52 protein-coding genes and 1 pseudogene (2 of these 53 only partly in view) are annotated in these 57,671 nt (G+C 50.3%); 21 read left to right on the top strand and 32 right to left on the bottom strand.

From position 1 onward, the window contains the following. Positions 1–1,019, top strand: the 3' portion of a protein-coding gene (locus AC3WQT_RS07675; protein ID WP_492703276.1) for a sensor histidine kinase. The gene continues 994 nt to the left of window position 1, outside the view; only the last 1,019 of its 2,013 coding nucleotides appear in the window; its start codon lies off the left edge, out of view; it ends in the stop codon at positions 1,017–1,019. A 78-nt stretch (positions 1,020–1,097) separates the two neighbouring features. Here AC3WQT_RS07675 and AC3WQT_RS07670 read toward each other — a convergent pair whose 3' ends face one another. The 4 genes from AC3WQT_RS07670 to AC3WQT_RS07655 all read right to left on the bottom strand — a co-directional run bounded on the left by AC3WQT_RS07670 (position 1,098) and on the right by AC3WQT_RS07655 (position 5,096). Next, positions 1,098–1,976: a GIY-YIG nuclease family protein gene (locus AC3WQT_RS07670; protein ID WP_492703275.1), complete on the bottom strand. Its 879-nt coding sequence runs from the start codon at positions 1,974–1,976 to the stop codon at positions 1,098–1,100. A 144-nt stretch (positions 1,977–2,120) separates the two neighbouring features. Next, positions 2,121–3,923 carry a DUF2326 domain-containing protein gene (locus tag AC3WQT_RS07665; protein WP_492703273.1) on the bottom strand — a complete coding sequence of 601 codons (1,803 nt, stop codon included), beginning with the start codon at positions 3,921–3,923 and terminating at the stop codon, positions 2,121–2,123. After that, positions 3,913–4,209 (bottom strand): hypothetical protein, encoded by a 297-nt coding sequence (locus tag AC3WQT_RS07660; RefSeq protein WP_492703272.1) that lies wholly within the window; start codon positions 4,207–4,209, stop codon positions 3,913–3,915. Before AC3WQT_RS07660 ends, AC3WQT_RS07665 begins: the two co-directional genes overlap by 11 nt. Next, a complete protein-coding gene (locus AC3WQT_RS07655) occupies positions 4,209–5,096 on the bottom strand; it encodes a hypothetical protein (RefSeq protein ID WP_492703271.1) in 888 nt (295 codons plus the stop codon). The genes AC3WQT_RS07660 and AC3WQT_RS07655 overlap by 1 nt, the downstream gene beginning before the upstream one ends. A gap of 102 nt (positions 5,097–5,198) precedes the next feature. On the opposite strand from AC3WQT_RS07655, the gene AC3WQT_RS07650 reads away from it, so the two are divergent. Then, entirely contained in the window at positions 5,199–5,579 is a 381-nt protein-coding gene (locus tag AC3WQT_RS07650) for a helix-turn-helix domain-containing protein (RefSeq protein ID WP_492703269.1), read from the top strand. A gap of 420 nt (positions 5,580–5,999) precedes the next feature. Here AC3WQT_RS07650 and AC3WQT_RS07645 read toward each other — a convergent pair whose 3' ends face one another. From AC3WQT_RS07645 to AC3WQT_RS07615, 7 genes are all read right to left on the bottom strand, one after another. Beyond that, on the bottom strand, positions 6,000–6,776 hold the full coding sequence (locus AC3WQT_RS07645; RefSeq protein ID WP_492703267.1) for an enoyl-CoA hydratase: 777 nt from the start codon (positions 6,774–6,776) through the stop codon (positions 6,000–6,002). A 30-nt stretch (positions 6,777–6,806) separates the two neighbouring features. Continuing rightward, entirely contained in the window at positions 6,807–7,682 is an 876-nt protein-coding gene (locus AC3WQT_RS07640) for an alpha/beta hydrolase family protein (RefSeq protein WP_492703266.1), read from the bottom strand. A gap of 80 nt (positions 7,683–7,762) precedes the next feature. Then, entirely contained in the window at positions 7,763–8,959 is a 1,197-nt protein-coding gene (locus AC3WQT_RS07635; protein ID WP_492703264.1) for an acetyl-CoA C-acyltransferase, read from the bottom strand. A 15-nt stretch (positions 8,960–8,974) separates the two neighbouring features. After that, a complete protein-coding gene (locus AC3WQT_RS07630) occupies positions 8,975–11,362 on the bottom strand; it encodes a 3-hydroxyacyl-CoA dehydrogenase/enoyl-CoA hydratase family protein (RefSeq protein WP_492703263.1) in 2,388 nt (795 codons plus the stop codon). 57 nt (positions 11,363–11,419) lie between these two features. Continuing rightward, the gene (locus AC3WQT_RS07625) at positions 11,420–13,210 is read right to left on the bottom strand and encodes an acyl-CoA dehydrogenase C-terminal domain-containing protein (protein WP_492703262.1); all 1,791 of its coding nucleotides are present in this window, start codon (positions 13,208–13,210) and stop codon (positions 11,420–11,422) included. Positions 13,211–13,276: 66 nt separating this feature from the next. After that, positions 13,277–13,879, bottom strand: coding sequence for a TetR/AcrR family transcriptional regulator (locus AC3WQT_RS07620; RefSeq protein ID WP_492703641.1), 603 nt, complete (start codon positions 13,877–13,879; stop codon positions 13,277–13,279). A 228-nt stretch (positions 13,880–14,107) separates the two neighbouring features. After that, the gene (locus AC3WQT_RS07615; RefSeq protein WP_492703260.1) at positions 14,108–14,491 is read right to left on the bottom strand and encodes an RNA-binding S4 domain-containing protein; all 384 of its coding nucleotides are present in this window, start codon (positions 14,489–14,491) and stop codon (positions 14,108–14,110) included. A 273-nt stretch (positions 14,492–14,764) separates the two neighbouring features. Between AC3WQT_RS07615 and AC3WQT_RS07610 the strand changes: the two genes are divergently transcribed. The 4 genes from AC3WQT_RS07610 to AC3WQT_RS07595 are packed head-to-tail and all read left to right on the top strand — an operon-like array spanning position 14,765 to position 17,523. Then, positions 14,765–15,403, top strand: coding sequence for a TetR/AcrR family transcriptional regulator (locus tag AC3WQT_RS07610; RefSeq protein WP_492703259.1), 639 nt, complete (start codon positions 14,765–14,767; stop codon positions 15,401–15,403). Between the two features lie 50 nt (positions 15,404–15,453). After that, complete coding sequence (locus tag AC3WQT_RS07605) at positions 15,454–15,894, top strand: ATP-binding protein (protein ID WP_492703258.1); 441 nt, start codon at positions 15,454–15,456, stop codon at positions 15,892–15,894. Then, the gene (locus tag AC3WQT_RS07600) at positions 15,891–16,658 is read left to right on the top strand and encodes a tRNA(His) guanylyltransferase Thg1 family protein (RefSeq protein WP_492703256.1); all 768 of its coding nucleotides are present in this window, start codon (positions 15,891–15,893) and stop codon (positions 16,656–16,658) included. The genes AC3WQT_RS07605 and AC3WQT_RS07600 overlap by 4 nt, the downstream gene beginning before the upstream one ends. After that, positions 16,648–17,523: a hypothetical protein gene (locus tag AC3WQT_RS07595; protein WP_492703255.1), complete on the top strand. Its 876-nt coding sequence runs from the start codon at positions 16,648–16,650 to the stop codon at positions 17,521–17,523. Before AC3WQT_RS07600 ends, AC3WQT_RS07595 begins: the two co-directional genes overlap by 11 nt. 69 nt (positions 17,524–17,592) lie before the next feature. On the opposite strand, the gene AC3WQT_RS07590 is transcribed toward AC3WQT_RS07595, so the two are convergent. From AC3WQT_RS07590 to AC3WQT_RS07545, 10 genes are all read right to left on the bottom strand, one after another. Further along, positions 17,593–18,846 (bottom strand): hypothetical protein, encoded by a 1,254-nt coding sequence (locus tag AC3WQT_RS07590; RefSeq protein ID WP_492703254.1) that lies wholly within the window; start codon positions 18,844–18,846, stop codon positions 17,593–17,595. A gap of 90 nt (positions 18,847–18,936) precedes the next feature. After that, positions 18,937–19,737, bottom strand: a complete 801-nt coding sequence (locus AC3WQT_RS07585) for a DUF429 domain-containing protein (RefSeq protein ID WP_492703253.1) — start codon at positions 19,735–19,737, stop codon at positions 18,937–18,939. Then, complete coding sequence (locus AC3WQT_RS07580) at positions 19,734–20,897, bottom strand: phospholipase D-like domain-containing protein (protein WP_492703252.1); 1,164 nt, start codon at positions 20,895–20,897, stop codon at positions 19,734–19,736. Before AC3WQT_RS07580 ends, AC3WQT_RS07585 begins: the two co-directional genes overlap by 4 nt. Continuing rightward, positions 20,894–21,709, bottom strand: coding sequence for an endonuclease/exonuclease/phosphatase family protein (locus tag AC3WQT_RS07575; RefSeq protein ID WP_492703250.1), 816 nt, complete (start codon positions 21,707–21,709; stop codon positions 20,894–20,896). The genes AC3WQT_RS07580 and AC3WQT_RS07575 overlap by 4 nt, the downstream gene beginning before the upstream one ends. Before the next feature lie 19 nt (positions 21,710–21,728). After that, the gene (gene nudB, locus AC3WQT_RS07570; RefSeq protein ID WP_492703248.1) at positions 21,729–22,178 is read right to left on the bottom strand and encodes a dihydroneopterin triphosphate diphosphatase; all 450 of its coding nucleotides are present in this window, start codon (positions 22,176–22,178) and stop codon (positions 21,729–21,731) included. 167 nt (positions 22,179–22,345) lie between these two features. Beyond that, positions 22,346–23,140, bottom strand: a complete 795-nt coding sequence (locus AC3WQT_RS07565) for a CsgG/HfaB family protein (protein WP_492703247.1) — start codon at positions 23,138–23,140, stop codon at positions 22,346–22,348. Positions 23,141–23,210: 70 nt separating this feature from the next. Continuing rightward, on the bottom strand, positions 23,211–25,013 hold the full coding sequence (aspS, locus tag AC3WQT_RS07560; protein WP_492703246.1) for an aspartate--tRNA ligase: 1,803 nt from the start codon (positions 25,011–25,013) through the stop codon (positions 23,211–23,213). A 61-nt stretch (positions 25,014–25,074) separates the two neighbouring features. Beyond that, positions 25,075–25,677, bottom strand: coding sequence for a DUF502 domain-containing protein (locus AC3WQT_RS07555; protein ID WP_423009111.1), 603 nt, complete (start codon positions 25,675–25,677; stop codon positions 25,075–25,077). A 63-nt stretch (positions 25,678–25,740) separates the two neighbouring features. After that, a complete protein-coding gene (locus AC3WQT_RS07550) occupies positions 25,741–26,064 on the bottom strand; it encodes an FmdB family zinc ribbon protein (RefSeq protein ID WP_492703245.1) in 324 nt (107 codons plus the stop codon). A 92-nt stretch (positions 26,065–26,156) separates the two neighbouring features. Beyond that, on the bottom strand, positions 26,157–27,581 hold the full coding sequence (locus AC3WQT_RS07545; protein ID WP_492703244.1) for a high affinity choline transporter 1: 1,425 nt from the start codon (positions 27,579–27,581) through the stop codon (positions 26,157–26,159). 411 nt (positions 27,582–27,992) lie between these two features. On the opposite strand from AC3WQT_RS07545, the gene AC3WQT_RS07540 reads away from it, so the two are divergent. Further along, the gene (locus tag AC3WQT_RS07540) at positions 27,993–28,673 is read left to right on the top strand and encodes a Bax inhibitor-1/YccA family protein (RefSeq protein ID WP_492703242.1); all 681 of its coding nucleotides are present in this window, start codon (positions 27,993–27,995) and stop codon (positions 28,671–28,673) included. Positions 28,674–28,754: 81 nt separating this feature from the next. On the opposite strand, the gene AC3WQT_RS07535 is transcribed toward AC3WQT_RS07540, so the two are convergent. Further along, positions 28,755–29,768 carry a M20/M25/M40 family metallo-hydrolase gene (locus AC3WQT_RS07535; protein ID WP_492703241.1) on the bottom strand — a complete coding sequence of 338 codons (1,014 nt, stop codon included), beginning with the start codon at positions 29,766–29,768 and terminating at the stop codon, positions 28,755–28,757. Between the two features lie 268 nt (positions 29,769–30,036). On the opposite strand from AC3WQT_RS07535, the gene AC3WQT_RS07530 reads away from it, so the two are divergent. From AC3WQT_RS07530 to AC3WQT_RS07515, 4 genes are all read left to right on the top strand, one after another. Beyond that, entirely contained in the window at positions 30,037–31,167 is a 1,131-nt protein-coding gene (locus tag AC3WQT_RS07530; protein WP_492703239.1) for a GNAT family N-acetyltransferase, read from the top strand. 100 nt (positions 31,168–31,267) lie between these two features. Beyond that, a complete protein-coding gene (locus AC3WQT_RS07525; RefSeq protein ID WP_492703237.1) occupies positions 31,268–32,515 on the top strand; it encodes an exonuclease SbcCD subunit D C-terminal domain-containing protein in 1,248 nt (415 codons plus the stop codon). Beyond that, a complete protein-coding gene (locus tag AC3WQT_RS07520; RefSeq protein ID WP_492703236.1) occupies positions 32,512–36,321 on the top strand; it encodes an AAA family ATPase in 3,810 nt (1,269 codons plus the stop codon). The genes AC3WQT_RS07525 and AC3WQT_RS07520 overlap by 4 nt, the downstream gene beginning before the upstream one ends. A gap of 48 nt (positions 36,322–36,369) precedes the next feature. After that, positions 36,370–36,678, top strand: a complete 309-nt coding sequence (locus AC3WQT_RS07515) for a single-stranded DNA-binding protein (RefSeq protein WP_492703234.1) — start codon at positions 36,370–36,372, stop codon at positions 36,676–36,678. Positions 36,679–36,797: 119 nt separating this feature from the next. On the opposite strand, the gene AC3WQT_RS07510 is transcribed toward AC3WQT_RS07515, so the two are convergent. Continuing rightward, positions 36,798–37,418, bottom strand: coding sequence for a DUF938 domain-containing protein (locus AC3WQT_RS07510; RefSeq protein ID WP_492703233.1), 621 nt, complete (start codon positions 37,416–37,418; stop codon positions 36,798–36,800). 140 nt (positions 37,419–37,558) lie between these two features. Beyond that, entirely contained in the window at positions 37,559–38,182 is a 624-nt protein-coding gene (locus AC3WQT_RS07505; protein ID WP_492703232.1) for a LysE family translocator, read from the bottom strand. Positions 38,183–38,314: 132 nt separating this feature from the next. Between AC3WQT_RS07505 and AC3WQT_RS07500 the strand changes: the two genes are divergently transcribed. The 3 genes from AC3WQT_RS07500 (at position 38,315) to AC3WQT_RS07490 (ending at position 41,045) form a co-directional block, all read left to right on the top strand. Beyond that, a complete protein-coding gene (locus AC3WQT_RS07500) occupies positions 38,315–38,770 on the top strand; it encodes an Lrp/AsnC family transcriptional regulator (RefSeq protein ID WP_492703231.1) in 456 nt (151 codons plus the stop codon). 136 nt (positions 38,771–38,906) lie between these two features. Continuing rightward, positions 38,907–39,704, top strand: coding sequence for a type IV pili methyl-accepting chemotaxis transducer N-terminal domain-containing protein (locus tag AC3WQT_RS07495; RefSeq protein ID WP_492703230.1), 798 nt, complete (start codon positions 38,907–38,909; stop codon positions 39,702–39,704). A 648-nt stretch (positions 39,705–40,352) separates the two neighbouring features. Further along, the gene (locus tag AC3WQT_RS07490) at positions 40,353–41,045 is read left to right on the top strand and encodes a flavin reductase family protein (protein ID WP_492703229.1); all 693 of its coding nucleotides are present in this window, start codon (positions 40,353–40,355) and stop codon (positions 41,043–41,045) included. Between the two features lie 107 nt (positions 41,046–41,152). Here the strand turns inward: AC3WQT_RS07490 and AC3WQT_RS07485 are convergent, their stop codons facing one another. Next, the gene (locus AC3WQT_RS07485) at positions 41,153–42,364 is read right to left on the bottom strand and encodes a hypothetical protein (protein WP_492703228.1); all 1,212 of its coding nucleotides are present in this window, start codon (positions 42,362–42,364) and stop codon (positions 41,153–41,155) included. Positions 42,365–42,683: 319 nt separating this feature from the next. Between AC3WQT_RS07485 and AC3WQT_RS07480 the strand changes: the two genes are divergently transcribed. Continuing rightward, positions 42,684–44,672, top strand: coding sequence for an OPT family oligopeptide transporter (locus AC3WQT_RS07480; RefSeq protein WP_492703226.1), 1,989 nt, complete (start codon positions 42,684–42,686; stop codon positions 44,670–44,672). 112 nt (positions 44,673–44,784) lie between these two features. On the opposite strand, the gene AC3WQT_RS07475 is transcribed toward AC3WQT_RS07480, so the two are convergent. Further along, the gene (locus tag AC3WQT_RS07475; protein ID WP_492703225.1) at positions 44,785–45,408 is read right to left on the bottom strand and encodes a TetR/AcrR family transcriptional regulator; all 624 of its coding nucleotides are present in this window, start codon (positions 45,406–45,408) and stop codon (positions 44,785–44,787) included. Between the two features lie 97 nt (positions 45,409–45,505). On the opposite strand from AC3WQT_RS07475, the gene AC3WQT_RS07470 reads away from it, so the two are divergent. Continuing rightward, positions 45,506–46,507, top strand: coding sequence for an alpha/beta fold hydrolase (locus AC3WQT_RS07470; RefSeq protein WP_492703224.1), 1,002 nt, complete (start codon positions 45,506–45,508; stop codon positions 46,505–46,507). A 54-nt stretch (positions 46,508–46,561) separates the two neighbouring features. Here AC3WQT_RS07470 and AC3WQT_RS07465 read toward each other — a convergent pair whose 3' ends face one another. Continuing rightward, positions 46,562–46,942 carry a VOC family protein gene (locus AC3WQT_RS07465; protein WP_492703223.1) on the bottom strand — a complete coding sequence of 127 codons (381 nt, stop codon included), beginning with the start codon at positions 46,940–46,942 and terminating at the stop codon, positions 46,562–46,564. Then, entirely contained in the window at positions 46,939–47,523 is a 585-nt protein-coding gene (locus AC3WQT_RS07460) for a hypothetical protein (protein WP_492703222.1), read from the bottom strand. The genes AC3WQT_RS07465 and AC3WQT_RS07460 overlap by 4 nt, the downstream gene beginning before the upstream one ends. Positions 47,524–47,633: 110 nt before the next feature. Between AC3WQT_RS07460 and AC3WQT_RS07455 the strand changes: the two genes are divergently transcribed. The 4 genes and pseudogenes from AC3WQT_RS07455 to AC3WQT_RS07440 all read left to right on the top strand — a co-directional run bounded on the left by AC3WQT_RS07455 (position 47,634) and on the right by AC3WQT_RS07440 (position 53,877). Beyond that, positions 47,634–48,620: a LysR substrate-binding domain-containing protein gene (locus tag AC3WQT_RS07455; protein WP_492703221.1), complete on the top strand. Its 987-nt coding sequence runs from the start codon at positions 47,634–47,636 to the stop codon at positions 48,618–48,620. Between the two features lie 114 nt (positions 48,621–48,734). Next, positions 48,735–49,793: pseudogene (locus AC3WQT_RS07450) on the top strand (DUF6600 domain-containing protein); the annotation flags it as partial. A gap of 1,615 nt (positions 49,794–51,408) precedes the next feature. After that, positions 51,409–52,827 (top strand): MBL fold metallo-hydrolase, encoded by a 1,419-nt coding sequence (locus AC3WQT_RS07445; protein WP_492703220.1) that lies wholly within the window; start codon positions 51,409–51,411, stop codon positions 52,825–52,827. Positions 52,828–53,055: 228 nt separating this feature from the next. Beyond that, a complete protein-coding gene (locus tag AC3WQT_RS07440; protein ID WP_492703218.1) occupies positions 53,056–53,877 on the top strand; it encodes a substrate-binding periplasmic protein in 822 nt (273 codons plus the stop codon). Between the two features lie 8 nt (positions 53,878–53,885). Here AC3WQT_RS07440 and AC3WQT_RS07435 read toward each other — a convergent pair whose 3' ends face one another. The 4 genes from AC3WQT_RS07435 to AC3WQT_RS07420 all read right to left on the bottom strand — a co-directional run bounded on the left by AC3WQT_RS07435 (position 53,886) and on the right by AC3WQT_RS07420 (position 56,646). Continuing rightward, positions 53,886–54,503, bottom strand: a complete 618-nt coding sequence (locus AC3WQT_RS07435; protein ID WP_492703217.1) for a hypothetical protein — start codon at positions 54,501–54,503, stop codon at positions 53,886–53,888. Positions 54,504–54,668: 165 nt separating this feature from the next. Beyond that, a complete protein-coding gene (locus AC3WQT_RS07430; RefSeq protein ID WP_492703215.1) occupies positions 54,669–55,283 on the bottom strand; it encodes a DUF4337 domain-containing protein in 615 nt (204 codons plus the stop codon). Positions 55,284–55,339: 56 nt separating this feature from the next. After that, a complete protein-coding gene (locus tag AC3WQT_RS07425; protein WP_492703214.1) occupies positions 55,340–56,314 on the bottom strand; it encodes a hypothetical protein in 975 nt (324 codons plus the stop codon). Next, positions 56,311–56,646 (bottom strand): PadR family transcriptional regulator, encoded by a 336-nt coding sequence (locus tag AC3WQT_RS07420; RefSeq protein ID WP_492703212.1) that lies wholly within the window; start codon positions 56,644–56,646, stop codon positions 56,311–56,313. Before AC3WQT_RS07420 ends, AC3WQT_RS07425 begins: the two co-directional genes overlap by 4 nt. Positions 56,647–56,878: 232 nt before the next feature. Here AC3WQT_RS07420 and AC3WQT_RS07415 point away from each other — a divergent pair, with 232 nt between their 5' ends. Beyond that, on the top strand, positions 56,879–57,671 hold the 5' portion of the coding sequence (locus AC3WQT_RS07415; protein WP_492703211.1) for a sensor histidine kinase. It continues 467 nt past the right edge of the window; only the first 793 of its 1,260 coding nucleotides appear in the window; its start codon is at positions 56,879–56,881; its stop codon lies beyond the right edge, outside the window.

Genomic DNA, 57,671 nt, shown 5'->3' with positions numbered 1-57,671 from the left:
GCTACAAAAGCACACCTGTGACTATCACCCAGAATGTACGCGCCTCAAAGCCATTGGTCGCGATTCTAAAGCAAGATGAAATATTAGTGCCTGATGTTGCGGCTAGATCTCTTTTATACCTTACGCTTGCACTCGCACTGATAACAGCCGTAAGCGCATTTTGGTGGAGAGCGATTTCTCATTTGCACCGAATTGCTCGTAAAGCATACTTGCTTACTTCTGTTCCTACTATGGCAGAAAATCTTGGCGAATATAGCAAACGCCGTGACGAAATTGGTCGCCTTGGCCGAGCATTTAATTTATTGATATCGAGGAGCCGATCACGAAATACCAGACTAACTCATCGCATGCACCGCGAAGAAATGGAGCGAGTTGAGCGTAATAGAATTGAGAATGAGCAGGTGCGTGCTAGGCAGGCCATTCTGGACGCAATTGGTCATGAAATAAAATCACCACTACAGGCCCTATCAACAAAAATATTGGACGATTCACCGGGAAGTGTAGATGTAAAACGAATGCTCCGGGCAGTTGAAATGCTTGACTTGGCAGCAAGCGTCGAAGCAGGTCTACGAAATTCGGTTGTAGTTACATCAAAACAAGATATTGCAAAGTATGTATCAACATATGTGAGAAATACCACGCGTATTGAATCGCCAGTCATATATGAAGGAGAGGAGTCAGGAATAGTAGCGTTGTATGACCCTCTCGCATTAGAAACTGTATTTGATCATCTAATGGATAACGCCAATCGACATAAAGTGCTTAATTCGACAATTAAAATTTCATTACGGATAGCTATCTCAACAGTACAAATAGAAATTTACAACGAAGGAGAGAATATTCCAGAGACACAAATCGAACGGATTTTTGACTTGGGTGCTACGCTACGGCATTCAACTGAAAATTTGGGCCAAGGACTTTTTGTAGCTAGAGCCAATATGGTTGCTATGAATGGATCAATTGTCGCCGCCAATAAAGATGCAGGCGTATTATTTTTATTAGAGTTACCTAAAGAGTGATCTTTTCAAAGTGACCTTTATTGAAATTTCATTAGAGAAATTGTTTGCAAATTGAAACTTTCCTTTGGAAGTGTCAAGTCAAACGCTTTGCGCAGACTCGCTACGAATCAACCACCTTGTTTCGGGAAAGGCAATTGAAACGAACGGATCGTAACTCCTGTCCTGGTCAGTTAGGGAGTCAACTTTTGAGAACCATTCATTCACTTTATCTTGCTGTGTTGATTTGGCTTGAGGTAAATAGGTCTGCCATGTAATAAGAAAGAGGCGGTTCCAAGGCTTTGTATCGTTGGTGCCTTTTTGCATCGCAGCACACAACACAGCAAAAGTATCTTGTAGTTTTGAGCCGAGTGGAATTCCATCACGAATCGATAACAAAACGGGAAGAATACCTTTCTTATCCCAAAATAGACTATTGAACACTGGCAGAAAATCATCACACCAATATGGAAAATTGCGTAAAGCATGAAATTTAGAAAGTATTGACTCCCTCCGATCTGAAGGGCAACCATCCAAATGGTATTGCTTCAATATTGCCAATATATGCTGAATTTCTTCAATCCATGTGCCATGTACTGGGGCGCGCCTAGGAATACTAGCTTGAAAAACAGCGTCCCAATAGCCATATGCTCTCAACTCCTGCTCCACACCTTTTTCGTCAGTTTGACAAAAATTACCGCCGCGCACATTTCTCCAACCATGCTTCAACATCATTTCAATCGTGACTGCATTCTCCATTAGCTCGGCCTCACGATAATTGCTTACTTCGCGATAAACGATACTGAGTGTTCCAATCGGAGGATGGCGTTTTGTCCAAGCTGAACCTTGACCTGCATTATGCTGGCGATCCCTGCGGCGAATATTTTTTGTTATCCCTACGTAATAGCAATCGTCTTCAAGAGAATGGACATATATTGCTATTCTAATTTTAGATATCAATGATAAAACCTCGAATGACAAAATGAACACCCCTCCTACCTCGTACTGTATTCTTGATTGGAATATCAATGTTTTGGCACAGGGTTGCACTTCGAACTTGAATCCGCCAATCAGATCAACCTGAGAAATTTGTTTTAGAGCATTTCTATAAAAATGCGATGCTAATCAACTAAACTGGCGCCTGAATAACATATCGTCTGGATCGTCGCTGAGACGCAAGATGGTTGCATGACCTATATCAAAACTATAGCTGCCATCTCTAGTCTGATCGCCGTCTTGAAGGCTGAGTTCATCCTCGTTGAATGTGGCAATATATTGAAATGGCTCTCCACGGCTCTGCGCTTCAATTCCTTTTCTATATATATAGTTGAGTGCTTTCACTACAGTCCGTCGAGCAATGCCATGAAAAACCCCATCATGAACAAGAAAGCGTGGTCGGGGCAATTGCTTCTCAATCTGGTGGAAGAAGACAGTCAGGTCATAGGCAACGAGCATTAATCTTGACTGTCCTAATGCATCAACCTTTGGCAGGGAAACAGAAATTTTTACGGGTAATTGTGTTGCAGCACCACCTGATTGAGAAGAAATATCGAAGAATGCGTCCTCGCGTTCCTCTGGTCGAATGGTAATTGCTTCCTGCACTATTTGCATAAATCTCTGTCTGATACTCTCTATAACATCTTGAATTTCTACAATTGTGCGAGCAGCTTCATGTCGACGAATCTGCATATTCAATTCCAACTCCGAAATGCCTGCCTCAAATCTGGCAAGTTCAGCTAGCATAGCTTTGTCGCGCTCGAATGCACCTCGCTCTTTTACCAAGCGCTCTAATGCACCTTTGAATGATTCTGTGAAGTCGGTTGCAGTCACAGCTTGCATCAATAGTGAACGTGCCTTCTCAAGTTCGCTTAAGCGTGTCAATGCGGTGTCACGCATAGCCTCCAAATCTTGTAACCTTTGCCCGTGAAAACGCAAGCGTTGATTGACGAGTGATTCACGAAAAGCGAATACCTCATCCAAAGTCCGCTTGATCGCACTTCCTATAGCCTCGGAGACAATCCGGTATTGCTGGATCACATCCTCTCGATCAATTTCTGGGGAAATATCAATGAAGCGCCGGAGTTTTTCTAATTGCCTTTCTGACTGCTGCACGGTGCGACGCTGAGTGGCAGCTTCGGACTCAAGCTTTGTCAAAGCGTCAGATAAATCGCGAAAATCCTCCATGAAATTGAATTGTTTAAATGCGTCTCCCAAATCAGTCACACGCTTATCTTGTATCGCAATATCCGTTCTCAGTGCCTCAACAGAACGACCAGACTCCTGTTCTAGCCGCCGTTTTAAAGTTAAATGCAGGTCTTTTTTACTCCCGTAGTCGCTACGTAACTCTTCCAAACTAACAAGTGCTTTGTTTGGCAATCCAAGAAGATACATTGCAAACATAGTCATCGTGCGCTCTGTTGCACCTTGATGACTTTGGTATTTCACGGGATCAGTGCGAACCTGCGAAGTAACATCGTCCTTCAAATAGAAAGGAATCAAGGAACGAAGATTACTGCCGGTGACAAAACTCAACTCATCGCCAGGAAAAAAATATTTACTAAGGACCGAACGTGCGTCATCCTCCTGGTAGTCAGCCTCTGGAAACTGGCCTATTTTTAATATCACTGTGCTAGCAAAGGAGCCAAACGAGCGTTTGATTACTATCTCCGTACCGCCAATAGTCATTTCTAGGATGAGAATGTGTCCTTCATCCGCCATGAATTTATATGTCCGCGACGAAAATTTCTTACGCTGCCCAGTTGACAACAACATATAGTCAAGCAACCGGACAACTGATGATTTTCCTATTCCATTAATTCCGATATCGCTATTCTTTTTTGAATAGCGCCCTACGATGAGATTTAACCCGTTACGAAATACAATGTCTTGTTTTAATAGTCCTGACGGAGACCATAGTCTACGAAGCATTGTTGTCCTCAAATAAATCGTAGTTATCCTGGCGCCGGATTTCACGCGCACGGCTCTTGATTAACTGGAGATGATAACCAGCCGTTTCAATAGAGCCAATCGTATACAAGAAATCCAGGGCGGAAAAAAAACTCTGCGGAGTACGGCGTCCATCGAGTCGCAAATATTGTTCGAGCATATGGTCTAACACGACAGGTTTTTTTGCAGCATGCAAACCACGAATGATATCGGCAGCTTGTACAACAACACTGAGAGTCAAATCTGAATCAGGATGTAGAAGTGCCATCAGCTAACCTTTCCAGGTTTGCTACCAATGTGACACTGTGAAAACATGTGGATTAGAAAAGCATCAATAAAAGCTTCAAGGATGTCATCGCTTGCAGAATTGTATTTGGCCGCATAAAACAGCCGTAGCGATCTAAATTTTTCCAAAAAGCCAGAACCATGCATAAATGCATAATCACGTACTACCTTAGACTTCAGCAGCTCCACATCATTAGCACCCAAGACTCGTATAGCGGCATCCACATCTGCTTGCCGATCCAGTGACACGTCAATTAGCGCAAGCATGGAGTCAACATCGGCCTCACTAACGTTGGCACGTACTTTCATTTCAATGTCTGGTGCACTGGCTGCGTATTGAATGGCTGTGGATTCATTCCTTTCTTGGATCAAGTCATCCAAGAGTCCACGAATTATATCGTTTGCAAATAAATCTTCAGAAATATGTAAATGCCTATAAAGGACAATTCGCTTGCCATATACAAGTTCTGCTACGAGCCTGCACAGTCGATCCAATCCCCACAATACGGCACTATCCCCATACAAGGAGGATGCTATCGATATATGATCTTCACCCAGTTCGAAATTTACGAAAAATCTCCAATGTGGGAATTGGTCTTGCCAAATCGCACAATACATCTGGTAATCGTCCGATATCTTCGCTTCAAAAGCCGGCAGTTTAACACTTTGCGGGCCATAGCATGCAATTGCACACTTTTCTGCATGGATCAGCCCATCACACCCACCATCCCTTACAGGACGCAGATTGGCAAAGCCTTCTGGTCCATATTTTTGGTACAAAACTCCAATCACAAAATCTTGAAATTCGAATCCAAGCAGACGATTAATCTGTTGTCGTACAGAACTTTCAAGTACTGACCGAACCAACATCTGCCTTGCTCCTTTTTGATTTGAGACTTCCTTGAAGCTCTTCCAATTGAGGGACGAAGTGAACCCTTGATTTAAGGCTTACCTTAGCAGATAATGAAATACATGACTAAAAAAGTCAAGAGGAGCAAAATGTCTGAAAGAGTATTAATTGGGCCTGGAGAGTATGATCCACATCAATTATCAGCTGCAGAAATCGTAAGATATGCCAGAAACATAAGTGAAAATAATCAAACTGATTTTGCTATTCATATTAACAAAAGCCAATCTATAGTTTCTAAATATGAACGCGGAGAAGTAGAACCGCCTGGGGACGTAATTATTCATTGTATGACTATTTTAATGAAACATAAAAGACGCAGCGAAATATCACTTGAAGAAGTTATTAACCGAATACAACAATCAGCAGCGCTACCAAACGCTCCATTTTTGTTTCGTGCAATTGTGGGCATACTTGATGCTGCATCAATCGAAGCGCCTAAATAGCAGATCGATAACGTTTGCAATACACTTCCTTTTAATAAAATAACTATTTGGGCGGATAGGAAGTAGCATTGAAGATATACAAAAAATCTCCGTTGCCTTGCAATTTCTACGAATATGTAAACGCCCGAGTACTCAGCAGTGGAATAAAAAAAGCCTGCAGTGTATGCAGGCTTTTAATAAGTGGAGGCGAAAATACAATACTCCGGGACTCACTCAAATAAATCGAAACCTTGTCGCGCCATCATCGCGAAGTCGTCAACGCTGACTCCCTCTGAAAAAACAACATACATTACGCGATTCACGTAGTAGGTGCTCATCGAAATACAATCTCACTTTTCAAGGCAGAAATCTCACCTTCTGTGGCAAAAATCTCACCTTCCGTGGCACTTTACGCGAGCGAATTTAAGAAGCGCATGTCGCTTAATTGAACTGGCTGAAGTCCGGCTTGCGCTTTTGGAAAAAGGCCATGAATGCCTCTTTCGCCTCTGGTGCATTCAGCATCGCTGAGAAGTACTTGTTTTCTTCTGCCATCTTGGTGCTGATGGTGGCTGGCTGGTTGCCTTTCATCAGACGCTTGGTGGCACGTATTGATGCGGCTGGCAATGCCGCGAGTTTGGCGGCTTGTTGCTGGGCGTAAGGCAGCAGTTCTTCGAGCGGCAAGACTTTATTGACGAAACCCATTTCAAAAGCTTCAGCGGCGGTGAAGGCTTCACCGAGCATGAGTTTTTCTGCTGCGCGTTGATAGCCGACGATTTGCTGGAAGACCATGCTGGAGGCAAACTCAGGACACAAGCCAAGTTGCGTGAAGGGCATGGAGAGCTTGGCATTGTCAGCCAGGTAAATTATGTCGCAGTGCATCAGCAGCGTGGTGCCTATGCCAACTGCTGCGCCGGAGACGGCGGCAATCACAGGTTTGCCAGACTCGTTCAGAGCCTGCATGAATTGATAGACAGGTGGCACGGCGTCTGGCTCTGCCAGGCTGCGTGCGTTTTTCATGAAGTCTTCAAGATCATTACCGGCAGTGAAAATTTCTGGCTTGCCAGTGATGAGAATGGCGCGTACTGCCACGTCGGTTTCTGCATCGCGCAGCGCATCTGCTATGGCCTGGTACATGGCCTGGGTGATGGCGTTTTTCTTTTCTGGACGATTGAAGTTGATCGTCAAAATTCCGTTTTCTTTGTGGGTCAGGATATCCATTATTGTCGTCTCTTAATTATCAGGTATAGATCAGGTAGATTGTGGTGCAGTAGTCAGCCATTGTAAGGCTTGCTGCCAAAGTGTGTTGCGGAACTGTGGGCGGAAAAAGCCAAAATGCCCTATGCGTCTGGCATCGACGTCTTTGGGATTGATGTAACGGCGCTCGACCCTGGCATTGCTGTAATAGTCATGCATGCTGTCTATGCTGCGGCGGCTCATCATTTCATCATCGGTGAAGCTCATGCAGAGTATGGGCTTGTGGATTTTATGGTGGCCGGTTTGCATGGGGCTGCCATCTTTCTCGACAAAATATTCAGGGCTGCGACACCAGCGTGACCATTGATAAATCACCCCCTTGGGCAAGTCACCGACCTTGCGCATTTTTTTACCGGGAAAGTAACCCCAGATGCGGGTATATACAGGCACGAGGAAATACCACATGAGCCAGACAAAACGCTTCAATTGCGGTGAATTATCGCGCCAGTAGCCGCTGCCGCAACCTACGGTCAGCATGCCATCGATGAGATGGTTGTCAGGCACCAGACCAGGAAGTTGCCCGCCGAGGGAGTGGCCGACGATGAGCAGGGGTACATCGGGTTGCCATTCCTTGGCAGTTTTCAGGGCAGCATTGTAGTCACGCTCGGCCCAGACCAGGATGTCTGCATCAAAACCACGCAATGAATTGCGGTATTGCGCGGGTATGGACTCGCCCATGCCGCGGTAATCAAAACTCAGTACGGCAATGCCATTCTCTGCCAGGAAATCGGCAAAGGGCTCATAAAAATTTTGCTTCACGCCCATGGCCGCCGGCATGACGACGACGGATTTTATTGCGCTTGCGGGTGTAAATTTTTTTGCTGTCAGCGCCGTGCCGTCAGCAGTGATGATTTGTACCGTCTCCATCATGGCTCCTTCAAACTCAGTCGCTTAAAAAAAACCGCGCAGAAAATACAGTCTGCGCGGTTTTTTTTGTTCAGGCAAGCAGCTTACATGCGTTCAAAAATACCGGCAGCGCCCATACCTGTACCTACGCACATGGTGACCATGCCGTATTTAAGGTTGTTGCGATGCAGGGCGTGGATAGTCGTTGCAGAACGAATCGCGCCAGTTGCACCCAGTGGATGGCCCAGGGCAATCGCGCCGCCCATAGGATTAACCTTGGATGGATCCAGACCCAGGTCTTGTACTACGGCCAGGGATTGTGCAGCAAAGGCTTCATTCAATTCAAACCAGTCGATCTGGTCTTGTGTGATGCCAGCGGCACGGCATGCTGCCGGGATGGCTTCTTTAGGACCGATACCCATGATTTCTGGTGGTACGCCACGTACTGCGAAGGAAGCGAAACGTGCCAGTGGTGTCAGGTTGAATTCTTTCAGGATTTTTTCGCTGACCAGGATCAGGGCACCAGCGCCGTCGGAAGTTTGCGAGCTGTTACCTGCAGTAACGCTGCCTTTGGCGGCGAATACAGGTTTCAGTTTTGCCAGGCCTTCGATGGAAGTATCTGGACGTGCGCCTTCGTCACGGCTGACAGTGCGGGTTTTCAGTTCGATTTCGCCAGTTGCCAGGTTAGGCACGCGGTCGATGATATCGACAGAAGTTGTCTCAGCATCAAAGTAACCAGCGTTTTGCGCAGCGATGGCACGTTGGTGCGATTGCAGAGCAAATGCATCCTGTGCTTCACGGGATACTTTCCATTGCTGGGCCACTTTTTCTGCTGTCAGACCCATGCCATAGGCCATGCCTACGTTTTCATCTTTCAGGATAGCCATGTTCATCGATGGGTTGCTACCCATCATAGGCACCATGGACATGGATTCGACACCACCAGCGATCATCACGTCAGCCTGGCCAACGCGGATGCGGTCTGCCGCCATCGCAACGGCAGTGATGCCGGATGCGCAATAGCGGTTGATGGTGACGCCACCGATGCTGTTAGGCAAACCCGCCAGCAAGATACCCATACGTGCCAGGTTCAAACCTTGTGCGCCTTCAGGGAAAGAGCAACCAATGATCGCATCTTCAGCCAGCTTGGGATCAAGATTAGGTACTTGTGCAAAAGCAGATTGCAGTACGCGCACCAGCAAATCATCAGGGCGGGTGTTACGGAACATGCCACGACCAGATTTGCCGATCGGGGTACGGGTAGCAGAGACGATGTAGGCGTCTTGGAGTTGTTTAGTCATGTTAATGTACCTCGATTAGTTACGGACTGGCTTGCCAGTTTGCATCATGCCCATAATGCGCTCTTGTGTTTTTGGATGATTCAGCAATTCCATAAACGCCTTGCGCTCCATGTCCAGCAGCCATTGCTCGCTGACAAGGCTGCCATTATCGATGTCACCACCGCAAACCACTTCAGCAATCATTTTGCCGAGTTTGAAATCATGTGCAGAGATAAAGCCGCCATCACGCATATTGATCAGTTGCGCAGCTATCGTGGCGATGCCATGACGGCCTGTGACTGGCACCAGTTTGCGCATAGGAGCGCGGTAACCGGCGTCAAACATGGCGCGTGCTTCTACCTTGGCAACGTGCAGCAATTCGTAAGGATTGAAGACGATGACATCATCCGCAGACAGATAGCCCATCTTCTGTGCTTCCAGCGCAGATTTGGAGACTGCGGCTGTGGCTGCATTGGTGAAGTAGTTTTTCAGGAACTGCAGCAAATCTGTGCCTTTGGCATCTGCCGCTGCACGTACTGCTGCTTCTTTCAAACCACCACCGCCAGGAACCAGGCCTACGCCCACTTCTACCAGACCGATGTAAGACTCGATGGATGCCACGCGTTTTGCCGCGTGCATCATCAATTCGCAACCACCACCGAGTGCCAGGCCAGAAACGGCAGCAACCACAGGGATGTTGGCGTATTTCAAGGCCTGATGTGCATCTTGCAGGCGGGAGATTGCTGGCTCGATTGCTTTCACACCACCGGACATGAACAGAGGCAGCATGGCTTGCAAATCAGCACCGGCAGAGAAGGCACCGCCGTCAGCCGCATCTGCACTCCAGATCACCAGACCCTTGAAGTTTTTCTCGGCTTCAGCGATGGCTTTTTCCATGCCTTCGATAACGCCTGGGCCAATCACATGCATCTTGGTTTTCAGTGACAGGACCAAAACGTCGTCATTCTGGTGCCAGATACGGACAGAATCATCTTCAAAGAAAGTCGTGCCGGCATTTGCGCCAGTTGCCACGCCTGTACCCAGTACCGGTGCACGGAAGGCTTGACGGTCGTACACGGCCAGATTGGAGCGTGGCACGTAAGTGCTACTTGCTGGCGACCATGAGCCTTCAGCGGTGTGCACGCCTGTGCGGCCATCCAGCACCCAGGCTGGCAGCGGTGCATTGCATAGTGCCTTGCCTGCGTCGATATCTTCCTTGACCCAGCCTGCAACTTCTTGCCAGCCAGACGCCTGCCATGTTTCGAACGGGCCTACATTCCAGCCAAAGCCCCAGCGCATCGCAAAGTCGATGTCGCGTGCATTGTCAGCAATCGTTGCGCCATGCACAGCGATGTAGTGGAAGGCATCACGGAAAATCGCCCACAGGAACTGTGCCTGTACATTGGTCGATTCACGCAGGGTCTTCATTTTCTTGACCGGGTCTTTTTCTTTCAGCATGCGGGCGACAACGTCGTCAGCCTTGGCACCGCCAGTCACATATTGTGCTGTAGCGAAGTCCAGACGCTGAATATCCTTGCCGACTTTTTTGTAAAAACCGGCACCGGATTTTTGACCCAGCGCGCCTGCAGCGACCAGTTTGGCAAGCACTTCAGGTGTTTTGTAGACAGCGAAGAAAGGATCATCAGACAGATTGTCTTGCATGGTCTTGATGACATGGCCCATGGTATCAAGACCAACCACGTCAGCAGTACGGAAAGTACCGGAAGAAGCGCGGCCCAGTTTTTTGCCTGTCAGGTCATCGACGACATCGACAGTCAGACCAAATTTTTCTGCTTCATAAATCGTTGCCAGCATGCCGAAGATACCGACGCGGTTGGCGATGAAGTTAGGTGTATCTTTGGCGCGTACTACGCCTTTACCCAGGGATGTCGTCAGGAAGCCTTCGAGCTGGTCGATGATTTCTGGACGGGTAGCAACGGTAGGGATCAATTCCACCAGGTGCATATAGCGTGGTGGATTGAAGAAATGCACGCCGCAGAAACGGGCTTTCAGTTCTGCATCAAAGCCGTCAGACAGGGCCGTGATGGACAGGCCGGAAGTGTTGGATGCAAAAATCGCATTTGGTGCAATGTGCGGGGATACTTTTTTGTACAGATCATGTTTCCAGTCCATGCGTTCTGCAATGGCTTCAATGATCAGATCGCAACCGGCCAGCACGTCGAGGTTGTCTTCGTAATTGGCGACTTCGATCAAAGCTGCGTCATCCTTGTTGCCCAGTGGCGCAGGATTGAGTTTTTTCAGGTTCTCGATAGCGCGCAGGACGATGCCGTTTTTTGGGCCTTCCTTGGCTGGCAAATCAAACAGGACTACAGGTATCTTTGCATTGATACAGTGAGCAGCAATTTGCGCACCCATCACGCCAGCGCCCAGAACGGCGACTTTTTTAACGATGAAATTGGTCATTTTTAACCTCAGGTAGGACGCCCCAGCCCATCGGAATGGGAAGGGGCGCATGTTTGATTAGAACAAATCAGCTTCGAGTGCCAGCAAATTGGCAGAACCAGAACGTGCCTGGCGGATCAGCATCGCTGTTTCCGGATACAGGCGGGCAAAGTAGAAACGCACTGTTGCCAGTTTGGAGACATAGAACTTGTCGCCAGAATCTTGTTTTTCAAGAGCGATCTTTGCCATTTGTGCAAAGAAATAACTATAGACCAAGTGACCGACTACACGCAGATAAGGCACGGCAGCAGCGCCGACTTCATCCGGATTCTGGAAGGCTTTCATGCCGATTTCCATGGTCAGCTTGGTGACCTTGTCACCCAGTTCAGCCAGCGGCGTAACAAATTCTGCCAGTGCTTCGTTAGTGCCATTGGCTTCAACGAAAGCTTGTACCTTGGCACCAAATTTGCGCAGTTTTGCACCATTGTCCATCAGGATTTTACGACCCAGCAAGTCCAGGGACTGTACTGTATTCGTGCCTTCATAAATCATGTTGATACGGGCATCGCGTACATATTGCTCCATGCCCCATTCAGCGATGAAACCGTGGCCACCGTAGACTTGCAAACATTCAGAAGTCGCCGTCCATGCATTGTCGGTGATGAAGGCTTTGATGACTGGTGTCAGCAAGGCGACTTCGTCAGCGCAATCTTTACGGACTTGTTCATCAGGGTGATTCAGTTCTTTATCCAGTTGCAGGGCAACGTAGGAACAGAATGCGCGTGCGCCTTCTGCATAGGCTTTTGCTGTGAACAGCATGCGGCGTACGTCAGCGTGGACGATGATAGGGTCAGCTGGCTTGTCCGGTGCTTTAGGGCCAGACAGGCTGCGCATCTGGATACGGTCTTTAGCGTAGACCAGGGCATTTTGGTAAGCCACTTCTGTCAGACCCAGACCTTGCATACCCACGCCCAGACGTGCGGCATTCATGAACACGAACATCGCATTCAAACCCTTGTTAGGACCACCGATGAGCCAGCCAATTGCGCCGTCCAGGTTCATCTGGCAAGTGGAATTGCCATGAATACCCATTTTTTCTTCAATCGCGCCGCAGAAAATAGGATTGCGTTCGCCATTGCTGCCATCTGCATTTGGCAGATATTTAGGAACGATGAACAGGGAAATACCTTTCGAACCTTCTGGTGCGCCTGGCAAACGTGCCAGTACCAAATGGACGATGTTTTCTGACATATCGTGTTCACCGGCCGAGATGAAGATCTTTGCGCCTGTGATTTTGTAGCTGCCGTCAGCCTGTGGTTCTGCCTTGGAACGCAGCATGCCCAAGTCAGTACCGCAATGTGGCTCGGTCAGACACATGGTGCCAGTCCAGTCGCCAGAGATCAGCTTGGGCAGGTACAGGGATTTTTGTTCTGGTGTGCCATGCTCATGGATACATTCATAGGCACCATGCGACAAACCTGGGTACATGGACCAGGCCTGGTTGGATGAATTCAACATTTCATAGAAAGAATTGTTGACTACCAGTGGCAAGCCCTGGCCGCCGAATTCCGGGTCGCAAGACAATGCAGGCCAGCCAGCTTCCACGTACTGTTTGTAAGCTTCTTTAAAGCCTTTTGGTGTAGTGACAGTGTGATTGGTCTTGTCGTGGTGGCAGCCTTCGCGGTCACCGGAGTGGTTCAGTGGGAACAATACATTGGCAGTGAATTTGCCGCCTTCTTCCAAAATCTGGTTGATGATGTCGCCATCAACATCAGCGTGCTTGGGCAGCTGTTTCAATTCTTCTTCTACATTCAACAGCTCATGCAACACGAACTGCATATCACGCAATGGAGCGATATATTGACCCATGATTTTCTCCTGACGGCAAAGTTAAAACGGTAAATGTGGATACTAAATTTTTGCGGCGATGATCAATCAAGCAGTGATCTGCACCGGCGCGTAATACTCGATCATACGTTCAAATCCAATCTCGGCACGGCCTACACTGCCCGGCTTGCGCAAGAAGCGCGCATCATGGTGCAGGGCTAATATCAGGCCATACATTTCATACACAATCTGTTCAGGTTCGACATCATCACGCAAATGGCCCAGTTGTATCGCCTGTGCCGCAGCGCGGTGCAAGGCCCCCTGCCACGCGTGGACCATACCAACCAGCTCATCCCTGATAGGTCCTGCCCTGTCATCATATTCGGCTGCACCGCTGATATAGATACAGCCAGATGCAATCTCTACCGTGACGCGCTTGACCCATAATGCAAACATGGACTGCAAACGCGGCAAGCCACGTTCTTCTTTCATGCTTGGATAAAACACTTCTTGCTCGAAATGATGGTGGTACAGCTTCAGCACTTCAATCTGCAAATCTTCACGCGAACCGAAATGGGCAAACACGCCAGACTTGCTCATGTTCATCTTGTCGGCCAGCAAACCTATGGTCAGCCCCTCTATACCATCCCGGCTGGCAGCATCCAGGGCTACGTCCAGAATGGCGGCGCGGGTCAATTCTCCCTTGCGCATGAATTTTGATGTCATATTCATATTACATTGATTGTGTTGAAAAGATTCATGTCTACAGTAGTGATGCCAGAAGTGATGCAAACAAATGAATTTATCGAACGCTCGTACTATTATGCACAGCGCCTGAAAAGTCAAACCAGATTGCGTCTTTAGAGGAGAGTATCTATTATGTTTTTCCTCCTGCCATCCCGTTTTTTGCTCTTTGCTTAGTCCCGGTTCAGTCCTGACTTAGTCATGGTTATGGGTCTGGTCAAGTTGCCGCCTATCACGCTTGGTTGGTCTGGTCGTCAGCTTCGCTGTCGGTTCACGGAAATACTTTCTGTCTTCTGCTACTTTGGCTCGTTTTGCTGCGCTCTCTTCGGTTTCTTCATACATGGTCTGAGCGATGGTTGCCGATCCTCGCGTCTCCAGTATGCGCAAGACCCTGACCTGCCACACCTGTTCAGCCTGCTGCACCTCGATCAGGTCGCCGATCTTGACATTGTGGGCAGGCTTGACGCGCTGCTCGTTTTGCAGGACGCGGCCCAGTTCTATGGCATTGGTCGCCAGGCTGCGGGTTTTAAAGAATCTGGCTGCCCACAGCCATTTATCGATACGGGTGGTGTCACTCATGAAGGATGTCGCTTTTCTTTACAAATGTACGGGTCAATTACTATCCAGTATGGCCCTAAAAAATACGTCCATACTATTTTGATGCAATTTATGGCAGCTGTCAGTCAAATACAATGCATTTTCGCCCAATGATTGTGCATACAACACAGCGCACCACGAAATTGAACTATGTTGCAGTGCGCATAGACAATAAACTGAACGACCGTACAATTCGGCAAAGTTTTGTATTAATTCATATACTTCGCATGTTTGCCAATTTGGTCGGATCAGCTCATGAGCTCTGTTGAAGAACTAAGTGGAAAAAAGCGCGCGATTCTCATTGCCGCAGAGAAATGCTTTGCCGCCCAAAGCTATGAAGGCGTGTCCATACGCGACATCGCCCATGAGGCCGGTGTACCCATCGCCCTGATCGGTTATTACTTTGGCGCAAAGAATGAGTTGTATCACGCCATCTATGAACATCACAGCGGTTATATCGCCGAACGCCTGAACGGTTTGCGTCACGCACGCACGCATAGTGCACCGGGTGTAGCATTGGATGCCATCATCGCCGCCTTTGTCATGCCTGTACTGAAACTCAATGAAAAAGCAGAAGGCGCAAACTTTTCACGCATGGTCATGCGTGGCGTGATTGACCAGCACGAAGCCAGCGATCGCATCACGCGAGAATTCTACGACCCCATGGCACGCGAATTCATCGCTGCCCTGCACGACGCACTACCTCATGCCCCTGCTGACAGTGTCTACTGGAGCTATCAGTTCGCCCTCGGCGCCTTGCTGCATCATGTCGTCGATACCCGAATAGAACGCCTGTCTGATGGTTTGTGCCCGGCACGGCAGGCTGATCTGGCGGCACCCTATCTGCTGCGTTTCATCACCGATGGCATCAAGGCGGCTACGCGGGTGGGCTGAAGCGCTGGCCTGTGTCACAATGCAGGCCAAACGGACTCGCATGCACACAAATGGAAGCCATCATCTTCATAGGACTACAGGCCAGCGGTAAATCTTCTTTTTACAAAGAACACTTTTTCAATAGCCATCTGCGTATCAGCAATGATTTGCTGAAAACCAAAAACCGCCAGACTCGCCTGCTGGATTTTTGTTTTGACACCAGCATGCCCTTTGTCATTGACAATACCAATCCAACAAGAGAAATCCGGGCAAGCTATCTGGAACAGATCAAGGCCAGACAATGGCTGGTGACTGCGTATTATTTCAAAACTGATCTGGAAAGAGCGCTGACATGGAATAGCCAGCGGCAAGGCAAGGACCTGGTTCCCAAGGTTGGCATACTCGATACGCATAGAAAGCTGGAAATCCCCGATTATGATGAAGGCTTTGATCGCTTGTATTACGTCGATTTTATAGATGGTAAATTAACTGCCACTGATTGGAAAAAATGAAGTTTGATGAACTGGAAAAAGTGATGCGCGGCTATGAAACTGCGTATGATGATTGTGTCCCTGCCGGGATTTATATGGTTGCCCGCATTGATGGCCGCGGCTTTACCCGTCTGACCAAAGAAACCTGCGCATTCGAAGCACCGTTTGACATCAGGTTTCGCGACCTGATGGTAGAAACCTGCAAGCATCTGATGAATTGTGGCTTCAAGATCATCTACGCCTATAACCAGAGCGATGAGATTTCCTTGTTGTTTGACCTGCATATCAATGCCTTTGGCCGCAAGCTAAGAAAATACAATTCCCTGCTGGCAGGTGAAGCATCCGCCAAATTCAGCCTGATGCTCGGCCAGGTAGCGGCTTTCGATTGCCGCATCTGCCAGTTACCCACCCAGAACCTGGTCGTGGATTATTTTCGCTGGCGTAATGAAGATGCCAACAGAAATGCCTTGAATGCACATTGCTACTGGCAGCTCAGGAAAGAGGGCAAATCACAAAACGAAACTACCAGCTTCATCGAAGGCAAGTCGCTGGCTGAAAAAGAAGCGCTACTGCAAAGCAGGGATATCAATTTCAAGACCCTGCCACTGTGGCAAAAGCGCGGCACTGGGTTGTACACGGTCGAAGAAGTAAAAATCGGCTTTAACCCAAAAGAAAATAAAGAAGTAATCGGTACAAGAAAAGTCTTGAAGACAGACTATGAATTGCCGCAGGGGGATGCATATAGTGAATTCTTGTGGCAATTATTAAAAAGCGATGCCGACTGATCACTACAACAGCAATGCACTGTGCGCTCCCTTTCAGGCCTATGTGCTGGCACCCATGTTTGCGCCGCTGACCTGGTTGCTTGCGGCTGTGGCGACAAGTCTTTATGGCCGGGGGCTGAGCCTGGCTGCATTTGGGATGAAGTTCTTGTTTATGCTGCTATTGCTGCTGGGTTCTTATGCATTGTGTACACCCTTGCTGCATATCTGGGCGGGCCTGGTACGCAAGCCGCAAAAAACCAGCTATGCTGGCTTTGCATTTGCCGCGATCGCTGCGCTGGCACTGGGTATAGTGTATGCACAGCCCGGGTTTCAGGATGCCCGGCATTCAACGCAGAACCTCGTGTATCTGGTATTCATGCTGCTCACCTGCCTGGGCATGTTTATGAGCCTGAAAAACATGTTCTCGCCCGCAGATCGAAACAGCCACCCCACCAGTCTGGCATGGTTGAACAGGCAGCCAATGATCTGGAGCATATTTTCCCTCATCAAAGCTGTGCTGGCCCTGATCATCGTTTGTTCAGTCACTTATGTAAACTCACTGCCTCAGAACTTTGATTTTTCCCGATTGTTTGACATGTCGATCAAGCAGGGAGATTTCACCGAAGAAGTATTTATAGCATCGATCTTTGACATTCATCCAGGGCACTTCCTGGCCTGGTGCTTTTACAGCGCCATCATACTGGCGGTAGCGGCAATGGCATCTGCGTTACAGGCGAAAATCAGAGGTGAAGATTCTCTGTACCGGGCAATAGGCTGCACTGTCGGTGCACTTACCCTGGCTATTTTTGATCCCAAACTGGCTGTTTACGTGGGGCTTGCTTATGGTGTTGCTTCGTATGCTTTGGAGTTGAACACTAAGAAGTAAGGCCAACTAAAATGGCACCATTTTTTACATATTCTTTTTTATTAATAAATAAAATCGGCATCAGGTAAATTATGCGTTCTGGAATTGCCAGGAAGCAGTCATATCAACACCGACATGCTTAGGATGTTCTTTGACACGCGTTCTCAGTGCACCAGCTTTTTGCAACAAGAGTTTGGCTTTTTCATCAAATTGCGAACTGCGCAGCAGTAAATCGTAGGCGTGCTGTTCGTAGGCATCTGCATTAAAAGAAGCCATAGAATGAAGTTTTTCATAAAGGTAATCAACAAAATCTGCGGGTAAACGATGACCTAAATCGCACTCCAGGGTACAGACGATATCAATGAAATTATTGGCAGCACGCCCTGCTATCCAGAGCCAGCGCAGATCACCGTTCTCAGCATTTAAATATTTTTTAGTATAGCGACGTAGTAAATCATCCCTTGCCAGTTTGGGTTCATCCTGACAAAATAATTGCTCATTTCTTGCATTCAGATCCGCTATCTTCTGAATCGGCACTGTCATTCCAAGCCTTGCATAAATTTGATTCTCAGTTTGAAAAGTATCTCGTAGTTCATTCCATTTTCTTAGGGCATCTAATTCGCCGCTGAACCGACGAATGGCTATCAATCGCATTACCCCTGCTGCATGATGTTTTTGAGAGACTGTAATACTGAGAAATTCGGATAATTTAGCTTTTAAATCACTAGGGCCCGCAATACTAAATCCCGCCCATATTACTTGCGAAATCTCTAATACCCGTGTCAATTTTCTCAGAACGCGCGATCGAAGGCGGTCATCCAATTCACACGAAATGGATTTACTGTATTGAGTCCCGTGTATTTTATCAATATGCTCCAGACATATTATGGCGCATGCTTTTTTCTCTTTTGCGTTTTCAGTGTTATTGAATCCTGCATTAGAGTCACAATCGTATGCGCTCCGATACAAAGTGTGCAAATCTGGATCTTCAAACAGGAGCCCTGCCGCGCAAGCAATATCAAACTGCCCGCCCAAAAGCTTCTCACCATTAATTATTTCGTCAATACGTGAGAGAAAATTTCTATTTTTTTGTAAACCAGCAATCCATATCCCGACTCGCAGAGAACAATATGAATCCGGGCCGTTCAGGAAGTCCAATTCTTCCAATCTGAAAAGATCCTCCAGATGACTATCTAAAATAACCGACAACAAATAGCGAGCGCGAGTAACGAATACATCGAAATCAACATAGTGAGCGACATACGATTTAGGACCAAATATCTCGCGCCGGTCAAATACCATTGTGTACTCGCGAATCAGGTCAAAAGGATTATGTTTGAGCATAAGTATATTATCTGTCTACGCAATCGTTTCATCATCACGCATCAGAAAAGCTGTAACAACAAAAAATTTCCTGTGTACTGCATCTGGAATTCAAGCCCCAACGATCCAGCCTTCCAGCCCATCAAATTCAGGCAAGCCATAATTCTGTTCCTTTCTTTGCCAAGCCCATGCGGCAAGCAACATGCACAACACGGCATCAAGTAAATCGGCGCTACCGTCTTCTATCAGTTCTGTCTTGTATTTCCCCAGATCCAGCTTGATTTTCCATGGTGTGGTTCCCGCTTCCAAAGCGGCGATGATCAGCTCGCGTACTTGCTGGCGTTCTGGTGTTTGCTTGCTCTTGTCATCGCTTTTATACGAGGCTTTGGTGATGCTACGCGCCACCATGCCGGGGTAGGCTTCGAGTGCGATGCGTTGTGGGTCACCTTCTACCATGCCGGGAATACTGACTCCCGCATCCAGCAAGCGTGGGGCACCAGCGTGCAGCATGTAGGCGACAGGTGGGTTCACCCATTTCATGGAAGGTGAAGACCCCGCAGGTATGTCAGTTGCCCTGTGGGCGAATTTATTGCCGATTGCACGAGCATCACAGAAAGCCTTGAATTGCAGGCGTAATTCCGCACGCGTTTGTGTTTGCAGATGGCGCATCAGGTCTGGCCAATTAGCTGGCCAGCGCAGATGTTTTATTAGTTCACGTGGCAGGGAAAATGGTAAATCAAAACCGCCCAGCCAGGGACCAGGCAGCATGAGCCAGTTATCAAAAGCAGTGAAGTCGCTGAGTGTTTGCAAGGATTCAAGGCGCAGTACATCGCCTTGCATCTGGCCGCTGGCAATCGTGATGCCTTTGCGGCGTGATGGTGCCGACGTGAAATCCACACCGTGCAATTTCATCCGTAATGCCCGAAAGTGACGATGCGCATGAGGCCACGGTAAATCAGATAGGCCGTGCCATACCATGCGCGTTTATACCAGGCTTTCTTGTGCACATCTTCAGCAAAGATTTCTGTGCCGTCAGCAATGCCCAATTCCAGTTCATGCGCCAGGCTTGCTGTAAATATCTTGTCGCGGATAACAACATTGGCCTCGTGGTTGACGAACAGGCTGAGGCCGTCAAAATTACTGGAGCCGACAGTGGCCCAGTCTTCATCAATAACAGCGACTTTGGCATGCAGTTGCGTCTTGCCATATTCGACTATGCGCACACCGGCTGTCAGTAATTTGGGGTAAAAAGACTGTGACACTGCATCCTGCAAAGCGAACTGACCGACACCGAGTAAAAGCACCACATCGACACCGCGAGTGGCGGCTGACACCAGGGCGCGGCGAAATTTCCTTCCAGGGGCAAAATAGGGCGTGACCAGAATGGCGCGTGATCTCGCCATGCCAAGCGCCTGCAAGTAGGCTCTTTGTATGGTTGCACGATTGCGCAAATTGTCGCGCACAACCAGCGCTGCCGAGGTGATTTGCTTGCCCGCGACCTTGGCATCGGCATGCAAATGCTTCATCAGCGCGAAGCGGGTACGCAAACCCAGTTTGCCCAGCTTGCGCCATTGCGATTCGACTTCCAGATGGATATTAGCGACCAGCGGGCCGGTGACTGTAACGGCAAAGTCCCAGCGCGGGTATGGCAGGACGATACCAGAGCCATCATCTGCAATACAGTCATCAATGATATTCAAACCACCGACGATGGCGACTTGCCTGTCTACCACGCAAATTTTTCTATGGGTTCGTGCCAGGCCACGCTTGAACCAGGGATTGAAGCAACGGCAATATACTCCCTGCTTATTGAAACGATCAGTCAGGTCAATCGCCAGGCTACGGTCACTGCCTATCCAGTCTATGACCACCCTGACCTGCACACCACGCGCTGCTGCCTGCACCAGTGCCTCCTGCACAGACTGCGCAGTCTGGTCAGTCGTAAAGATATAAGACTCCAGATACACTTCATGCTGTGCCTGGTTGATGGATGCAATCAGAGCAGGGAAAAACTGAGCACCGCTATGCAAAAGCTCTACATCATTGCCTTCAATGAAATGCAGTTTACTCATGGGCTTTTAGTTTGATCCAGCAATTCCAGGCTAACGGTGATCGGTACATGGTCGGACAAGGTAGTCCAGGGGGCACCTTTCATGACATGCGCCTCTTCCACCTTGAAGCCACGCAGATATACACGGTCCAGACATAACCAGGGCAGGCCAGCGGGGAAGGTGCGGGCATGGCCACCGTTGTTTTTGCTCAATATCCTGCGCATGCCCTTCAGTGAAAACCGTGATGCCGCAGGCTGCGCCTCGACATCAAAGGCTTCGATGACACCCAACTCCTGGTAAAGCGTCTGGCTCAGGCGCTGGCTCCAGTCATTGAAGTCACCTGCTATCACCAGCGGCGCGTCAACTGGCAAGTCTTGCTTGATGGTTTTTATCAGTGCCAGTATTTGTCGGCGGCGGCTGCCGGCGAACAAGCCCAGATGAATCACAAAACAATGCACCTGAACCTTGTCGACCTGCACAATGGCATGCAGGATGCCACGCTGCTCATAGGCATGGTCTGATACATCATGATTGGTGAAAGAGGCGATTGGAAAGCGGCTCAACAAGGCATTGCCATGGTGGCCATGCTCATACACCGCATTCATGCCATACACCGCCTGATGGGATTGTCCTGCCAGGAAATCATGCTGGCTCTCTTGCGGCCACAGTGTGTGGTTTTCTGCATGCAAGTCATGTTGCCCCTGCACTTCCTGTAAAAAAACCAGGTCTGCATCGAGCAAATCTATCGCTTCCTTGATGCCATGGATGCGGGCCTTGCGGCCAAATGCACTGACGCCCTTGTGGATATTGTAGGTGGCAATGCGAAGCTTCATGGTGATTCCCTTTAGCTTATTAAACCTGGATCAACTTTGGCAGTTGCAGTATGGCTTCGGCATTCGATGCGGAGAAACACTTGTCTGCTGCATCCCGCCATGGCAACCACTGGTATTGCAGATGTTCACGCGGTGCCAGCCTGATTGTTACATCAGGGCTGACACACAGGCCAAACACATGCTCGGTATTTTGCGTCACCCCCGGTGCATAGCGATGACGCCACACCGGGTAGATTTCATATATATTGGTCAGTCCCCAATCTTGCAAGTCGAATTGCAGGGCATCAATACCAGTTTCTTCAGCTACTTCACGGATGGCGGTGTCAGACAAAGCCTCGTTCTCGCTGTCTTTGGAACCAGTTACAGACTGCCAGAAACCGGCCTTGTCGGCCCTTTCCAATAATAGTACATCAAGCGCGGGTGTATAAATGACTACAAGTACGGATACGGGGATTTTATGCAAGGACATGGTGAGCAGTGCTGAACTTTAACTGGTTTTCAGCTTACTATTCTAACTCCTTTAGCTACCGGTGCTTTTTTGTATCTGATCTATCCGGGCTAACAGTATCAGAAAACAAAAAAAGAGCCTGTCAGAAACAGGCTCTTTTCGTGATGCTTTTGTCGCAGGATTGAGGCTTACTTCTTCACTGGCACAGCAGGTGGCATTTCTTTTTCCTGTAAATGCCTGACTTGCGGCACCAGCTTATTGTGCGCATCCAGGAAGGCAGCAACGATGACCTTGGCTTCATTGGTATTGCTCCAGCCTGCGCCAAAGCCACCACCGGCAGCACCAAAACTGAGGCCGCCCATGCCCAGGTCCGTGGTCTTGGCAGAACCGGTTGCAGCTGCCAGTTGCTCGGTGGTTTCATTATCAGTCAATAATAAAACCACTTGTGCTTCCTTGAAGCTGACCTTCTCTGCATAACCAGTGAAATTCCTGAGGAAAGGGATCATGCCCATGATGGCACCAATACCGCCACCGGCCTTGCTTTCAGAAAAAGTCAGGCTGGGGGTAATCGTGTATTGCGCTTCATAGCCTTTGCCCTTGGACACCGTAGAATTTTTACGGATAATGCCCTGATCCTTGAGTTCCTGCTCCTGTATCACAGCCTTCAGGCCAGATGCACGATCAACCACGCGGAAGCAACCACTTTGCTGTGCCAGCAAGCGTATCAAAGGCACAGGAGAAGACGGCAAGTTGTACTGGCTGCTCATGGTGTAGCCATTCGGGTTCTCGACCAGTGACAGGGTCGCGACTGGTGCATCACACTTGACCAGGGTCTTGCTGGCACCCTTGGCACCAGCAGGACCGGCAGCGCCTGTCACTTCAGACGAACCTTCACCAAGTTCGGTTTTCTTTTCTCCGCAAGCGGCGAGAAACAAACTGCTGCTCAACAATAAAAATAAGGCTGTCTTGTTATTCACTTGCATACTCTTTTCATTGATCACAGTTTATTGGCCCGGCTTACAGATTAAAGATGCTTAACTTACTTAGGCTTACTTAGGCGATTTTTGGTTCTGCTGCACGCAAACGGATATGCAGTTCACGCAATTGCTTTTCGTCGACTTCAGATGGTGCTTGTGTCAACAGACATTGCGCACGCTGAGTTTTCGGGAAAGCGATGACGTCGCGAATGGATTCTGCACCAGTCATCATGGTGACGATACGGTCCAGGCCAAAAGCCAGGCCACCATGTGGAGGCGCGCCATATTGCAGGGCATCCAGCAGGAAACCAAATTTCAGCTGTGCTTCTGCATCATCGATCTTCAATGCACGGAACACTTTGCTTTGTACATCAGCACGATGGATACGGACAGAACCACCGCCCAGTTCCCAGCCGTTCAGGACCATGTCATAGGCCTTGGCGATACACTTGCCCGGATCAGTTTCCATCAAATCTTCATGGCCATCTTTTGGTGCCGTGAATGGGTGATGCGTCGCAGTCCAGCGGTCGTTTTCTTCATCATGTTCAAACATGGGGAAGTCAACTACCCACAATGGTTTCCATACGTCTTCAAACAAGCCATTGGCTTTGCCGAATTCGCTATGACCGATTTTCACGCGCAACGCGCCGATAGCGTCATTGACGACTTTGGCTTTGTCTGCGCCGAAGAAAATCAGGTCGCCATCTTGTGCACCTGTACGTTCCAGCACTTGTGCCAGGGCAGCGTCATGGATGTTCTTGACGATAGGAGACTGCAAGCCATCACGGCCTTGTGCCTTGTCATTCACCTTGATGTAAGCCAGGCCTTTGGCACCGTAGATACCGACGAATTGAGTGTACGCATCGATTTCAGAACGTGGCATGTTGGCACCACCTGGTACGCGCAAACCGACTACACGGCCATTGACCATATTGGCAGCACCGGCGAATACTTTGAAGTCGACATCCTTCATCACGTCTGTCAATTCTGTGAATTGCAGTTTGACGCGCATGTCTGGTTTGTCGGAACCATACAGACCCATGGCTTCAGCAAATTCCATGACAGGGAAAGGATTTGGCAGGTCGATGTCCAGCGTGTTTTTGAAAACCAGACGTATCATGCCTTCAAACATGTCACGAATCTCTTGCTCGTTCATGAAGGAAGTTTCGCAATCGATCTGGGTAAATTCTGGCTGGCGGTCAGCGCGCAAGTCTTCATCGCGGAAGCACTTGGTGATCTGATAGTAACGGTCAAAGTTGGCCACCATCAGCAATTGTTTGAACAATTGCGGGGATTGTGGCAAGGCAAAGAAGTTACCAGCATTAACGCGGGATGGCACCAGGTAGTCACGTGCGCCTTCTGGCGTGGACTTGGTCAGCATCGGTGTTTCGATATCGATGAAACCATTTGCATCGAGGAACTTGCGCACTTCCATCGCTACCTTGTAACGCAGGCGCAGGTTATTTTGCATCTGTGGGCGGCGCAGGTCCAGCACGCGGTGAGTCAGGCGTGTGGTTTCAGACAGATTGTCATCATCCAGCTGGAACGGTGGCGTAACGGAAGGATTCAACACTTCCACTTCATGCGCCAGCACTTCGATCTTGCCGGATTTCAGATTATTGTTGCCAGTACCTTCTGGACGGCTACGTACCAGGCCAGTAATGCGCAGGCAAAATTCATTGCGTACGGACTCTGCAGCTTTGAACACGTCGGCACGGTCAGGATCGCAAACAACCTGCACCAGACCTTCGCGGTCACGCAAGTCGATAAAGATCACGCCGCCGTGATCGCGACGACGGTGCACCCAGCCGCACAGGCTGACGGTTTGGCCGAGTAATTCCTCAGTAGTGAGGCCGCAGTATTGGGTACGCATGGACATATTTCTTACCTGTCTGTATTCAAAATTAAAAATGATTTGATGCAGTGGATAACCACATCATTTATTTGGTGGGGAGATGCTCGGGAGCCACCACGCCCATGGAAACAATATACTTGAGTGCGGCATCGACACTCATGTCCAGTTCTATGGCCTGATCCCTGGGTAACATCAGGAAAAAGCCGGAAGTCGGATTCGGCGTTGTCGGCACATATACGCTGACAAAATCACCTTTGAGGTGATTGACTACATCACCACCCGGTACACCGGTCAGAAAGCCTATGGTCCAGCAATCACGGCGCGGGTATTCGATCAGCACAGCTTTGCGGAAAGCATTGCCGGATGATGAAAACAAGGTATCGGATACCTGTTTCACGCTGGAATAGATGGAACTGACGATAGGAATACGCTGCAACAGGCTTTCCCAGGCTTTGATAACGTAATTGCCAATAAAGTTCTGTGCCAGCAAACCAGTCACAAAGACGATGAGCAAGGTCAGGATCGTACCTATGCCCAGCACTTTGAAGCCAACCAGTTTTTCTGGACGCCATTCAACTGGCAACAGCAACAGGGACTGGTCCATGGTACTGATAATGGCATGCAGCACCCACAGCGTGATTGCCAGGGGTACTAAAATCAGCAAGCCAGTAATAAAGTATTTACGCATGGTAATCACAAGTTTTCTGAGTGAAACGACAATAATAATGGATTAAGTGTAATCAAGTACAACTCAGGCAGCTTTGCCTGAATCGCTAGCCGGAGCCGCCACTGGAGCAGATGCGGCCGTTGTTGTACTGGCTTCAGCTGCCGGCGCTGTTGTTGATCCAGCAGACCCGCCTTCAGCAGATGGTGCGGCAGCAGCACCGCCAGAGCCACCACGGAAGTCAGTCACATACCAGCCCGAGCCCTTGAGCTGAAAGCCGGCAGCAGTCACTTGCTTGCGGAAAGAAGATTTGCTGCAGGCAGGACAAACACTGAGCGGCTCTTCGGACATCTTTTGCAATACATCCTTGGCAAACCCGCATTCTTCACAACGGTAAGCATAAATCGGCATGGTGTAGCCTTAAAAAAACTGATAAAACCCTGAATTATAAAGGTTTTTGACCAGAATTTGCGCATTGCATCATGCCAGTCCCCAAGCCGATATCAAACAGTTAATGGCTTGCGGATAAATTGCGGCAGCAAAGACCCGGCTATCATGCCTGTCACACTCATGAGCACACCTACCAGTTGCGGCGGCCACAAACCATCCGGCGCAAAGACTTCCATACTGACCCAGCAGACTATGCCAAGGATGATGGATGCCAGGCCACCCTGGGTAGTGGCACGCTTCCAGTACAGACCAAATGACAGCGGTACAAAAGCGGCAACCAGAGTCACTTTATAGGCATTCTCCACCATTTTATAAATACTGGATTCGGTGTTCATGGCAAATATGGTAATGATGGCAGTGAATACCAGCACCACGATACGCATCATGAACAGGAATTGCTTGTCACTTTGCTTGGGGAAGAATGGTTTCAGGATGTTTTCAGAAAAGGTCACAGACGGCGCCAGCAAAGTTGCGCTGGCACAACTCTTGATCGCCGACAGCAAGGCACCAAAGAACATGACCTGGGCCAGCATGGGTACCTTGGTCATGATCAGGGTAGGCAAAATCAGTTGCGGGTCTTTGTCTATCAGGCTTTCGACCATCTTGGGGTCGATCAGCGTCGCGGAATAAGCCAGGAACATGGGGATGAAGGCGAAGCAGAAATACAATACGCCACCCAATACCGATGCATTACCAGCAATTTTTTCGTTTTTGGACGAAGCCACGCGCTGGAATACGTCCTGCTGGGGTATCGAACCCAGCATCATGGTGATCCAGGCGGCAAAGAACCAGAGTGACTCCTTGGCAGTGGGAGAAGGCCAGAATTCCAGCTTGCCCGCATTAGCCGCATGAGAAATCACCACCCCTGCCCCGCCAACCATGCCAGAAACTTCCCAGCCTATATACAACATGCCGACGACAATGATGATCATTTGCAAGAAGTCAGTGATTGCCACTGACCACATGCCACCCATCAGTGTATAGATCAGTACGCTGCCAGCACCTATCATCATGCCGGTGTTCATGGAGATGTAACCACCAGACACCACTGTGAACACCAGGCCCAGTGCCTTGATCTGAGCAGCCACCCAGCCCAGGTAAGAGACAACGATACACAGGGTCACCAGCACCTCGGCAGTACGGCCAAATTTATTGCGGTAATAATCACCGATAGTCAGCAAGTTCATGCGGTACAGCGGACGTGCAAAGAACAGGCCAACAAAGATCAGGCACAAGGAAGAGCCGAAGGGATCAGCAACCACACCCTTCAAACCCTCCTTGACGAAGGTGGAGGAAATACCCAGCACTGTTTCAGAACCAAACCAGGTCGCAAACACCGTGGCGGTGACCACATACATGGGCAACGAGCGACCCGCGACTGCATAGTCCTTGGAGTTATTGACATAACGGGCGGCATACAAACCTATGCCAACAGAGATGACCCAATACAGGATGACGAACCAGATAAGTGTATTCATGGAAAGGCGTGCAATGATGTCAATAAAAAAACCCGCTTTTTTGCTGCGGGCATTATAGACGTAAGTTACACGAAGTTTGACTAGGGAACAGGCAATTTTCTGCGATGTATTATGCTTATTTGTGTAAAAAACACGCTATCTTGCCCGATGTATCAAAATGTACCTGAAAATGGAGCTTGAATAGCAAAAACATAACATCACTTCATTTCCACGAGGAAACCTGAAGGGAAATTAAATAGTTATCATATATGCAATTATTTGAAACACTTTGAAACATGATTGACTTTACACAGACACATTCATATAAAATCGGCCACGCCTTGCACATTTTGCAGGCTTATTATTCTACATATTAATCTAAGCTGCAGAGCTGTTTCAGGCTGATGCAGCACATCTACGATAGGAACATCCATGGAACTGGCAAGCACCCAACAAGGTTACGGACCAGCGCGTGAGCGTTTTATCAGCAAGACCTTTAATCACCTCGGCGGCGCAATCCTGGCGTTCACTGCGATTGAAGTCATTTTATTCAAATCCGGTATCGCCGATGTCATGGCACAAGCCATGCGCCATCTGCCATGGTTCCTCATCCTTGGCGCATTCATGCTGATAGGCTGGCTGGCATCGCGTGCGGCACATACGGTAGAAAGCCTGCCCCTGCAATATGCAGCGCTGGGCGCATACATCGTGGCAGAAGCGATAATCTTTATTCCCATCCTGTCGATCGCCAATAAGGTAGCACCGGGTGCCATCGCCAATGCTGGCCTGGTGACCATACTGGCAACCGTAGGCCTGGTCGGTATTGCCTATGTGTCGCGCAAAGACTTTTCTTTCCTCGGCAGTGTATTGAAATGGGGTGGCCTGGTTGCCCTGATACTGATCGCCTGTGGCATGATCTTTGGCTTCCAGCTCGGCCTGTTCTTTTGTGTAGGCATGGTGGCTTTTGCCGGTGCAGCGATCCTGTACGATGCATCCAACGTCATCCATCATTACCCTGAAGACCGTTATGTCGGTGCCGCACTGGAATTGTTCGCCTCAGTTGCCCTGATGTTCTGGTATGTCTTGCGTATCGTCATGAGCCTGCGTGACTAAGCAGCTTTATCTTCTCCAGCCTGCTTCAACGCAGGCTGGAGACCAGTTTAGCCCCCAGCCCGCCTCTGCTTCACTTCCACCTTATTTACTTCCCTTGCTACCCTTGTCTGCTCCAGTCAGCACAGCGGCCTGCCCATCTTTGCCTCTACTCCTGAAATCAGTCGTCAGCATGGCCTGATCCAGCAAATAACTGGCCTTGGTCAATAAATCCACTGCCCCCAGATAAAACTGTGGATTGATCTTGTCTGCAGTGTCTGTCGGCTGATGATAGTCAGCGTGGTCTTCCACGCCAAAATAGATATGCGGCACACCCGCCAGAAAGAAAGGCAGGTGATCTGACTGTTTGGTCCAGTCATCTTGTCCTTGTTCTGGCCTGTCGTGGCCGAATTTGAGTTTCACGCCCTGTGTGCCATCGAGGCTGTGCAGCAAATCCCTGAGTGCAGGCGTATGGTAAGCACCGCTGGCATACAACTCGCCCTTGTCGCCACGGGCAATCATGTCGAAATTCATATTCATGCCTATGCGTGTCATCTCCACTACTGGCTTGGCAGCAAAAGCGCGCGAACCACTCAGCCCCATTTCTTCTGCATCAAACAGGATGTACATGACATCATGTTGCGGTGGATTATTTTGCATGGCAGCAGCTATTGCCAGCACGGCGGCCACGCCGGAGGCATTATCATCCGCACCGTAATAAATCTTGCCCGCCTTCTCACCCAGATGATCATAATGCGCGCTGATCACCAGCACAGGTGCTGTCGCGTGGTCGCTCATGCTGCCGGGACGGCAGGCAAGGATATTTTTACCTTTGCGGCTAGCACCCTGGCGGGTCTGGAATTCAAACTCGTGCACGAAATCATCCTTGCACGGTGTCAAACCCAGTTGCTGTACGCGACTGATAATGTAATCACGTGCCAGGGCGCTGCCCTTGCTTTCGGTCGCTCGCCCAGCCATTTCTTCGCTGGCCAGCTTGTTGACATCGACCATAGCCTGCACCGCCGCATTTGCCGATTCCGCTGCCTGTACAGGCAAATGACTGAGGCCAAGCGCTAATACTGGCAATAAGCTGGAAATCGTTTTACTAAGTTTTGACATGGATCATTACCGGGGCTGAAGTTAAAAGTGACATTGGATGTTAGCTAAGACAAACGGACATCAATATAAGTTCTCCTTGCAAAAAATGCCATGACTTGCCTGTATTAATGCTCTAATACCAGCAAATAGGTTTGTGGAAGCTTGCAATTGCCGCCTTAACATGGCATAAACGCCAGCTTGGCTTTCGCTGCATTCGATATAGCATGCATGGCATGTCTATCATTTAATTTTAAACATTGCGAATGTGCACCAATAAATTTATCCACAGATGTCGAATTTAAAAAAACTTGTTGTTACCACAGAAGCGGAGTTTGAAGCCCTGGCGGCTTCCTGGCGTCTGCTGGAAACGCAAGTGCCGCAACTTTTGCCCTTCCAGACTTATGACTGGAACCACGCCTGGTGGCAGATTTTTTCCGATTCATCCTGGTATCACAAAGACGAACTTGCCATCTGCACCCTGCATGAGCAAGAACAGCTCGTTGCCGTCATGCCACTGACAAATACCCATGTCGGCCTGCATCAACTGTTCATGTACCGCTATGTCCGGCCTTTCGGTGCGGACCCCAATCTGACAGAAATCAGAGTGCCACTGGCCTTGCCTGACTACACTGAAACCATATTGCAACAATGGGAAGATTTGTCGCGACAGGAAACTTTTGGCCTGACCGAGTTCCAGATCATCCATACCAAACAACATGCCCTACATTTCCTGACGAAGAACATAGCAGTTCATCCGCTGGAAGCGAGGGACATACCCAACTACATCCTGCATCTGGGTGAAAGCTGGTCATGCTTTAAATCCGCACTGAAACGCAATATCAAGGAATCCTTGCGTCGCTGCTATAACTCACTGGCGCGCGACAATTTGCAATTGCGCTTGCAAGTCTGGCAAGGTGCCGACGGGATCAAACCCAGGCTGGAGGAATTTTATGTCCTGCATGCAGCCCGCGCCGGTGCCACCAATACGGTAGAACACCCAGACTACTTTGCCGACACCAAGCACCGCGCCTTCATGGCCGCACTACTTGACAATGATTTTGGTCAGCGCATGCGCCTGTTCAGTCTCGAACTTGATGGCCGCGTTGTCGCTATGCGCCTTGGCTTTGCCATGGGTGAAGAACTGTATCTCTACTATTCAGGCTATGACTTGAAATTTGCTCGTTACAGCGTCATGACCACCCTGTTGGCCGAAATCATACAATGGTCTTACACACAAAATTTCAAGCGCATTAATTTATCAGTCGGCGAAGATGTCTCCAAAACCCGCTGGGGGCCATCTGTCACAGACTATGTTGAATACCAGTGCGTGAAGAACAATACCTGGCGCAGGAACCTGGGCAGCGGTATTTTGAAGATGCGTAAATTACGCCGGAACTGGTCTGGACAAAAGTCCGATTAAGCTGGTAACAGCTCAGCCCTTCTTGAAGTTTCATCGCGATATAAAAACGGTTACACTTGCCTGGCTCTACACCTGTATTTGCAAAGGCTAAGGAAAACTCTTGCGCTTCATCCACACTTCCGACTGGCACCTTGGCCAAACCCTGCACAGCGCCGAGCGCGGTCTTGAGCATCAACATTTTCTTGACTGGCTCATCGCTACGCTGGAACAGCAGCAGGCAGATGCTCTGTTGATCGCGGGCGATGTGTTCGATAATGCCAATCCCTCAGCCACTTCACAAAAGCAGTTTTACCGCTTCTTGCAGCAAGCCAAGGCGCGTTTGCCCAAACTGGATATCGTCATCATTGCAGGCAACCACGATTCCCCTGGCAGGCTGGAAGCACCCGGTCCGCTATTGGATGGCATGGACATCAGCGTCATAGGCATGGTGCCGCGCCGGGCCGATGGCAGCATTGATATAGCAGCCATGGTCTTGCCATTACGGCAGAATGATGAAATTGCCGCCTGGTGCCTGACCATACCTTTTCTGCGCCCTGGCGACGTACCAAGGGTAGAAAATGCCAGCGATCCCTACATGGCAGGCATCGCCCAGCTGTACAAGGATGTGACTGAGCATGCACTCAGTGTGCGCCAGCCTGGCCAGGCCCTCATCGCCATGGGGCATTGCCACATGGTGGGCGGTGAAATATCAGAAGACTCTGAACGCCGTATTGTCATCGGTGGCACTGAGGCTTTATCGGCCAGTATGTTTGATAGCCAAATTACCTATGCGGCCCTGGGACATTTGCATCTGGCGCAAAGAGTTGGCAAACAAGAGTACCTCCGCTATTGTGGCAGCCCCCTGCCCCTGTCTTTTTCTGAAGTCGATTACCAGCATCAGGTCTTGTGTGTGGATATCAAAGGTGATCAACTTGAAAAAGTGACGCCTGTCCATGTGCCACGTTCAGTACAGCTCTTGCGCATTCCCAAACAGGCAGCGCCCCTGCCTGCTGTGCTGGATGCACTTGACAGCCTTGACCTGGCCAGTATCGTCGATGCCAGCAAGGGTACACAATATGATCCCTACCTTGAAGTCAGGATCAAGCTAGAGGCACCAGAGCCCGGCCTGCGTACGCGCATAGAAGGCTATATAGCAGGCAAGCCCTTGCGACTGCTAAAGATAGATACGCACTACCCGGGCAAAGCGCAGGACGACAATAGCGATGAACAGGCAACACAAGACACTCTCGACCGCCTGCAGCCAGAAGACATCTTCCGTCGCCTGTATCAAGGAAAATACCAGCAAGATGCTCCAGACGACATGCTGCGGGCTTTTGGCGAACTATTGCATGACGAGGACGTGCAATGAAGATACTCGCCATACGCGGTAAAAACCTGGCTTCTCTCGCAGGTGAATTTGCTGTCGATTTTACGCAAGAGCCTTTGCAGTCTGCTGGCCTGTTTGCCATCAGCGGCCCTACTGGTGCAGGTAAAAGCACCCTGCTTGATGCCCTGTGCATGGCCTTGTATGAAAACACGCCGCGACTGATCAAGGCAGGCACCACAAAATTACCGGATGGTGCAGATGCGGTGACCCAGCAAGACACCGGCAACCTGCTCAGGCGCGGCACTGGTGAAGGTTATGCCGAAGTCGATTTTGTGGGCACCGATGGCAATGCCTATCGCTCACGCTGGAGTGTGCGTCGTTCGCGCAATAAAGCCACAGGCATCTTGCAGCCGACCACGATGTCGCTGCACCAGTTGCCGCAACTGCAGCCCATAGGTGGCAAGAAAACCGAGGTCAAGGAAGAAATCATCAAACGCCTTGGCCTGAAGTTTGAACAGTTCACCCGCGCCGTTTTGCTGGCACAAAACGAGTTTTCCAGCTTTTTAAAAGCCGATGACAATGACCGTGGCGAATTGCTGGAAACCCTGACCGGCAGCGACATCTATGGCCAGATATCACAACGCGCCTTTGCCCGTGCCAAGCTGGAACGTGAAGCGCTGGAGCGCTTTCATGTGCGCCTGGCAGACAATAAACCGCTGAGCGCAGAAGAGCGCACACAACTGGAAACTGACCTGGGCATCAGCAAAATCCGCTTAGATGATTTTGATGCCCAACTCGCAGAGCTGCAAACACATTTGCGCTGGCATGCCGATGAAAGCAAGTTGCTACAGGGCGAACAGCAAGCACAGCAGCAATTGCAAATTCATGAACAGGAGAAGATAGCAGCAGCAGCAAGAGCCGCTTATCTGCAACAAGTAGAAGGCATACAAGCTGCACGCCCACTGCTGACAGAACTCGAACGTCTGAAACAGGCAATCAGCCAGGGCCAGGCAGAAATCACTACAGCCCATAACAATATACAGACAGGCACGCTCAGCGCACAAGAAAAACATCTGGCGCTGACGCAAGCACAGCAAGCATTGCAGCAAGCCGAACATGTCTTGCAAGAAGCAACGCCTTTGCTGGATGCCGCCAAGGCGCTCGACAGCAGCCTGAACATCTTGCGCAGCAACTGGCTGGCTGCGCAACAGACGCAAGCGCAGACAGAACAGGCGCTGGCGACTGCAAGGCAACAACTTAAGAGCAAACAGGCTGACCTGGCACAACTGCACAAAAAGCAGCAAGACCTGCAAATATGGCTGACCCAACACGCTGGCTTGCAAAGCCTGGCCGACAACTGGACAGCATGGGAATTATTACTCAAGCAGGCCGCAACAGCCCAAAAAGATGCCAGTTACCAGCAACAAAACATACTTGATCTACAAAAACAAAGGGACAAGCAAGAACAGTTACTGGCAGAACGCGCTCTACAACTCCAGGCAAGCGAACAAAGCTGGATAGCTACAGAAAAATCACGTGAACAGGTGGCAGACAAACTGGCACAGTTTGACTTGCCCAGTTTGCAGGCACAAAGACTGACGCTGGATCAAAGGCGTGAACTATTAAGCAGTGCCACAGACTTGCAAAGGCAAATGCATGAACAGGCGCGACGCAAGCAGGTTTTGGACACTCAGCAGCAAACCAGCCAGTTGAGTATGCAAACCGCCGATAAAACCGTTGTTAAAATCGAGACTCAATTACCCAGCCTGATTGCTGCAAAAGAACAGGCAAATAAAAGCCTGCAACTGACCCAGGCCGCCTGCAATGCCAATGTAGAAAGCCTGCGTGATGCCCTGCAAGACGAGCAAGCCTGCCCGGTCTGCGGAGCGACTGAACACCCCTACAAAACCGGCAACCCGCAACTGCATGCCTTGCTGGTGCAGTTGGAAAATGAACTCAAGCATTGCCAGCAAGTCGAGCAAGACCAGCGCCAGTTACTGGCAACCGCAACGGCTGAGCACAAGCAATATCAACAGCAGCAAAAACAATTGCAGCAAGAACTGGCAGCATTGCAGCAACAGGAAAAAATCGTAGCAAGTGCATGGCAAGCGCACAGCATCGCCACTGAATTGCGGATAGCGAAAATCGATAATGAACAAGCCAGCACCTGGTTAAGCCAGCAACAAACTGGCCTGCAAGAACAACTGCGACAATTGCTTAAAACCGAACAGGCCTATCAACAGGCAACAAAGGGCAGGGATGAGGCATTTGCCAATACAGAAAAAATACGCCGCACCCTGCAAGAGCACAAAGATAGCCATACAGCGCTAGTCCATGTCATCGAAAAATTCACTGCTGCACTGGCGCAGGCAACAGAAAAAGAACAGGATGCCCGTCAAAAGCTGGATGAAGCCCTGGCTCAATTGGCACCGGCATTTGCCGCGCAATCAGACGACGGCAACAGTTGGCAAGACAACTGGCATGCATCGCCAATGGAATTCCAGAACCAGTGCGCAACCCATGTGCAACAATGGCAAAGCCATCAACTCGCATCCATCCAAAATGCGGAACAACTGGCGAAGCTGCAGCTGGAAATCGACAAACTGCAAACACACTCCCAGCAGTTGGATGAGCAGTTTTCCAGCGACAACAAACGCTATCTCGATGTAGATACGGCATTAAAACAGCAACAAAACAAACGACAGGAATTATTCCAGGGTCGCGCTGTCAGCGAGGCAGAAGCGCAATTCACACTAGCCATCAATCAGGCAAAAGCGGCACTGCAAATCCAACTGCAAGCGCATGATGAAATACGCCAGCAACTGGCGCGCCTGCAAGAAGCACAAGAGCAAATCAATAGACGCATCACCCAGCAAAACCAGGAACTACACAATGCCCATGAAAAACTGCAGGGGTGGATAGCTCAGCAGCAAGCCACGATAGAAAATCTGGACGTAACACACTTGCGTGAATTGCTGGCACATCCTCATACGTGGATTGATGCAGAACGCCAGGCCATGCAAACCATCAATAATGCAGTCCAGCAAGCCACAACCATATTGCGTGAACGCAGCCAGCAAAGGCAACAGCACTTGCTACAACGTCCCGCTCCACTCAGTTTTACTGAGGCAGAACCCATGCATGATGAGACTGAACAAGAAAGTGAGACTGCGCCAACTGAAATAGGCGAGAGCGAACATCTGCAATCAGTTTTCGGTAATGTCAGTGAGAAACGCCAACACGCACAGCAAGAATACAGCCGCCATCAACTCACGATGGCGCAGGACGAAGCACGCCACCAGCAAGCCAAGAGCCTGATCGCCACCATGCAGGAGCAAGAAAGCCAGACCCGCCTGTGGGCACAGATGAATGAATTGATAGGTGCAGCAGACGGCAAGAAGTTCCGCAACTATGCCCAGCAAATCACGCTCGATGTCTTGCTCGCCTATGCCAACCAGCACCTGTACCAGCTCTCACGTCGCTACCGCCTGCAACGCGTGACAGACACGCTGGCCTTGATGGTCATCGACCAGGACATGGGCGATGAGCAGCGCTCTGTACATTCGCTGTCCGGCGGTGAATCCTTCCTGGTATCGCTGGCCCTGGCGCTGGGCCTGGCATCCTTGTCCAGCAACCGCATCAAGGTCGAATCCCTGTTCATCGACGAAGGCTTCGGCAGCCTTGATGCCGACACCCTGCGCATCGCCATGGATGCACTCGACAGCCTCCAAGCCCAGGGCCGCAAGGTAGGCGTGATTTCTCATGTGCAGGAAATGACAGAAAGAATATCGACGAGGATACAGGTGCAAAGAGTATCGGGCGGAAGCAGCCTGGTACAGGTTGCCTGATTCTCTTATCGGCCTTAATTAAAACATCAACAGCAAAAGAAAGAATTTATGATAGACGCACTCATCGCCGGACGCATTTACGGCCAGGTCGAAGAACGCTCAGGACAAAATGGTTCAGTCTACGTCACCTGCAAGGTGCGTGCCGCGACGGATGATGGTGAATTCATCATATGCAATGTGATCGCCTTCAACGATGCAACACGCAATACTTTGCTGGGTCTGGGTGATGGTGACAGCCTGTCATTGTCGGGGGCGCTGACACCAAAGGTCTGGACAGACAAACAGGGTAAAGCCAGGCCAGCACTGGATTTGATTGCTCATGCCGTGATCACGGCGCATTTGAATGCATCTGAATAATTGCCACCAGTCAGTAGGGTGCGCCGTGCGCACCGTTCGGCAAAATTTTATTAGCGGAAATGGTGCGCACGGCGCGCCCTACCGTTTTTTTAACGCACTGCGCTTATGCAAATCCTCGCTTATTTGATCAACACCAGCAAACGATTATTCGCTGGCATCGCAACATCATCCGACAGGCGCATCCCGTGTTTCTCAGCCAGTTCAACGACCTTTTCTATATCGCGTATACCCATGTGCGTAGCCTGTTGCTTGAGTGAGGCATCAAACTGCTGGTTGCTGGCACTGGTGAACTGGCCTGCGTAATTGAAGGGACCATAGATGCAGAAACGCCCACCATTCACAAGCAAAGACGCTACACCTGCAAACATCAACTCCACTTCTTCCCATGCCATGATGTGGCAGGTATTGGCGGTGAAGACGGCATCAAAATGCCTTTCTGGCCAGGGGCTTTTACCTATATTCAATTCCAGCGGTGGCAACACATTTGGTAAAGCGGCCTCTTCCAGCCAAGCCAGTATGCCAGGGTGATATTCAGGCCTGTCACTGGTTTGCCATTGCAGATGTGGTAGCTGCCGTGCAAATGTGACGGCATGCTGGCCTGTGCCGCTACCGATTTCCAGCAGGCTTTTGCAGTCAGCCAATACGGGTGTGATGACTTGCAGGATGGGTGCACTGTTTCTTTCACAGGCTACGGAATAGGGTTTGTTCATGCCTATATTTTCCTTGATTGTCTTGATCATTTTGATCGCCAAGCTACTCTACGTTGAAACAGGCAAGGCTGCAATAAGCTAATTTTCATTCGCTCATTTAGTGCAACACTTACAAGACGAATAGAGGCAATCTTATGCTTTATTATCTTGACTTCTTATCCCGGAATATCTCAGACCGCGGCGCACAAACCCCAAATTTGCCATGCTGCGAACCCCAGCAACAAGCAAGCACCTGTCCGGTTGATCAACGTCATTACTCTGATGCTGATTTTCTTGCGTATCAATGCCACTCCACCACTCAAGACCAGCCACCATAAAGCAGATCCTAAGAACACGCCTGCGACCATGAAGGCTGCGGCAGATGGGTGCACCGCAACCGGTCCAGCGATGCTGGCGAACACTGCAATGAAAGAGACTATGGTCATGGGGTTGGTGATGGTCAGCATGAATATGGATAAAAATGTTTTGATCACAGGCTGCTTGTTTGCCACAGCCTGATCCACAACTTGCGCTTTGCTCAATAGCAGCTTGCCACCCATCCATGCCAGAAACGCGGCACCAGCTATTGCGAGAGGTGCGCTCAACGATACAAAATAATCGGTGATGGCTACCATACCAAATGCACCTATTGCACCATACACTGCGTCAGCACAAGCTGCGCCCATGCCACTGATAAATCCTGTACGCATGCCGTATGCCAGCGTGCGCTGTATGCATAGCAAGCCTATGGGGCCTACCGGTGCTGCAATCGACACGCCTATCAGCATCGCTTTTAAAAATAAATCCCACTCCATGGTTACACCCAGATCAAAAAGAAGATGCCTCCAGTATGAAGATTTGAGACCGGGATTAACATGGAATAATTCAGGTAAAACTGCTACATTGCCTTCACTATTCTTGCACACCCTCATCTGGACTTAAATATCATGGATATCGACGCCAAAGCCTGGAAAATCCTCGCCGCCCTGCAACGCGACGCCCGCATCTCTTTGAAAGCACTCGCCGACGAAACCGGTCTGTCCCTGCCCGCCACTTCAGAAAGAGTCAAACGCCTGGAAGAAGCTGGCGTCATCAAGGGTTATCGTGCAGAAGTGAACGCCGAAGCCATAGGCTTGCAAGTTCAGGCGGTCGTCGGCATCACTGTCCCTCAACCACAAAAAGCCAGCCTTATCGCCCACCTCAAATCTTTACCTGAAGTGCTGGAATGCCTGCATGTGACAGGACAGGATTCTTTTTTGTTGCGAGTCGCTACCAGGGACTTGCGTCATCTGGAGAGCTTTGTCGGAAATATCAACCACTATGGTGAGACACGCACTTCTATCATCATGTCGGCACCGATACCGCCAAGGGCTTTGACACAGATCACAGAGCATGAACAATAGAGTGCTTATGCTCAGGTTTGCGCTATATCAAATCCTATGTCAAAAACAGCAGGACTAGTTCCATCGAAGAATAGTCTTTCATCCTTGTGCGGACTAGCCTGAACTCCATTGAATTCGATATGTATATGGAGCTGGCATGCAACGCAGAACATTTGTCACTGGCAGTGCCATCATGGCAGCCAATCTGTTTTTACCTCACCCGGTCATGGCCCAGATTATTGGAGTACACGACGCTATCAATAAGGCTGGCCGCCAGCGCATGCTAACGCAAAGGCTGGCTAAGGCTTATTTGCAAATTGGTTTAAATGTGGAAACAGAAGCATCAAAGAAAATACTGGATCAATCCATGTCCAGCTTTGACCGTCAACTGGTAGAACTACATGCCTTTGCCCCCGCAGCAGATATACTCAGCAATTTATCCAGCATGGAGAAAACCTGGCAGGAATATAAGCAGGCACTGGTAGGCAAGGCCCCTAATCAAAGCGACGCCAGGCTGGTACTCAAGCATAGCGAAACTCTGCTGCACATGGCCGATGAAGTCACCGCACAACTGGAAAAACATGCAGGCAGCAGCACAGGCAAACTGGTCAACCTGGCAGGCCGCCAGCGCATGCTGTCGCAACGCCTGGCCAAACTCTACCAAGCCACCAGCTGGAATATCGCGCCCGGCAATGCTGCCAGCAGCATAGAAAACATCCGCAAGGAATTCTCCACCGCCATGCAAACCCTGCAAGCTGCCAGCGGCAGCAATACCAGATTGAAAGATGAATTGCTACTGGCCCAGTCGCAATGGACATTTTTCGAAGCCGCATTACGTCAAACTGGTGATGGCAAGCTGCAACGCCAATCCGCCAGCAACGTGGCAACCACCAGCGAAAGAATACTGGAGGTGATGGACAAGATTACCGGGATGTATCAGCAACTGGCGATTTGAGAAGGGAGCGTTCAATCGGAATGTGAATATTGGTGGCTCTGCTGTTGCTGTTGGGTTTGCCGTTGTTTTTGACTTTCAGCAGTTCCCATGTGTCGACGCCATTTGTGCAGTACAGAAAATGGATTAAGAAGAGCCGCTGTTTGAGGTGTAACAGGGGTCTCGTGCAGCATTGCTGCGCGCCTGCGTAACGGCATACGCTTGCAAGCGCATGTTCCTAAGGGTAAGGCCGAAGGCGAGTTTTCGGACTTTCCCATTTTTTGTATTGCACAAATGGGAACCCCGCAGGGGCGACGACGCTTGGGTCGCGGTTCTTTGAATACTTACTTTGGCGACGCAAAGAAAGTATTTCGGCCGCCGGGCCGAGACCCGGCTTGTATCCACGGAGGGTAATCGCTTTAGTCAGAGTACGACACTCAAAAAACGACACGGCATGTCACGAACGCCGCTGGAGCGCCAGCCCGGTGGAATTACGTATTTAGAATTGCTGTTTATTAACGAATAGTCAGCCTGGTTAATATCTTCAAATTCTGCAAATGCTCAAGCTGAGCCCAAAAATCCCTCGTCCGTTTCCAGCCAGCCCAAACAAAAAACACCCTGCATACTCCCTCCATCGAACCAAACATCGAACAACCAACAAGCGAGGACACCATGCACATCAGCAGCGAATCCGCCATACTCTATTTCGGCACCCCCGTCATTCTGGTCAGCACTGTCAATGAAGATGGCAGTTTTAACCTGGCCCCGATTTCCTCCATCTTCTGGCTGGGCTGGCGCGCCGTCATAGGCGTAGGTTCCAGCTCACAAACTGCCCGCAACCTGAAAAGAAACGGCCAGTGCGTACTCAATCTGGCTTCTGTCAATGAAGTAGCAGCAGTCAACAAACTAGCGCTGACGACAGGCTCGGATGCGATGTCGGCGTGGAAGGCGGCACGCGGTTACCGGCTGGAGAGGAATAAATTTGAACTGGCAGGCTTGACGCCACAAAAATCAGAAACCGTGGCCGCAGCACGGGTGCAGGAATGCCTGGTGCAACAGGAATGCACAGTCGCGGCCATGCATGGCATAGCAGATGACGAAGCCATGTTGAAGGGTGGCATACTCACGTTCGAGTTGCGGATACAACGCCTGCATGTCGATGCGTCCTTACTGCAAGATGGCAATCCTGATCGCATAGACCCCGACAAATGGAAGCCGCTGATCATGAGCTTCCAGAAATTCTATGGGCTCGATAACCAGCAAGTGCATGCATCGACCTTATCGACGATCCCGGAAAAAGCTTACCGCAGCCCGGATGTCGATAAGGCACGCCAAATAACTAATATAGCTAAGCTGGAAGCTTAGAACCTGTTTGCGATCTGTAGCGAGCGTGCGTCAGCGGGTTGAAGAGCAGCGCATGAGGCCCGCGCTGGACTCACGTTGCGCTCGCGCTTAAGATCGTAAGCAGGTTCTTAGACCTTCATCATGGAAGCGGTGCGGGGCTTGGACAACAGCTCGGCAAAGACTTGCCAGCGGCTTTGTTCATCACCCGGCTTGGCGAGTTTTTCTACATAAGCCTTGGTCATATCCTGGCCAAGGTTGTAGTTGATAACATAGGATCTATGTTTTTCCATGAAGCGCAGGCGTTGCCGCGATCTGGCTTCGTCAGACAAGGCATATTTCATCAACATGGCGACAGCGGCTTCGGTAGCTATTTCGCCATCGAGATACTGCTTGGCGACCATGTTGCCAGCGTAAGTCAGTTTTTGCAGGACTTCCTGCACCTGATAGTAATGTTCGACTTTGGCCGGGTCTATGCCCGCCAGCGGGAACAGGACTTCTTTTTCAAAGGCCATGCGCTCTGCATGCGGGAAGGCGACTTCTATGCCGTAATTGGCACTGCCCTCAGCCAGGAAGGACATGGGTGAATACAGAGGGTAGACGCTGTATTCTACCCAGGCATTTTCATTGACCAGGTATTTCTCTATCAGCAGATTGAAGACATGGTGACCTGGGTAGCCTTCATGGCTGGCCAGGTCGATGGCACGGCTGATGAACATGGGGAAGTCGGTATTGACCTGTATCAGGCTATAGCTATTGCCCTTGTACCAGTTGTAGGCACTCCAGACCTGGTCCTTGACATATTCAATCTCAAAATTTTCTTCTTCCGGCAAGCTGATGTATTTCCTGGTGCGCGCGCGCGATTCATTGATGGCGGCCTTGAACACGGCATCGAGCTTGTCCTGCGGGATTTCAAATTGCTTGGCGTAGCTACTCAAACGCGTATTCAAATCACCCTCGCCGGGCAAGAGCTGGCTCAGCTGGGCCAGGATGGGGTCGAAATCTGCCGGGCTTAAATCGGGTGAACGGGCATCATACAAGGCCACTGACTCATCATCGAAAGACAGTTTATTACCTGCCAGATGGGCGATGTAAGTGCGTACTGCGGCGACATGCAAGCCCAAAAAATCCTGGCGCAACTCTTGCCCCGCCTCTGCAGGCGGCAGGGATTGTGCCTGTTTCGTCAATTCTTCTGCTTGCTGCAACAAGTCTGCCAGAGGCAGTTTTTGTGATGCTGCCTGCCATTCAGACGGGCCATAATAGGCATCAACATAGCCGGGGTCATGCTGGCCTACCGCCAGGACAAGTTTGACATAGGCTTCTGCCACCTGATCGAGTTTCATGAAATGCTCTCCGCATGTATTTATTACAAATTTTGTTGTATGCATTTTACTGCTCTTGGACTCCACGCGTATCGTCAAGTTCAAGGCTAATTCGTCAATGCAGTGCACAAAAATTGACATGATCTTCAGCTAACACTATATTGCGCTACCGCCTAAGCTCATCCTTACAAAAATTGAGCCATGGCGCGACACTGAGGATAGATATGCGGCCCACAAGGCAGCAAATCAAAATCAGGACTTACGCAAAATTGTTACTGCCAGTCTTTGCTGTGCGGTCGGGGTGGTTTTGCGCAAGTCCTTACATAAAATTGGAGGATACATGGCTCTGCAACAGCTGGATGATGAACAGATACGCACCTGGACACGACGACAGAAAGATCAGTGGTGGTTTGATAATGTCTACCGCAAGGACATGGCGCAGCTTACCCTGCGCTCAGCCCTGACCGGTTTCTTGCTGGGTGGCATACTGGCCGCCACGGCACTATATATCGGTGCCAAAACGGGCATTGGTATTGGTGTTGGCCTGACTTCGGTGATTTTGTCGTTTGCGATTTTCAAGATTTTGCATAGTCTGGGCGTAACTGCCGACTACAGCATACTGGAAAACAATTGCACGCAATCCATCGCCACAGCTGCAGGCTACATGATCAACCCCATGATTTCCAGCCTGGCCGCCTACATGCTGATCACCGGCAAGATCATCCCCTGGTGGCAAATGCTGGTCTGGGTCATTGTGGTGGCCTTGATAGGTGTGCTGGTGGCTTTCCCGCTGAAGCGTCGCTTTGTCAATGAAGACCAACTGCCCTTCCCAGAAGGCCGCGCCTGTGGCGTGGTACTGGACTCCCTTTACACCGATGGCGCCGGTGGCGGTTTGTACAAGGCCAAGCTGCTTGGCTACACGAGCCTGTTCGCCGGTCTGTATCAGGTCATCGTCAGCGATGGCTGGATGCGTCTGATCCAGTTCAAGATTTTACGTATGGACAAATGGGCCGGTATGACAGAGCCCTGGTACCTGCAAGAACGTCTGGATACTTATTACTACGTGGCTGCCACCAAGTTCCAGTGGTGGCTACCCAAGATCATGGGCACGGATATACGCCAACTGGGTTTACGCCTGAACCTGGATGTCGCCATGTTTGGTGTCGGCGGCTTGATGGGCGTGCGGGTTGCCAGCAGTGTCATGCTGGGTGCCTTCATCAACTTCGTCATACTGGCACCATGGATGATACAAAACGGCGACATCGCTGCACGTACCCTGCCAAATGGCACGGTGGTGGCAATTTCCCGTACCGAGATTGTCAATCAATGGGGTTTGTGGTGGGCGGTGACCATGATGGTGGTCGGCTCCATGGTGGGCTTGCTGGCTAAACCTGAACTGTTCAAGGCGGCCTTCAAATCCATGACAGGCAATGGCAAGAAAGAAAAAGATGTAGGTCCCGATCCATTGAAGGACATCGAAGTACCATTGTGGATTTCTTACGTGGGTGTACCGGTCTTGTGTGCACTGGCTGCCTGGCTGGTGAATACCTTGTTTGGCGTGCCTTACATCATGGCGCTGTTTGCCTTCCCGCTGATCTTCGTGCTGACCATTATCTGTATCAATGCGATGGCGCTGACTTCCTGGGCACCTATCGGTGCGCTGGCCAAGATCACGCAATTCAGCATGGGTGCGATAGACCGCAGCAATCCGGCCAATAACTTGCTGCCAGCCGGTATGACTGCAGACATCGCCTTCAATGCCTCTTCACTGCTGTCTGATATCAAGCCTGGTTATATGCTGGGTGGCAAGCCGCGTCATCAGGTCATCGGCCATATCATCGGTATCGTTTCTGGCGCGCTGGCTTGCGTACCGCTGTTCTTTTTGCTGTTCCTGCCACCAGATGCCAATGGTTTGCGCAGCACGGCAACTATCGTCAGCGAGCAATTCGCCTTCCCGTCTGCCTTGCAGTGGAAGGGTGTGGCAGAGATCATCGCCAAGGGCGTGAGTGGTTTGCCGACTTCTGCCATCATCGCCATGGCGGTGGCTGGCCTGTGCGCAGTGTTCATCGAAGTGACTAACGTCATCACTCGTGGCCGCTTGCCGCTGTCTGCTGTCTCCATAGGCCTGGGCGTGGTCCTGCCACCAGAATCCTGTTTCGCCATGTGGCTGGGTGCCTTGATATTCTGGTACATGGGCAAGAAAAATTCTGAAAAAGGCACTAAGGGACATACCTTCTGGGTAGAGGGTTGTGAAGCAATCAGCGCCGGTCTGATCTCGGGTGCGGCTATCCTGGGTATAGGTAATGCCATCATCAATGTGATGATGTAGTTGTATTGTAGGTTGGGCTGCGGTTTACCAGCCCAACACTCGGCGTTTAAATAACGTATACGTTTGCAGAGGCCCAGTGTTGGGCTGATGAAACGTAGCCCAACCTACGAGTCTATACCCGCAAATACCGCTGCAACAAACTGACCAGTTCATTTTTCCCCCGCAACTGAAACTCCACCGGTGCCTGGTCTATCACCAGCCTGTGCGTGAAATGCTCTATCGCATGCACCACGAAGTAGGCCTGCATCTGGCGGTCTGCAACATTGACAACGTCGGGGCGCTGGCTCAGGCAGCGTGCCACTTCTTCTATCAAAAACTGCTCTGCCTGCTTCGCGGTCTGCCGCAATTGCGCGGGCAACAATCCTTCTTCGTATAGCAACCGGTGCAAGCCGGGATTGTTCTCATGCAGGGCAATCATATGGCCAACGATGTCATGCAGTACAGGTTCAAGTGATTGTGTCGTTGTGCGCAGGGTTTCCAGCAGGCGCACACTGAGTGCCAGACCTTCAGCCAGGTGTTGTTCTGCCAATGCCGTCAGTATCGAATCCTTGTTGGGGAAGTATTGATAGAGCGAACCTATCGATACCCCGGCCCGGCTGGCAATGCGCGAAGTAGTGCCAGCGGCATAGCCAAACTCATCGAAAACATGAATAGCCGCTTCCAGGATTGCCTGCACCGTAACCTTGGAACGTTGCTGAGAAGGCTGTTTTAAAGGCTGTACGCGTGATTTAGTCATGGCAAAAACCAGCCTCCGAATGCGAATAGACAATGTGAATGATTATTCATATTATAGATCACCTCCAAAGCCATGCATTCTTCCTCATCTAAATATCATGAAACTCAATCAAGCCCGCTCAAACCAGACTTACTGGCACTGCTACCACGACCCAGCCTTGTTGACACGCGTGCTGGCTGTGGTGCAAACCCTCCATCTGCAATCCACAGGGGTGGAGTTGCACATAGACCTGTACCAGCAACGAGACAAAGCTGCTCCTGTGCTGATATTGAATCACGGCGGTGGTGGTTATGGCGGCTTGTTTGTTGGCCTGGCGCTGGCTTTTTATGAACAGGGCTATACAGTCATCGTGCCTGACCAGAAAGGCCAGGGGCGGTCAGGCGGTGCCATGGGGGACTTTACAGTGGCTGAGGCAGTGCAAAACATCGTCGATGTCGCAGCCTGGGCCAGGCAAGAATTCAGTGGATCACTTTATCTGTGCGGTGGCAGCATAGGTGGTGGCCTGACCTATGCAGCTGCCGCCGCGCTGACAAAACAGGGCAAGCCTCCGGCAGCTGCAGTTTGCCTGAACCTGTTTGACTTTGGCGACCCAGTCACTGGCCTGGCATTTACCCGCTTTGCGGCCCTGGCAAAACCCCCCGGCCTGGCCAAAGCATGCAGGATCATCAGTGGCTTGCTCGCAAAACTGGCGCCGCGCATACGCTTGCCCTACCGCCCACTCGCGCGCTTTGAAAACATGATGGATGAACGCGACCTGGCAACAGGGTTTTATGCAAAATGGCAAGCCGATCCGCTGACTCTGCGCACAGTCACGGCCCGTTATTTTGCCAGTATGCTCGATACTGCTTTTGCGATACCGCTTGAGGAAAATAAGCAAGTGCCGGTACTGGTCATCAACCAGAAGCGCGACAAGATGGTGAAGCCACAACTGACGCTGGATTGCTACCAGCGCCTGTCTGGTCAAAAAGCCTATGTCGAAATTGACTGGGGGCATTTTTCTTTGCAAACAGAGTTTAATGCTGAGCTTATTCATCTGGGCACGGAATGGCTCAAAAACATGGTTCATTTCAATCACCGTGCGCTGCGGGAACAGTGTTAACCCTGAACATTTTTTTGCACAGGCTATTCTCAGCTAAAGCCATTCCTGGGTGTGCTAGCCCACCACAGCCGCGCCTGACGCATAATAAGTAATTTCAAACCGGATGCCATCGGCATCTTTCATGAACAAAGCCAGTGAACCACCAAGGTTTTGCATTGCTGGCACGTCAAACCCTGCCTCATGCATGCTTTGGCGGATTTGCATGACCTGCTCTGCCGATGTAGCGCCAAAACCCAGGTGATTCATGCCTGCACCATAGCGCTCATAGGGACGGGTATCAGGGTGTGCCTGCAAGAACTGGAAATAGAAACCCTCACCATCGGTCCAGACCTGAGGCCCGCTCTCGACAAAACCCAGTTGTGGCAACAGGCACTCATAGTAGGGCATGCTGGTTTCCAGTGAACTCACCAGCAGGGAGATATGATCTATCTTCATTTGCTTGCTCCCGCTGTCGTGGGCATGGGGTTTTGCAGGCTCTCGCTATCCCAGGTTTCTGACAATATCCAGTAACGCTGTCCATCGAAATATAGCTGGATATTATTGATGCCGCGCCCCGTCACTTCACCTTCGGGAGCCTGGCGCGTTTCATAAGTGCTCCAGATGTGGATGGAGCTACCAAAACTTTTCACTTCGCGCTTGATTTCCCGCTCATGGAAGCCAGCATCGTAGACCGGCTTGCTCCAGGCATGAAATTCCTGAACAGAAAAAACCAGCAGTTGCGGTTCGCCATCCTTGCCATGCACGACCGGAAAAATTTGCGCCCTGGGATGATGCAGGGAGATGTCCCTGGCAATATTGCGTGGCGTATTGGCCGGGCCAGAGACAACATCATAATAGGCGTGCATAATGCCATCAATGCTGCTGACATCTGCCGCCAGTGGGTAAGCCGTGGCAACCGGGGTAACCGCGGCAACCGCCAGGTTTGAAAATATATTCAACAACATCATGCTGGTCAGCAAATTCACCAGTACTTTCCTGCCCAGAAAACTGGCCTTGCGTATATATTGCTTTTGCATACAAACTCCCTGTCAATGAAGCCCACAGTATCTTGTAGCAACATCATCGTGACTAGCGACAAATACGCACCAGGGTATAGAGAAAAACTCACTGAATAAAAAACATAGGCATGCGAAAAATTCCTGGTTTGAATGATTTACGTATTTTTGAAGCGGCGGGCCGCTTGCAGAATTTTCGTCTGGCAGGCCAAGAACTCAATCTGACACACAGCGCAGTCAGCCACCGCATACGCTCACTGGAAACACAATTGGAGCTGGAATTATTCGAGCGTCAAAACGGTGTCCGGTTGACCGACGCCGGGCGCGAACTGCATATGGCAGTCACCCTCTCGCTGGACCAACTGAGTACGGCAATCGACCGCATCACCCAGCACCACCAGAACCCGCGTCAGGTGGTCAGGATCGCCAGCCTGCCAGCTTTTGCCTCTTACTGGCTACTGCCCAGATTGCATGATTTTTATCTGGCCCATCCCGATATCTCGGTACAAATACAGGCCAGTGTGGAACTGGCAGAACTGGGCGAGAACGGTGTCGACCTGGCCCTGCGGTTTGGCACTGGTCATTGGGCCAATGTGCAGGCCCGCAAACTAATGTCTGAATACTATTACCCCTTAGCCTCACCAGATTTTATCGCCAGACACCAGCCTGCAACCCCCCGGGACTTGCTCACATTGCCCCTTCTGGTACACGCCAATACCAGGGGCGCAGGTTCCTCCTGGTCAGCCTATTTCAAGGCTTTGGGATTGCCTGCGCAACAGACTTTGCGCAGCATCAGCTTTGATGACAGCAACCTGGTTTTGCAAGCAGCCGAGCATGGACATGGCATTGCCTTTGAGCGTCACAGCCATGTCAGCGCCAGGATCAGGCAAGGGTATTTGCAAAGACTTTTTGACAGTGGCTTGCAAAGCCAGAGTCACTATTATTTACTTTCCACAAAACAAGGCTTGAGCATCAAGGCCGTTCAATGCGTGCATACATGGCTCATCGAACAGGCACAAGAATTTAGTTTACAAAGTGCAACAGAGTTGAGCCAGCTGCGGTGTCTGAATTTACCGGACAACCACACCTCGTCAGACCTCCAGGAAAAGCTGGACTAAGCGACCTGCTACAAAAAAATACAAAATTGTGACATTTCATGACATCCAAACAGACTGGTCGCGCGTTAAAGCTGAACCAGGTCACTTTTATTTACCCTTGCCGGGAAGAAATCCATGTCCGCCCCAGATCAGCCAGTTTTACGGAAAAAAATCCGTCATCGTCCCCTGTTGAAAATTGCCGCTTTGGCAGTGGCCAGCCTGTTTTATATAGGCACGGCTCAGGCTCAGGATGAGCCGCCTGGGCGTGTCGCCAGGGTCAGTTACTCTTATGGCAATGTCAGTTTCGCTGATGCCGGTAGCAATAGCTGGAGTTCGCTGGTACAGAATCGTCCCATCTCTACCGGCGACAGTCTGCAAGTACCTTATGCCGGTAAAGCGGAATTGCATGTAGGGCCGAATGCCTTGCGCATGGCAGAAAATACACGCATGAGTTTCAGCCTGCTCGACGATGACAACACCCAAATTGACCTGAACCAGGGCAGCATGGTGATACGTGTGCGTGAACTCAGCAATAAAGAAAACTTTGACATACGCACCCCAAATCTGGTGTTCTCGCTGCAAGAACCGGGCGAATACAGGATTAACGTCAATGATGACAACACCACCACCGTGCTGGTGCGGCGTGGCACAGCCATAGCACGTGGCGAACGCGATACTGTCACTATCAGGCAAGGTGAACAATCTCGTTTCTCAGGCAGTAACCTGCAACACACCATGATAGGCTACGTACCGCCACCCGATACTTTTGACCTATGGGCTGCTGACCGTGACCGTGCTGAAGAAAATCTGGAAACCGTGCGCTATGTTTCGCGCGAAGTGATCGGCTATGAGCAGCTTGATCAATACGGCGCATGGGAAACCACCGCCGACTACGGCGCAGTCTGGTATCCACGTCAGGTCAGCGCCACCTGGGCACCTTACCGCGACGGCAGTTGGGTATGGGTTGCGCCGTGGGGCTGGACCTGGGTAGACCGTGCGCCCTGGGGATTTGCACCTTACCATTATGGCCGCTGGGCTTATGTAGGCACACGCTGGGCCTGGGTACCTGGCCCACGTCAGCATCATGTGCGCCCGGTGTATGCGCCAGCTTTGGTCGCCTTTGTCGGCGGCAGCACTTACATCAACAATCATGGATCCAGGCCAGGCTCACACCCTTCTGTTGCATGGTTCCCGCTTGGGCCTGGCGAAGTCTACAGGCCTGGCTACACCCACAATAACCACTATATACAACGACTGAATCAAAACATGGTGGTCAACAGCAGCATCACAAATGCCCGCTTCGTAAACCAGGGTGTGCGTAATGCTGTGACGATAGTGCCAACCAATACCTTTGTACGTGGCGAGCATGTATTACCGGTGTCCAGAAATCCTGTCGCAGCAGTACAAACCCGCCAGGCCCCGGTGGTAGTCACTGAGGCACCGAATATCACGCCAGTCAATAATAACCGCTTTGGTGAAGCACGCCAGGGCAATTTGCGTAACGGTGAACAGTTCAGGCAAAGAAACCTGGACATGCCACCAGCGCGGGCTGCGGGTACCATCACCAATCAGAATCCGAATGAAATCCGTTCAGTGAACCGTCCGGCAGAAATAAATGGCAATCCACGTGCACAAAACAATGGCGTGGGGACACAGAATGCACAGCCAAATACGGTATCGGGCATTATTTCAAATGCAGTCAATACACCGCCTGCAAATGCCAACAGTATTGCCCCTGCGAATAATCCAACCAACCAGGGCATGGGCAATATGAACCGCAGCCCGGAAATACAAGGCAATGCGCCACGCCAATATGGCAACGGCATGCGGGATAATGTCAATCAAGGTGTTAATCAGGGCGGCAATAATTACAATCAGAGGCAGCAAGTCAATATTGCACCAGCGACACCGGCAGCAACGGTGAATGTACCACCCAATAATAATGTGGCTCCACCGGTCAATGTCATCAGCAATACGCCCATGCGTACGCCGAATGCCAATACACCGGCCAACAATGCCATCATGAATTCACCTAATACTGTGAACCAGGGCAGGCCCGAAAGCAATGACAGGTCATCCAGATATGGCAATAGCTTCAACAATAATCCACAGCAAGAACCGCGCGTTGAACGCCAGCCGGATCGCATAGACCGTGGCAATGAAAGACCGGTTGAACGCGCAAGGGAAAGACCCGTTCCAGTCGCGCCAGTCGAAAGAGCAGTGGAAAGGCCGGTAGAGAGAGCGCCAGCACAAGCACCCATGATACAGCCAGCACCCCAGCAGGCACCACGCATGGAGCCACGGATGGAACAGAGACAGGCTCCTGCACCAGCGATAGTGCATACGCCTGCACCAGCGCCGATGCCAGCACCAGCTCCACGGGCAATGCCTGCACCTGCCCCCACACCAGCACCTGCGCCTGCCCCAAGAGCTGAACCACCGAAAGAAAAGGATGATCCACGCAATGCGAAAATACGTGGTTTGAGCGAGCGTTAATCCTTAAACCCTTAAGCTTAAAAAGCCAGCCTGTCCGGTCATACGGGACGAAGGGCTGGCTTTTTCTTTTCTGCTCGTCACTGCTTTACTCTGCGTACTGCCAGGCTGATGCTCTTGCCTGACTATTGTTTCCTCAGATCGCCTCTCCTGATTAGATACCCCAGATCCCCCTGTTAGTCCCGCCACCAAGATGTGACGAAAGCATGCTGCAGAGGTTCGGTTTTGTTGAACCAGCCCTCCAGTTTTTTGCCCAAACTGACATGCCATGCAAGGCATGCGGAATCACTTCGCTCACCAATAATCAGAGGCTACGATGCTTACATCACCTACGTTACGACCATTGCAACTATTACGGCTGTTGCCACTGTTACCGCTCATCACAGGCATCTGCATTTTATTTTCTGCTAGCAGTGCTGTTGCCCAAACAATTTCTCCTGCCTTTGCTGTCACCCTCGATATGCAGGGCATACGCTATGCGTCGCACCAGGCTGCAAGCCCACAGAATGCCACGCAAGAAATCAAACTCAAGCAGCAATTGATACTGCAAAGCGATGGACAATTCCGTTCCATCAGTGAATCACTCTGGCCAGGCAATATCAGGTTTCATTTCCTGACGACGGGTAACAAGGATGGTGTAGCGGCGGTCGATTTGCTGCAATGGCGGCAGGGTATTGAGATAGACAGGGACAATGCAACAGAGGCACGCAAGGCATACGCCGACTTGCTGTTTCTGAGCCCGGCATTATTGCTGGAACATGCCAGCATGCGCGTGTCCGCCAGCTTAGCAGGTGCAGAGAGTGAAAAATACGAGAAAATAAATTTTAGTGATGCTGCGGGACGGCCTGCCAGCATGATTATTGAGCGCAGCAGCGGCCAGGTAATGAGCGCCAAAACTGCCACATCTGCTTATGAATATGCAGACTACAGCGCGGTACAAAATTTCAAACAACCAAGGCAGATTACGATCAAAAATGGTGACAAGCTGGTACTTCAATGGAGTATCAATGCTCAAGTACCTGTGCATCTTGATGCCCACGCTTTTGACTTGCCAACAGGCTATGTAGAAAAGCAAGACAAAGGCGCATTCCGCGCCACCATGATAGCCCCCGGCACTTACCGGGTCGATGGTAACGAATCCGGTTATCACACAAGTTTTTCGGTAGGCACACATAGCGTGGCAATCTATGATGCCCCAATCAGTGTTGCCGAAACCGCCAAAGTCAGGGCATTGATAGAGCAGACTGCACCCGGCCGCAAACTTGCCTATGTCGTGCTGTCACATACCCATCGCGACCATATCGCTGGTACACCAGCGTACATGCATGAAGGTGTACAGGTTTTGACAGGCAAGGATGGCAAGCTGGCCGTGGAGCGGCAACTGGGTCAGGAAGTTGCCAGCAGGGTGAGCGAAGTCAGCACAGCATGTGATCTCGATCTTGGTGGCCGCAGTATCCGCATTTATCCCATGACAAGCAGCCATGCGTCAGACATGCTGGTGGCTTATGACGCAGTTAACCAGATTGTGTTTCAGGGCGACTTGTTCTATCTGCCAGAAATTGGCCCCATCCCGCCAGTGTTTGATGTCGGCCTGGAACTGGATAGCTTAATCAAACAATATCAGCTCCAGGTGCAACAACTGGTCGGTGTACATGGCCGCAGCGGGACTATCATGGATTTTCAAAAAGCACTGGAGTTGAGAATGGCAGAAAAATCAGGCACAGGAAAAAACTAATACGTCTTTGAAATCAAATCCCATTTGTAGAAAACTGTGTCGGCATGCGGTTTAACCAACACAGTTTTCGCATACCTCTATCATCAGTGCGGCAATTGTTGTAAATTCCGGTAATACGATCATCTTGCAAAGCACTCGCAATACAGTCTCTTAAATACAGTCTTTACAGACTATCATCACAGTCTGCAAATGTTGCTTACATTTTGCACAATAAGATAATGGTTCAAGATGCGCCCGGAAAAATTTCCCTCCTTCGCCAGCTATTCCACACTGCTTAAAACCTTGCTGGTTTGTACATTGGTATTGCCTTCGTTTCTGATGCATGTGCAGGCGCAGGAACTGCAAATTTTTACCGAAGACTGGCCACCCATCAGTTTTGGCAACGGCAATAAAGCAGAAGGCATGGCAGTCGAAGTCGTGCAAGCCATGCAGGCACATATAGGCAGCAGTCAGCCCATACAGGTTGTGCCCTGGGCGCGTGGCTACAAGGCCTTGCTGGAAGAACCCAATACCCTGTTGTTCACCGTCGGCAGATCAGAAGAGCGCGAAAAACTCATGGTCTTGTTAGGCCCTATCGCCATCTCGACCACGTCTTTATATACGCGCAAAGGCAATGCCGCACGCCTGCACAGCATGGGGGACGAGATACAAAAACTCAAGGTCGGAGCCTACCGTTCCAGCATCTTTGCAGATACCGCCCGCAAGAAGGGTTTTCAAAATATAGAACAGGCACCAACACCGCAAATCATCGCCAATATGTTGCTGGCCAAGCGTTTTGATTTATGGGTAGAGGGCAGCCTTGTGGTGTCATCGGTACTGAAAGAAATAGGCCGCTCTGCGGACGATGTAGAAAAAGTCAAAGTCCTCGACAGCCTGGAACTGTATCTGGCTTTTTCCACCTCCACTCCAGCAAGCACCATCAAGGTCTGGGAAGATGCCTTGCGCTGGCTGAAGAAAGAAGGTCACTTCGCCCGCATCCATCAAAAATGGCTGCCGAACGAGCCACCACCGATGGCGGTGATACGGCTCGATCCACCTGGCAAGCCCTGAACATGGCCTCAGGCCATGACGATATTTTCCAAATTAAAAGAAAAAGGTGTGGGATTGCGACCTGGACCACCACCTGTCATGACAATGTCCGCACTCGCTATACCCAGCAGTGATAATTCAGTATTGATATTCGAAATAATGGCCGAGTTCATGACCTGACCTTGTTCGACCTGAGAAGCAACGCCTATCCAGATTGTTGGCTCGAATTCGAAGACTGCTTTTTGCTGAGGAGCGATGGAAGTTTTGATCGCCAGCAATTTCCCATTCTTATAAATGGATGCATTGATAGCACCTTTCGACAAGTCATTGAGCACTTGTACTTCCTTGGCACTGGTGCCATCGCCACAAGCAACCAACCTGTCACCGGAAGACGTTAGCCTCATACAATATAGGTTGCCATATTCCGCGCCCATTTGCGGTGTATGGTTGCCCCATGAATCACTCGCTCCGACAGCCATGCTCATGGGAAAAGTAAAGGGGTGATTGTCGCCAACACCGCAGTATTTGATGACCATCCAGGCAACGGACAATTCATCAAAATTTGGTGCCACATTTTTTTGGAAAATGATGACTTCAGAATTATTGACGTCATTCGAATTATTGATGAAGTTCAGTTGGATATCCATGTCAGACCCTTTGATTTTAAGATGAGGTTTTGGTATAAATCGCAGCATTAGCGTGGCAGGCAGGATGCATGGAATACCCATCCACAAACTTCGAAGACAATAGCATATCTTTAACTTTCAAAATTAAAACTTACTCGTCTGGCCTCCATCTCTTTCCCAGATATTTCAAGACAACAAGGCCACCAGCGCCGTTGGATGTATATGCCAGCCCATCAAGCCTGCCAGGCCCATGAATACACCAAAGCCGGTAGGTACCAGGGTCACAAAATACAGCCAGCGCTGCCTGGTCAGGGCAGTCACTGCCAGCAAAGAAATGGCTATCGCCAGCAAGGCATCTGACAAGTCAAATTGATCATCCTTGTAATTCGCATTGTCATAATCGATCTGGTCTTGCTCAGCCTGTTTTTTCAACTCTTCTTTTTTCTCGTGCTGCTCTTTGCCCAACTTCGCATAACTGTCTATGGCTGCCTGATACTCTGCTTTCTGGTCGGCAGGCGCATTTTTGGAGGCCAGACGCAGTTGCAATTCTGTTGATTTGGCCAGTTCTTCCCGCATGTTCCTGGCCTGGTAAAAGGCCCAGTGATCTATCTTGTTGGCTTGTGATTGCTGCATGGCCTGAACGATATTGTCATCCTTGACCTTGCATATGCCCATGAAGGTCGCCAGCAAAGCCACGGTGATGGCAACCCAGATATTCAACTGGCGGGTGGCCTTGTCTTGCCTGGCTTCTTCCTGCTGTTCTGTTAATTGCTCTACGGTTTCCACGGGATCTATATCCATATCTGAACTCTCTGACTCTCAAAAAAAATCTAAAAATCGAACAGGCTGTCATGCAATTAGCTGGACAATTTCACATCAACCGCAGTCCCACCCAGTTGCGGCAAGCGACGCCCATCCCGCACGCATTCATACAGCAAGTACAAGGCATAGCCAAGACAGGCCAGGCGTATGCCACGGTCCAGCCTTTGCAGGTCCAGTATAGCTGGCAAGCCTATGTTATATATCAGTGCATCAAGCTGACTGAACAAGAAGAACAACGCAGCATACATGGTATTTTGTACTATGTTTAATTGCAGTTTCAATTTACTCCACACAGGCTGTAGTGCACACCAGATGCAAAATGCAATGGAGCACAGCAGCAGTGCACTCATCCACGGCAAGTAGCTTGCAATGGCAGGCGAAAAATCCACGCGCAACTGTTGCAGGCTAGTGTCTGACATCCACAATTTATGCCAGATCAGCAGCAGGATAAAACCACAGCTGGCTAAATCAGTGATGATGTCGCTGCCACGTATCCGTTGCCATTCATATTCCTGCTCAGGTAAATCCTGCGCCCGCCAAGTCTTGTTATTAGCCCAGTTGGGTAACATCCCGCTTTTGGCAGCCAGATAAAATGCCACCGTCACCGAGGTAAATACCAGCGTCCCTTGCTCAACAAACCCGGCCAGTAATTGCATCATTGCCTGCAATACCTTGTAATGCTCCGCCTGTAAAAACACTGCCGCACTTTTCAATGTTTGCAATAGCAGAGTAATGCCAAGGGCGTAACTCATGACGAGCTTATAGGCAGGCATTAACTCACTGCTGACCAGAGGCGTGACTGGCATATAACGCGCCGCTACCTGAGCCGGATGACCCAGTTTCTGCAATATGCCTGTCACTTCTTCCTCAGACGCCTCCCTGCCTGCTTGTTCCCGGATGGCATCAAGTTGATCCAGAATATTGGCTTGTAATTCACGGCCTATGTCTTCCCTTTGCGCCAGCGGCAATTCCTGTTTCACCGCATGTATGTATTTTTGCAGCAGAGTCATCGTCCAGTCTCCAAGATAGTAGTCAGCGTGCCATTCAAGGCTTGCCATTCCTGCGTGAGTTTTTCCAGTAATTCCACACCTTCTTGCGACAGGATGTAATAGCGCCTCTCGCGGCCCTCACCCTGTTGCCATTCACTGTCCAGCAAACCCTGGTCAGCCAGCCGCCTGACCAGGGGGTATAAAGTACCCTCGTCTATATCCAGACCATGGTCGAGCAAGGCTTTGCGCAGGGAGTAACCATACTGTGCCTGCCGCAATGAACCCAGTACGGCCAGCACCAGCGCGCCGCGCCGCAATTCCAGACGCATTTTGTCCAGCCGGTCTTCTGACATGTCTTTGATTCCTTCCTGTTTTATCAATACTGTGTCACACACAGCATAATACTATGCGCCACACAGTAAAAATACAAGCTCTATTTGCATGCCTTGGGAATACTCACTGGCAGGTTTTGATCCCATGTTTCCCGTATTCATCAGATTTTTTTTGCTTTCGTCGGAAAATGCGAGACGAAAGCCGCGCAGGCAATTATTCTTGGCAGCAATCGCAAATAAGAAGGAAATAACAATGTTCACGACTATCTGGTTTATCTTACGTGCCAGTTTTGGCTGGAGTGCGCTGATCATGTTCACGACGATATTGATCGTGAATGGCATTTTCAGGAACCGCATGCCGGGTGAATTTATCCTCATACCTCTCAGCCTCGTCGTGCTGGTCATGGGCATCAGCTTTTCGCACGTGCGCCGGGTACGCCTGATTGCCAGCAAGGTGGACACCAGCACGCTGGCCAACCGCCAGCGCCGCCAGATAGAAATCCCGCTGGAAGCCAGCGAAGCTTTCGAGCTGGTCGATGCCGCCATCCGCGAATTGCCAGGTGCGGAAGATACCGAGAGCGCCAGAGACAGCCTGCAGATACGTGCCAAGATCAAGCGCATAGACCCTTACCAGGCCAACTTCATTGACGAGCTGAAGGTGCTGGATTTTCTGACGACCAAACGCAACCAGATTCTCGCTACCATCACACCCGGCGATGGCGTAGGCAGCCTGACCTTGATTTGTGAACCTGAGCGCCCGGCGTGGACGGATTTTTTCCTCGTCGATAATGGAACCAATCTGGAAAATGCCGAAGCCATCACCCGCGCCATTACCCGCCGCATTGCAGAACGCAGACGCAAGGAAAAAGCCAGCGCGGCCCAATCTGTGACTGAAAAAGAATTGACGGTAGCCAAACTCAACTTGCTGCATGCCCAGGTAGAACCGCACTTCCTGTACAACACCCTGGCCAGTGCACAATTATTGACGCGGGCTGATCCAGCAGCGGCTGATCAGATGCTGGGCAATCTGATCACTTACTTGCGTC

It is taken from the genome of Undibacterium sp. FW305-107, assembly GCF_058788535.1.
The sequence above is the reverse complement of the archived record's forward strand: the minus strand, read 5'-3'. Positions and strand labels throughout refer to the sequence as shown.

Excerpts from the sequence above, each read along its gene's own strand:
- AC3WQT_RS07665 (WP_492703273.1), bottom strand. The coding sequence starts at position 3,923 with ATGCTTCGTAGACTATGGTCTCCGTCAGGACTATTAAAACAAGACATT.
- AC3WQT_RS07660 (WP_492703272.1), bottom strand. The coding sequence starts at position 4,209 with ATGGCACTTCTACATCCTGATTCAGATTTGACTCTCAGTGTTGTTGTA.
- AC3WQT_RS07655 (WP_492703271.1), bottom strand. The coding sequence starts at position 5,096 with ATGTTGGTTCGGTCAGTACTTGAAAGTTCTGTACGACAACAGATTAAT.
- AC3WQT_RS07650 (WP_492703269.1), top strand. The coding sequence starts at position 5,199 with ATGACTAAAAAAGTCAAGAGGAGCAAAATGTCTGAAAGAGTATTAATT.
- AC3WQT_RS07645 (WP_492703267.1), bottom strand. The coding sequence starts at position 6,776 with ATGGATATCCTGACCCACAAAGAAAACGGAATTTTGACGATCAACTTC.
- AC3WQT_RS07640 (WP_492703266.1), bottom strand. The coding sequence starts at position 7,682 with ATGATGGAGACGGTACAAATCATCACTGCTGACGGCACGGCGCTGACA.
- AC3WQT_RS07635 (WP_492703264.1), bottom strand. The coding sequence starts at position 8,959 with ATGACTAAACAACTCCAAGACGCCTACATCGTCTCTGCTACCCGTACC.
- AC3WQT_RS07630 (WP_492703263.1), bottom strand. The coding sequence starts at position 11,362 with ATGACCAATTTCATCGTTAAAAAAGTCGCCGTTCTGGGCGCTGGCGTG.
- AC3WQT_RS07625 (WP_492703262.1), bottom strand. The coding sequence starts at position 13,210 with ATGGGTCAATATATCGCTCCATTGCGTGATATGCAGTTCGTGTTGCAT.
- AC3WQT_RS07620 (WP_492703641.1), bottom strand. The coding sequence starts at position 13,879 with ATGCGCAAGGGAGAATTGACCCGCGCCGCCATTCTGGACGTAGCCCTG.
- AC3WQT_RS07615 (WP_492703260.1), bottom strand. The coding sequence starts at position 14,491 with ATGAGTGACACCACCCGTATCGATAAATGGCTGTGGGCAGCCAGATTC.
- AC3WQT_RS07610 (WP_492703259.1), top strand. The coding sequence starts at position 14,765 with ATGAGCTCTGTTGAAGAACTAAGTGGAAAAAAGCGCGCGATTCTCATT.
- AC3WQT_RS07605 (WP_492703258.1), top strand. The coding sequence starts at position 15,454 with ATGGAAGCCATCATCTTCATAGGACTACAGGCCAGCGGTAAATCTTCT.
- AC3WQT_RS07600 (WP_492703256.1), top strand. The coding sequence starts at position 15,891 with ATGAAGTTTGATGAACTGGAAAAAGTGATGCGCGGCTATGAAACTGCG.
- AC3WQT_RS07595 (WP_492703255.1), top strand. The coding sequence starts at position 16,648 with ATGCCGACTGATCACTACAACAGCAATGCACTGTGCGCTCCCTTTCAG.
- AC3WQT_RS07590 (WP_492703254.1), bottom strand. The coding sequence starts at position 18,846 with ATGCTCAAACATAATCCTTTTGACCTGATTCGCGAGTACACAATGGTA.
- AC3WQT_RS07585 (WP_492703253.1), bottom strand. The coding sequence starts at position 19,737 with ATGAAATTGCACGGTGTGGATTTCACGTCGGCACCATCACGCCGCAAA.
- AC3WQT_RS07580 (WP_492703252.1), bottom strand. The coding sequence starts at position 20,897 with ATGAGTAAACTGCATTTCATTGAAGGCAATGATGTAGAGCTTTTGCAT.
- AC3WQT_RS07575 (WP_492703250.1), bottom strand. The coding sequence starts at position 21,709 with ATGAAGCTTCGCATTGCCACCTACAATATCCACAAGGGCGTCAGTGCA.
- nudB (WP_492703248.1), bottom strand. The coding sequence starts at position 22,178 with ATGTCCTTGCATAAAATCCCCGTATCCGTACTTGTAGTCATTTATACA.
- AC3WQT_RS07565 (WP_492703247.1), bottom strand. The coding sequence starts at position 23,140 with ATGCAAGTGAATAACAAGACAGCCTTATTTTTATTGTTGAGCAGCAGT.
- aspS (WP_492703246.1), bottom strand. The coding sequence starts at position 25,013 with ATGTCCATGCGTACCCAATACTGCGGCCTCACTACTGAGGAATTACTC.
- AC3WQT_RS07555 (WP_423009111.1), bottom strand. The coding sequence starts at position 25,677 with ATGCGTAAATACTTTATTACTGGCTTGCTGATTTTAGTACCCCTGGCA.
- AC3WQT_RS07550 (WP_492703245.1), bottom strand. The coding sequence starts at position 26,064 with ATGCCGATTTATGCTTACCGTTGTGAAGAATGCGGGTTTGCCAAGGAT.
- AC3WQT_RS07545 (WP_492703244.1), bottom strand. The coding sequence starts at position 27,581 with ATGAATACACTTATCTGGTTCGTCATCCTGTATTGGGTCATCTCTGTT.
- AC3WQT_RS07540 (WP_492703242.1), top strand. The coding sequence starts at position 27,993 with ATGGAACTGGCAAGCACCCAACAAGGTTACGGACCAGCGCGTGAGCGT.
- AC3WQT_RS07535 (WP_492703241.1), bottom strand. The coding sequence starts at position 29,768 with ATGTCAAAACTTAGTAAAACGATTTCCAGCTTATTGCCAGTATTAGCG.
- AC3WQT_RS07530 (WP_492703239.1), top strand. The coding sequence starts at position 30,037 with ATGTCGAATTTAAAAAAACTTGTTGTTACCACAGAAGCGGAGTTTGAA.
- AC3WQT_RS07520 (WP_492703236.1), top strand. The coding sequence starts at position 32,512 with ATGAAGATACTCGCCATACGCGGTAAAAACCTGGCTTCTCTCGCAGGT.
- AC3WQT_RS07515 (WP_492703234.1), top strand. The coding sequence starts at position 36,370 with ATGATAGACGCACTCATCGCCGGACGCATTTACGGCCAGGTCGAAGAA.
- AC3WQT_RS07510 (WP_492703233.1), bottom strand. The coding sequence starts at position 37,418 with ATGATCAAGACAATCAAGGAAAATATAGGCATGAACAAACCCTATTCC.
- AC3WQT_RS07505 (WP_492703232.1), bottom strand. The coding sequence starts at position 38,182 with ATGGAGTGGGATTTATTTTTAAAAGCGATGCTGATAGGCGTGTCGATT.
- AC3WQT_RS07500 (WP_492703231.1), top strand. The coding sequence starts at position 38,315 with ATGGATATCGACGCCAAAGCCTGGAAAATCCTCGCCGCCCTGCAACGC.
- AC3WQT_RS07495 (WP_492703230.1), top strand. The coding sequence starts at position 38,907 with ATGCAACGCAGAACATTTGTCACTGGCAGTGCCATCATGGCAGCCAAT.
- AC3WQT_RS07490 (WP_492703229.1), top strand. The coding sequence starts at position 40,353 with ATGCACATCAGCAGCGAATCCGCCATACTCTATTTCGGCACCCCCGTC.
- AC3WQT_RS07485 (WP_492703228.1), bottom strand. The coding sequence starts at position 42,364 with ATGAAACTCGATCAGGTGGCAGAAGCCTATGTCAAACTTGTCCTGGCG.
- AC3WQT_RS07480 (WP_492703226.1), top strand. The coding sequence starts at position 42,684 with ATGGCTCTGCAACAGCTGGATGATGAACAGATACGCACCTGGACACGA.
- AC3WQT_RS07475 (WP_492703225.1), bottom strand. The coding sequence starts at position 45,408 with ATGACTAAATCACGCGTACAGCCTTTAAAACAGCCTTCTCAGCAACGT.
- AC3WQT_RS07470 (WP_492703224.1), top strand. The coding sequence starts at position 45,506 with ATGAAACTCAATCAAGCCCGCTCAAACCAGACTTACTGGCACTGCTAC.
- AC3WQT_RS07465 (WP_492703223.1), bottom strand. The coding sequence starts at position 46,942 with ATGAAGATAGATCATATCTCCCTGCTGGTGAGTTCACTGGAAACCAGC.
- AC3WQT_RS07460 (WP_492703222.1), bottom strand. The coding sequence starts at position 47,523 with ATGCAAAAGCAATATATACGCAAGGCCAGTTTTCTGGGCAGGAAAGTA.
- AC3WQT_RS07455 (WP_492703221.1), top strand. The coding sequence starts at position 47,634 with ATGCGAAAAATTCCTGGTTTGAATGATTTACGTATTTTTGAAGCGGCG.
- AC3WQT_RS07445 (WP_492703220.1), top strand. The coding sequence starts at position 51,409 with ATGCTTACATCACCTACGTTACGACCATTGCAACTATTACGGCTGTTG.
- AC3WQT_RS07440 (WP_492703218.1), top strand. The coding sequence starts at position 53,056 with ATGCGCCCGGAAAAATTTCCCTCCTTCGCCAGCTATTCCACACTGCTT.
- AC3WQT_RS07435 (WP_492703217.1), bottom strand. The coding sequence starts at position 54,503 with ATGGATATCCAACTGAACTTCATCAATAATTCGAATGACGTCAATAAT.
- AC3WQT_RS07430 (WP_492703215.1), bottom strand. The coding sequence starts at position 55,283 with ATGGATATAGATCCCGTGGAAACCGTAGAGCAATTAACAGAACAGCAG.
- AC3WQT_RS07425 (WP_492703214.1), bottom strand. The coding sequence starts at position 56,314 with ATGACTCTGCTGCAAAAATACATACATGCGGTGAAACAGGAATTGCCG.
- AC3WQT_RS07420 (WP_492703212.1), bottom strand. The coding sequence starts at position 56,646 with ATGTCAGAAGACCGGCTGGACAAAATGCGTCTGGAATTGCGGCGCGGC.